The organism is Thioclava litoralis, assembly GCF_045278885.1.
GTDB classification, from domain to species: domain Bacteria; phylum Pseudomonadota; class Alphaproteobacteria; order Rhodobacterales; family Rhodobacteraceae; genus Thioclava; species Thioclava litoralis.
Genome location: NZ_CP135443.1, coordinates 1640974 through 1696330, shown reverse-complemented (window position 1 = coordinate 1696330; position 55357 = coordinate 1640974). Strand labels below are relative to the sequence as shown.

Below are 55357 nucleotides of genomic sequence, written 5' to 3'. Positions count from 1 at the left end.
GCATAGGACGATCTGTCGCAGGTGTCACGCGCCACGACTAGAAAATTTGTGCTGTTTCACTCAAAAGAGATACGAAAATTTCATTTGTGATCACATGAATTCGCAGCGTGATCACATTTTCAGCGCTAACAATTCATGAGTGTTTTTGTCAGTTTATAAAAACACATTCAGAGAGTCGCGGCTGTATTCGGGGCGATTATTCCACGGAAAATGCCCGCGAAGAGGCATCGCGGGCATCGAAATACGGACGAGGCGGCGCTTAGCGGCGCAGCGGCAGGCCGTTCTTGTCTTTCATCGAACCGACCACAAGGCGGACGAAATCGATCAGCGACCAGATGCCCAGACCACCAAGGGTCAGCAGCATCAGAATGCCGGTGCCAATCTTGCCAAGATAGAAACGGTGCACGCCCAGCGAACCAAGGAAGAAGCACAGAAGAACAGCAGGCACAAAGCCCTTGGTCGATTCCGCCATAGCGGTGGTTTGCGGCTCGATCGGGGTCGCGGTCATGGAAATCTCCAATATGAGGGAAGGTCAAACAGGTGTTGATGCAAGGCAGACCAGCCGCCCCTGTCCATCCCGCTCCTGTTCCGTGATCAGCTTGTAGAACACGATGATCGTATGCAGCACATCCGCCAGCAAAAACAGAAGGGCCAACGGATTGTCATGCAGGAACAATGCGATGGTGACGACAAACAGGGCGAAGTCGACCAACCCGTGCAAGATATTTCCCAAATAGAAGTGATGGACACCCATCACACCGAAGATGCCACATAGGCAAACCGCAGTTCCGTAGGATTTAGGAGATCGCGTAGCACTCATTACAGGTCTCAAAACGGGTCGCAACAATGTGAGCCGTTTGCGTTACCTTGGCCGCGCGATCAACCCCTAAAAACACTTTCCTATTTCCGAATGCATTGAAATTCAATGCATTACGATCACATCGGGCACAACGCCCAGTAGTCCAGATCCAACAGGACATCGGGCAGATATTTGCCATCCTCGCCGCGCAGGGCAAAGGGGGAGGCTGTCGCCTTCACTGCCACCAGACGCAACCGCAACGCCCCCACTCCGGGTGCGGAAGTTTCAGCCTTATCAATCACTTCCGACCATGCTTTGACAGTATCCCCCGAGAAGCACGGATTGGCATGCGCGCCGCCATTGAGCGCCACGATCATCTGCGCATTGGCCAGCCCGTTAAAAGACAAGGCCCGCGCCATAGAGATGATATGGCCGCCATAGATCAACCTCTGGCCGTCAGGGCGGAAGGTCGCATCGAAATGCACTTTGGCGGTATTTTGCCAAAGGCGGGTCGCCAACATATGTTCGGCTTCCTCAATCGTGACGCCATCCACATGGTCGATCTTCTCGCCGATTTCGTAATCGCCCCAGCGATGCGGCTCGCCCGCAAGGTCGAAATCATAGCCCGTGAAGTCCAGCCCCTCGGGCAGCACCAGATCTGCCGGATCCACCACCGTCTTCAGATCGGGCAGCACGGTCTCAGGCGCGGGCGCATCGGGATTGCCTTTGCGCACCATCACCCAGCGCACATAGTCCATAACAGTCTCATCACGCTGGTTCAGACCGCGGGTGCGGACATAGACCACACCGGATTTGCCGTTGGAATTCTGCTTGAGCCCGATCACCTCGGATTCAGCGCGCAGCGTATCACCCGGATAGACCGGAAGATGCCAGCGCCCCTCGGCATAGCCCAGATTGGCCACGGCATTCAGCGACACATCCGGCACCGTCTTGCCAAAGACCACATGGAACGTCGCCAGATCATCGATGGGCGAGGCAGGCAGGCCACAGGACCGCGCGAACGCATCGGAGGAATACAGCGCCCCACGCGCCGGATAAAGCGCATGATACAGCGCCCTCTCCCCTCCCGATACGGTGCGGGGCACGGCATGTTTCAGCACCTGCCCCACTGTGTAATCCTCGAAGAACCGGCCCGAATTCGTCTTGGCCATGCCCGCACTCCTCCCGTTTCAGGGGCGCGTTACAGCTGCCCCAGTTTCAGATCGGGCGAATAGTCGCCCTCGACAATTTTCGTCACCGCCTGCCCGCAGCGCATCACGCCCTTGGCCGCATCAAACGCATATTGCGGATCGCCCTGCAGCACCCATCCCTTGGACAGCGCCTCGGTGACCTTGTGGCAGAATTCGCTCGTGTCATCTGCCGTGAGAAAACGATAAGCCTTCATGTCCCGCTCCTTTAGCCGAAAACCGGATAGCCAAAGGCATAGTGCACAAGCGCGATTGCGCCATATACAATAACAGTGCCAAGGATCGCGAAGATCTCCATCTTGGCACCTTTGCCTTTGGGCCGGACCCACGCCGTGCGGCTGATCAGCACCATCTCGACAAGCGCCCAGATGCCGATGCCGCCAAAGAGCACGAAACTGGGCGTGTCGCCATTGACCAGCAGGTGGGCCACAGCCCACAGGACCACGCCCAGCAGCATCGGATGGCGGTAGACTTGCGCGATCTTGGTCTTCATCCCCGCCGCCGCAAAGAGATAGACGGCAACCAGCATCAACAGGTTGTTGATCCCCGTTACGGCAGGACTGCGCCCCCAGAAAAACGCCCCGTCGGCGCTGCGATAGCCGATGACCATCAGCACAAGCGACAGGACCAGTAGCCCCGAAACCATCGCCCGCCCCTGCGGACCCATCTTCGCGCGCGCTTCGGGCGCCAGCCGTTTGAACAAATGCGCCAGTGCCCAGATAACGACACCGAGGATAAGAAGGATCATTGGCTTACTCCGCTTGGCTTAAATCCGTGCGGAGACCGCCTCTGCTTTTGCAAGGATCTGCCGCGCTGTCACGATATGCAGATTTTCAACGATCTTACCATCGACAACCGCAACGCCCTGCCCGTTGGCCTGCGCCTCGTCAAAGGCCGCAATCTGGCGTCGGGCGAGATCGATCTCGGCCTCGGAGGGCGCGAAGGCGGCATTGGCAACCGCAAGCTGCGCGGGGTGGATCAGGGTCTTGCCGTCAAAGCCCATATCACGGCCCTGATCACATTCAGCCCGCAGCCCCTCTTCGTCCTTGAAGGCATTATACACCCCGTCGACGATAATCTTGCCATAGGCCTTGGCGGCCAGCAGGCACAGGCCAAGCCCCGGCAGCATCGGCAGACGGTCGGCACGGAAACGCGAACCAAGCTCTTTGGCCAGATCATTGGTACCCATGACCATGCCCTGCAAGCGCGGATGGGCGGCAATGGCCTGCGCGTTCAGCATCCCAAGCGAGGTTTCCATCATCGCCCAAAGCGGCACTTCCGCCACCAGATCGGCAACTGCGTCCAGATCGGCAGGTGTATTCACTTTGGGGATCAGGATCGCATCGATCTTCGCGCCCTCGCGCAGGGCCCGCGCCATGCTCAGCACGTCTTCACGGCCCCAATCAGTGTCCAGCCCGTTCACCCGGACGATCCGCGCACGATTGCCATAATCGGCTGTTTTCAAAGCCGAAACCAGAATATCCCGCGCATTGACCTTTTCATCAATCGCCACGGCATCCTCGAGATCGAAGATGATCGCGTCACATTCAAGACCCGTCGCTTTTTCAAGCGCCCGCTCTTTCGACCCCGGAATATAAAGCACCGAGCGATAAGGCTGTGCCGACATGATTCTCCTCCCATCCTTCGATGTGGAATAAAAGATCACAAAAAGAAAACAAATTGCAACATAATTTCTTCCGCGACGCAGAATATTCCTTTTATGCGCGGCAGCCCGGTTTCTTTCTGCGCCGTTAACCTTCTTTTCGCGAGTTGAGCGCAGTTTAGTGCGCAGGACATACCACAACCAATGGGCGATTCATGCAAAAGAAGCTTTTTGCCCTCTCTCTGGGCTTCCTCGCGCTTATCCTTGCCGCACAAAACCTGCGGGCCGAGACAAATGCCTGTGGCAAACGGGCCGATATCGTTGTCGAACTTGCCAACCGCTATCAGGAAACACGCCGCAGTACCGGCATTGCCGCCAATAATACATTGATGGAACTCTTCGCGGCAGAGAGCGGATCATGGACGCTGCTTGCGACCACCCCCAATGGAACAAGTTGCCTGATCGCTTCGGGGCTGAACTATAAGTCCGCGCCCCAAAAGGTTGAAACCTCCGACACATACAGACCCAAAAAAGAGATCTAGTGGCCCAGAAAAACGGGTTTTTTGCGCCAAGGGCTACGGCGGCTGTCACGGATAAGTGATTGTAGTCACTCAGGTTCCCTGCTGGCGGGGCCGTACACCACGGCATACATAACACGCTTAAGCTGCAGGAAACCGTGCGCTGCTCTTGCCTAAAGCTTAAAAACCCCCTACCCATCACCCGTCACTTATATCCATCCCACGACGGAGGAATTCATGGCCCGACCCAAGATTGCGCTTATCGGCGCAGGTCAGATCGGTGGTACTCTCGCCCATCTTGCAGCCCTCAAAGAACTTGGCGACGTCGTCCTGTTCGACATTTCCGAAGGCACCCCGCAGGGGAAAGCCTTGGACATCGCCGAATCCGGCCCGTCCGAAGGCTTTGACGCCACGCTGAAAGGCACCACGGACTATGCCGATATCGCAGGTGCAGATGTCTGCATCGTGACGGCCGGCGTGCCGCGCAAACCCGGCATGAGCCGCGATGACCTTCTGGGCATCAACCTCAAAGTCATGAAATCGGTCGGCGAAGGCATCAAGCAATATGCCCCGAACGCATTCGTGATCTGCATCACCAACCCGCTCGACGCGATGGTCTGGGCGCTTCAGAAATTCTCCGGCCTGCCCGCCGAGAAAGTCTGCGGCATGGCAGGCGTGCTGGATTCGGCCCGCTTCCGCCACTTCCTCGCGACCGAGTTCAACGTCTCCATGAAAGACGTCACCGCTTTCGTTCTGGGCGGCCACGGCGACACTATGGTGCCGCTGGCACGTTACTCGACCGTTGCCGGCATCCCGCTGCCCGACCTCGTCGAGATGGGCTGGACCACGCAAGAGAAGCTTGACGCGATCATCCAGCGCACCCGTGACGGTGGCGCCGAAATCGTTGGCCTGCTGAAAACCGGTTCGGCCTTCTATGCTCCGGCGACTTCGGCGATCGAGATGGCGGAAGCCTATCTCAAGGACCAGAAGCGCGTTCTGCCCTGTGCCGCCTATGTCAAAGGCGCGCTTGGCCTTGACGGCATGTATGTCGGCGTGCCGACCGTGATCGGTGCTGGCGGCATCGAGCGTGTTGTCGACATCAAGATGAACAAAGACGAGCAAGCCATGTTCGACAAATCGGTCGACGCGGTGAACGGTCTGGTCGAAGCCTGCAAAGGTATCGACAGCTCGCTGGCCTGAGCCATAGCGATGTTTCACGTGAAAGGCGCGGCTTCGGCTGCGCCTTTTGCATTCTGCCTTCGCCCCGACCTTTGCGCTAACCGGTAAAGGCTTCGGCCAGAAAAGCCTGCGCATCAAAGCCCAGCCTCTCTTTTGCCTTGGCCACCAATGCCTCTTCATGTTCCAGCAGCAAACGGTCAAAGCCCGCAGGCGAGAAATCAAGCTCGGGAAACAGGGCCTGCGCATGCGACAGGACAGGGCAGGCAATGCGCTCGGCCAGATCGCGCTGCACCAGAGCCACCTCTTCCGCCTCGGTCATCCCTTGCACCGCAAACCAGTGATCCCACAATGCCTGCGGATCCCGCGCCAGACGCGCCGCCTCCTCGAATTGCGCCACCCTCGGCGCCGCATAGGGCACCGGCGCGCCAGAAACCTGCGTCAGCGCGCGGCGCATCATTTTAAGGATATAATGCAAAGGGGTAAGCCCGTCGAAATGCATCAGGCGCGCGTTATAGGAGGGCCGGTAAGGCAGGGTGACCGTCCCGCCCGGTGCGTCCCAATGCTCGGTCGGATGGTGCACCCCCAGCACATAGCCCTGCCCCGTGCGCATACAGGCCTTACCCGCGATATGCCCCGAGACGCCACGGTTGAGAAACCGCGCGCGCGGACCGTAGAACGCCGCCCCCTCTTCGGCAAACGCATCCCAGCGCTTGCGGAAGACCCCCTGAAAGATATCGCCCCCCGTGACGCCCGGAACAAAGGTCCGCTCCAGCACTTCCAGCCGTAGCCACGCCTTCTCGCGGGTCTTTTCCAGTTCCCATGACAAGGGGCGTTCAAGATGGACGAATTCATCGGCATCACAATGGATTATCCAGTCCATCGCAGTTTCATTCGCGATCCGTGTCGCATGATATTTCTGCCGTGCCTGATGGCGGTTCGGGCGCCGCGCCTTCCAGTGCAGCGCCCAGCCGTCCTCACCTGAACGATGGACGAAACACCCCGAGACGCCGCGCAAAAGCGCCTCGGTCGGCGGGTCGGGACGATCAAAGACCACATGCACCTCCCCTGCCCCGATGGCCACGTGATGGGCGACCCAAGCCGCCATCAGGGGGGCGGGCTCGTCCATCAGGCCGACCACAGCCCATTGCGGATGATCCGGCGCGCGGTTCGACATTGTCATTGGCACATCACTTTCCCCTGTCACGATCAGGCTTCGAAGATTCGACCCATTTTGCCCAAGCGAAAGTTGAATCGCTAACAGAATCTTGCTTGTGATCACACCTGATAAGGCTGTGATCACAAAAGACGGATTTCCGCTCACATCTGAGCGCGCAGGGCAATTTGAGCTTGTCAGCCTGCGACAATCTGTACCAGTCTGCCGCAAATCGCACCAGCATGGGACGGAGATCATGAACATTCATGAATATCAGGCGAAGCAGCTCCTCAAGAGCTACGGCTGCCCGGTTTCGGAGGGTCGCGCGGTTCTGAAGGCAGAGGAGGCCAAGACCGCAGCAAGCGAACTCGACGGACCGCTTTGGGTTGTGAAGGCACAAATCCACGCCGGTGGCCGTGGTAAAGGCCATTTCAAAGAGCCGGAAGCCGGCGAAAAGGGCGGCGTGCGCCTGGCCAAATCGGTGGAAGAAGCCGAAGCGATGGCCAAGCAGATGCTGGGCAAGACGCTGGTGACGCACCAGACCGGCCCCGCAGGCAAGCAGGTCAACCGCATCTATATCGAAGACGGTTCGGACATTGACCGCGAACTGTATCTGGCGCTTCTGGTAGACCGCCAGTCGAGCCGCGTGTCGATCGTATGCTCGACCGAAGGCGGTATGGATATCGAGGAAGTCGCCGCAGCGACCCCCGAAAAAATCCTGTCGTTCTCGATCGATCCGGCGGCGGGCTACCAAGCCTATCACGGGCGCCGTGTGGCCTTCGCGCTGGGTCTCGAAGGGGGTCAGGTCAAACAGATGGTCGGCCTTCTGGCCAAGCTCTACCAGGCCTTCATCGAGAAGGACATGGAGCAGCTCGAGATCAACCCGCTGATCGTCATGCCCGATGGCAACCTCAAGGTGCTGGACGCCAAAGTCGGCTTTGACGGTAACGCGCTTTACCGTCACCACGACATCCAGGCCCTGCGCGACGAGACCGAGGAAGATTCCAAGGAACTCGAAGCGTCGAAATACGACCTGAACTACATCGCGCTCGACGGCGAAATCGGCTGCATGGTGAACGGCGCGGGTCTGGCGATGGCCACGATGGACATCATCAAGCTCTATGGCGCAGAGCCTGCGAACTTCCTTGATGTGGGCGGCGGCGCGACCAAGGAAAAGGTCACCGAGGCCTTCAAGATCATCACCTCCGACAAGAACGTCAAAGGCATTCTGGTCAACATCTTCGGCGGCATCATGCGCTGCGACATCATCGCGGAAGGCGTTCTGGCCGCCGTGAAAGAAGTCGGCCTGCAGGTTCCGCTGGTTGTCCGCCTTGAAGGCACCAATGTCGAAAAAGGCAAGGAAATCATTGCGACTTCCGGCCTGAACGTGATTGCCGCAGACAACCTGTCGGACGGCGCAGAGAAAATCGTGAAAGCGGTGAAAGGCTAAGATCATGGCAGTTCTCGTCAACGAAAACACCAAAGTCATCTGTCAGGGCTTCACCGGCTCGCAGGGGACCTTCCACTCGGAACAGGCCATCGCTTACGGCACCAAGATGGTTGGCGGCGTGACCCCCGGCAAAGGCGGCCAGAAGCATCTGGACCTGCCGGTGTTCAACTCGGTCCATGAAGCCAAGCATGTCACCGAAGCGAATGCGACCGTGATCTATGTTCCCCCGCCCTTCGCGGCCGACTCGATCCTTGAAGCGATCGACGCGGAAATGGAACTGATCGTCTGCATCACCGAGGGCATTCCGGTGCTCGACATGATGAAGGTCAAGCGCGCGCTGATCGACAGCAAATCGCGCCTGATCGGGCCGAACTGCCCGGGCGTCATCACCCCCGACGCCTGCAAAATCGGCATCATGCCCGGCCATATCCACAAGCGTGGCTCGGTCGGCGTTGTGTCGCGTTCGGGCACCCTGACCTACGAGGCCGTCAAACAGACGACCGATATGGGTCTGGGCCAGTCCTCGGCTGTGGGCATCGGCGGCGACCCGATCAAAGGCACCGAGCATATCGATGTGCTCGACATGTTCCTTGACGATCCGGAAACCCAGTCGATCATCATGATCGGGGAAATCGGTGGTTCGGCGGAAGAAGAAGCCGCAGAATTCCTCGCCGAGCAGAAGAAAAAAGGCCGTTGGAAACCGGTTGCGGGCTTCATCGCAGGCCGCACGGCCCCTCCGGGCCGCCGCATGGGCCACGCAGGCGCAATCGTCGCTGGCGGCAAAGGCGATGCGGAATCGAAGATCGAAGCCATGAAATCGGCAGGGATCGTCGTGGCAGACAGCCCCGCAACGCTGGGCGAAGCCGTGATGAAAGCCATCAAGGGCTAAGGACTTGACTACCGGTGCCCGCGCAGGTGATTTGCGCGGGCCCTCGGCGCCGATTGGGTGCCGCTCGGCAGAGCTGAGCAGAGATGGCTTCTCTGTTTTGCCCTTCCGAGGTCGCTTTCGAAAACGTCAGCCCGATAAAAGGTCGGGTAGAGGACGGAATGATGAAAAGACGGATTGCAGACTTGCTTAAAAACACCCGGACCGCGCCTGGTCAGGGTGGCCTTTCTGCTTTGGGCCACGCGATCATTCCGCATGCTTCGGTATCAGGGAGTTTTTCTCTTAACTCTATGCAGTTTTCCGCGCGCGGAGCGACAGCTCTTGATAATGTGGAAACTTTCTCTCCGACTTACTCTGCAAATGGCGTCCGCATGGCACGCGCAAACATGCCGCGAAGAAGGGCTTTCAACATGAACACCACGAAGACAACCAGTTTCTTCCGTCTGGGCAAAGCCGCTTTGCTGGGGGCTTGCGCGGTCGGGCTGACGGCCTGTGGTCCGGGTAACTATTGGGGGAGCGGAAAAATTCACGAGCAGGCCGACACCGCCGGTTCGGAAATTCAAGATCAGATGGTGAAAGCCGCCCCCGGCCCAATCACCACAGGGCCTATTGTCGGTCGCAGCAAGGTTCCGGCGGGCACCACCCCGACCGGTGACACAGGCTATGCGGTGGCCAACAGCGCCCGCACCAACGGGACAATCGTCAACGGACAGGCAGCTCGGTGCACGAGCGCCAATGACTGGTCCAAATACTCTGACGGCTGTGCACATGCCGCGGGCTTGTCTGCGGCGAGCCAGCCCTACATCTCGCCTTACAGCAAGTAAGGCCCAACTTCGTATCACGGTCCGCGACACGCGCGGGCCGCTCCAAACCCATCCACCTGAACAGGTGACCATATGAACGACGAATCTCCAAACAGCCAATTCCAGGCATCCAGCTTCCTTCAGGGGGGCAATGCCGAATATGTCGAGCAGCTCTATGCCCGTTTTGCCAATGATCCGACCTCGGTCGACGCGGCATGGGCAGAGTTCTTCCGCACCCTGCATGACGATGAAACCAGCGTCAAGAAATCGGCCTCCGGTCCCAGCTGGGAACGCCGTGACTGGCCGGCTTCGGCGCCGAGCGAGATCATGGGGGCCCTGACTGGCGAATGGCCCGTGGCCGAAGCCAAGGATGCAGGCAAGAAAATCGGCAAGAAAGCCGAAGAAAAAGGTGTCAAGCTGGACGAGGGCGCGATCCAGCGCGCCGTTCTGGATTCCGTGCGCGCGCTGATGCTGATCCGCGCCTACCGGATCCGTGGCCACCTTGCCGCAGATCTCGACCCGCTGAAAATGCATGACGATGTTCCGCATCCGGAACTCGACCCCAAATCCTACGGCTTCACCGATGCCGATATGGACCGCCCGATCTTCCTTGATAAGGTGCTGGGGCTGGAAATCGCCTCGATGCGCCAGATCATGGAGATCGTGAAGCGCACCTATTGCGGCACCTTCGCGCTGCAATACATGCATATCTCGGACCCCGAGCAATCGGCATGGCTGAAAGAGCGTATCGAAGGCTATGACAAAGAGATCACCTTCACCCGTGAAGGCCGCCGCGCGATCCTGAACAAGCTGGTCGAGGCCGAGGGCTTCGAGAAGTTCCTGCATGTGAAATACATGGGCACCAAGCGCTTCGGTCTGGACGGTGGTGAGGCTCTGATCCCCGCGATGGAGCAGATCATCAAGCGCGGCGGTAACCTCGGTCTGAAAGAGATCGTCATCGGCATGCCGCACCGCGGCCGTCTGTCGGTGCTGTCGAACGTGATGATGAAACCCTATCGCGCGATCTTCAACGAATTCCAGGGCGGCTCGTTCAAGCCGGAAGACGTCGATGGCTCGGGCGATGTGAAATATCACCTTGGTGCGTCTTCGGACCGCGAGTTCGATGGCAATAAGGTCCACCTGTCGCTGACCGCGAACCCCTCGCACCTTGAAGCCGTGAACCCCGTTGTTCTGGGCAAGGTCCGTGCGAAGCAGGACCAGCTCAACGATAGCGAGCGCCGCGAGGTTCTGTCGATCCTGCTGCACGGCGATGCGGCCTTTGCGGGCCAAGGCGTTGTGGCGGAATGTCTGCAGCTGTCGGGCATCCGTGGTCACCGCACCGGCGGCACGATCCATATCGTGGTGAACAACCAGATCGGCTTCACCACCGCGCCGCATTTCTCGCGCACCTCGCCCTACCCGACCGATATCGCCCTGATGGTGGAAGCGCCGATCTTCCACGTGAATGGCGATGATCCGGAAGCCGTTGTGCATGCCGCGAAAGTGGCGACCGAGTTCCGCCAGAAGTTCCTCAAGGACGTCGTTCTGGACATCTTCTGCTACCGCCGCTTCGGTCACAACGAAGGCGACGAGCCGATGTTCACCAACCCCGCGATGTATACCAACATCAAGGGTCACAAGACGACGCTGCAGCTTTACACCGAGCGTCTGGTGAAAGACGGCCTGATCCCCGAGGGCGAGATCGAGGATATGAAAGCCGCGTTCCAGGCGCATCTGAACGAAGAGTTCGAATCGGGCAAGACCTTCAAGCCGAACAAGGCTGACTGGCTCGATGGCCGCTGGAAGAACATGGAGCGCGAGGGTCAGGTCTATGACGCGGGTTCCACCGCGATCTCGGAAGAGACCTATAACGAAGTCGGCAAGGCGCTGGTAAGCGCGCCCGACGATTTCAACATGCACAAGACCGTGGCGCGTCTGCTGGACAACAAGACCCAGATGTTCGAGACCGGCAAGGGCTTTGACTGGGCAACCGGCGAGGCACTGGCGTTCGGCTCGCTGCTGTCGGAAGGCTATCCGGTGCGTCTGGCCGGTCAGGATTCGACCCGCGGCACCTTCAGCCAACGTCACTCGGCCTTCATCGACCAGAAAACCGAAGAGCGTTACTACCCGCTCAATCACATCAAGGCAGGCCAGTCCCGCTACGAGGTGATCGACTCGGCGCTGTCCGAATATGCGGTTCTGGGCTTTGAATATGGCTACTCGCTGGCAGAGCCGAATGCGCTGACCCTGTGGGAAGCCCAGTTCGGTGACTTCGCCAACGGCGCGCAGATCATGTTCGACCAGTTCATCTCCTCGGGCGAACGCAAATGGCTGCGGATGTCCGGTCTGGTGATGCTCTTGCCGCATGGCTTCGAAGGCCAGGGCCCCGAGCACTCCTCGGCGCGTCTGGAACGCTTCCTGCAGATGTGCGCGGAAGACAACTGGATCGTCGCGAACTGCTCCACGCCCGCAAACTACTTCCACATCCTGCGCCGCCAGATCCACCGGAATTTCCGTAAACCGCTGGTTCTGATGACGCCGAAATCGCTGCTTCGCCATCCGAAAGCGATCTCGACCAAGGAAGATTTCATCACCGGTTCCTTCTTCCACCGCGTCCTGTGGGACGATGCGGAAAAAGGCAATTCCGATATGAAGCTCAAACCCGATGCCGATATCAAACGCGTCGTGATGTGTTCGGGCAAGGTCTATTACGACCTGCTGGCCGAACGCGATGCGCGCGGTCTTGATGATGTCTATCTGCTGCGTGTCGAGCAGTTCTACCCGTTCCCCGCGAATTCGCTGACGAACGAGCTGAGCCGCTTCAAAGGCGCAGAGATGGTCTGGTGTCAGGAAGAACCGAAGAACCAGGGCGCCTGGTCCTTCATCGAACCGAACCTGGAATGGGTCTTGTCGAAACTCGACGCCAAACATTCCCGCGCCCGCTATGCAGGCCGTGCCGCTTCCGCTTCGCCCGCAACGGGTCTGGCGAAATCGCACAAGGCCGAGCAGGACGCGCTCGTCAATGATGCACTGGAGGGATAATCCATGAGTACCGAAGTTCGCGTCCCCACGCTGGGCGAATCTGTGACCGAGGCCACTGTCGCCACTTGGTTCAAGAAGCCGGGTGACGCGGTTGCCCAAGACGAAATGCTGTGCGAGCTGGAAACCGACAAAGTGACCGTCGAAGTTCCGGCCCCCGCGGCAGGCACGCTGGGCGAGATCGTGGCCGCAGAAGGCACCACCGTGGGTGTGGATGCGCTTCTGGCCATGATCACCGAGGGCGGCGCAGCCGCAGCCACCGCTCCCAAAGCCGAGGCCCCTGCGGCAGCGGCTCCGGCAGCGGGTGGCTCCGAAGGCAAAGCCGTGGATGTGATGGTTCCGTCGCTGGGCGAGTCGGTATCCGAAGCCACCGTTTCGACCTGGTTCAAGAAACCCGGCGATGTGGTCGCACAGGACGAAATGCTGTGCGAGCTGGAAACCGATAAGGTTTCGGTCGAGGTTCCGGCCCCCGCTGCGGGTGTTCTGTCGGAAATCGTGGCCGCAGAAGGCACCACGGTGGACGCATCGGCCAAGCTGGCCGTGATCATGGCAGGCGCATCGGCAGGCTCCGTTGCAGCGGCTCCGGCCCCCGCAGCCGCACCGGCAGAAGCGGCCTCGGGCGCAGGCGTGAAAAACGCGCCTTCGGCGGAAAAAGCGATGGCGGAAAAGGGCATCAACCCCGCTTCGGTCACCGGCACCGGCCGCGATGGCCGCATCATGAAAGAAGATGTGGCCAAAGCGGGTTCGGCCCCTGCTCCGGCAGTGGCGGCAGCCCCCGTGCAGATGCCGCGCGGCACCGCAAATGCCGATGACGCAGCCCGCGAAGAGCGCGTGAAGATGACCCGTCTGCGGGCCACCATCGCCAAGCGTCTGAAAGACAGCCAGAACACCGCCGCCATGCTGACCACCTATAACGAGGTGGACATGACGGAAGTGATGGCGCTGCGTAACCAGTACAAAGACATGTTCGAGAAGAAACATGGCGTACGTCTGGGCTTCATGTCCTTCTTTACCAAAGCGTGCTGCCACGCTCTGAAAGAAGTGCCGGAAGTGAACGCAGAGATCGACGGCAACGAGATCGTCTACAAGAACTACGTCCATATGGGCGTGGCCGCTGGCACCCCGCAGGGTCTGGTCGTTCCGGTGATCCGCGACGCCGACAGCATGTCCTTCGCCGATATCGAGAAAGCGATCTCGGAAAAAGGCAAGCGCGCGCGTGACGGCAAGCTGTCGATGGCAGAGATGCAGGGCGGTACCTTCACCATCTCGAACGGTGGTGTCTATGGCTCGCTGATGTCCTCGCCGATCCTGAACCCGCCGCAATCGGGTATCCTCGGGATGCACAAGATCCAGGACCGTCCGATGGTCATCAATGGCAAGATCGAGATCCGTCCGATGATGTATCTCGCGCTGTCCTATGACCACCGTATCGTTGACGGCAAAGGGGCTGTGACCTTCCTCGTGCGCGTGAAAGAAGCGCTGGAAGATCCGCGCCGCCTGCTGATGGATCTGTAATCCGATATGTGGCGCCCTGTCACGGGGCGCCACACCCCTGCACCCCCTACAGGTGCGTTTCGAGGCAAGACTGATGCAACTGGCACGATGGATGATCTGGGCGGAGATTGCGCTTCGGGCGTTCTATTTCCCGGCTCTCACCGCGTTCCTTGCGATGGGGCGGGCCGAGGCAACCGATATGATCATTCTGGTTGTCGACCTTGCTCTGCTGCTCTGTCTCCAGTTTTCTCTGCGCGCGCCGCAACGTCCGGTCTGGCTGTTTGCCCTTGCCCTCTGCGCGCTGCATTACCTGCATGCCATTTCGGGCGGGCTGAGCCTTGGAAATTTCTGGCCGCTGCTGGACGGCATTCTGGCCGCAATCGCAGGATTTTCGCTTGCGCTGCGTAAACCGGAAAGGGTTCTGGCATGACCCCCGAACTCTACGCCCTTGCCGCAACCGTGCTGATACATCTGGCGGCCGTGCTGTGGTCACAAAGATCCCTCGAGGCCGATATCGGCAAAGAGGGGAATCTGGGCACCCGTGAAAATCTCGAGGCGCGGCTGTCGGAAAAAACCCTGCGCCTGCGCCGTGCATTGTCGAACCATACCGAGAATATCGGGCCGTTTGTCATTGCGGTGGTCATGGTGCAGTTCACCGGCACGAATGGCTGGCTGAGCGCGCTTTGCGCCTGGGTCTATGTGGCTGCGCGGGCGCTCTATCTTCCGGCCTATGCTTTCGGCTGGGTGCCGTGGCGCTCTGTGATTTTCTTGGCGGGTCTTGCGGCCACGCTTGTTATGATCCTGTCGGCAATCCTCTGAGGCTCCCATGATCGAATTCACCACCCCCGAACTTAGCGCGCTCGGTCTGGCCGTGCTGCTGCATATCGCCCTGATGGTGCTGTTTGCGGTGCGCGCCAATCTGGAACTGCCGCGCGGCTATGCGCTCAGCCCGCGTGACACCCCTCCGGCCAAGCCGCTGTCGGTGGTGACCGCCCGCCTCCAGCGCGCGATGAACAACTCCTTTGAAAGCCTCATCCTGTTCACGCCTGCGGTGCTTCTGGTGGTACTGACACGGCAGACGGGCCCCCTGACAACCACGCTTTGCGGCATCTTTCTTGTCGCAAGGTTCGCCTTTATCCCCGCCTATGCACTGGGCTGGACGCCGTGGCGTTCGCTGTTCTGGGGGATCGGGCTTCTTGCAACTCTGGCCGTGCTTTTGATCGGCCTGATCTGAAACGAGGGCGGGGCTATCCCTGCCCGACTGATATAATCCGCACCTGACAGATAGGAGCAAAAAATGGCTGAATTTGATGTGATCGTGATTGGCGGCGGCCCGGGTGGCTATGTCTGCGCTATCCGCTGTGCCCAACTGGGGCTGAAAACCGCCTGTGTCGAAGGCCGCGAGACGCTGGGCGGCACCTGCCTCAATGTGGGCTGCATCCCCTCCAAGGCGCTCTTGCATGCGACCCACGAGCTGCATGAAGCCGAACATAACTTCGCCAAGATGGGCCTGAAGGGCAAAACGCCTTCGGTCGATTGGGACCAGATGAAGGCCTATAAGCAAGAGGTCGTCGACGGCAATACCAAAGGCATCGAGTTCCTGTTCAAGAAGAACAAGGTCACTTGGCTCAAAGGCTGGGGCTCGATCCCTGCCGCCGGTCAGGTCAAGGTCGGTGATGAGGTTCACACCGCCAAAAACATCGTGATCGCTTCGGGGTCGGTGCCGTCCTCGCTGCCGGGGATCGAGATCGACGAAGAGACCGTTGTGTCCTCCACCGGCGCGCTGTCGCTGAAAAAGATCCCGAAATCGCTCGTTGTGATCGGCGCAGGCGTTATCGGTCTGGAAATGGGCTCGGTCTATGCGCGTCTGGGCGCCAAGGTGACCGTGGTCGAATTCCTCGATGTGATCACCCCCACGATGGATGGCGAGGTGTCCAAGCAGTTCCAGAAGATCCTTGCCAAGCAGGGCATGGAGTTCGTCCTCGGCGCGGCTGTGCAATCGGTCGAGACCAAGGGCGGCAAGGCCAAGGTCACCTACAAGCTGCGCAAGGATGACAGCGAGGTCACCATCGACGCGGATACCGTTCTCGTGGCCACCGGCCGCAAGCCCTATACCGATGGTCTGGGTCTGGCGGAAATCGGCGTCGAGATGGAACAGCGCGGCCAGATCAAGACCGATGCCCATTGGCAGACCACTGTCAAAGGCGTCTATGCGATCGGCGATGCGATCATCGGCCCGATGCTGGCCCACAAGGCCGAAGACGAGGGCATGGCCGTTGCCGAGGTCATCGCGGGCAAGCATGGCCATGTCAATTATGGCGTCATCCCCGGTGTGATCTACACCACCCCCGAGGTGGCATCGGTCGGCAAAACCGAGGAAGAGCTGAAGAAAGACGGCGTGAAATACAAGGTTGGCAAATTCCCCTTCATGGGCAATGCGCGCGCCAAAGCCGTCTTCCAGGCGGATGGTTTCGCCAAGCTGATCGTGGATGAGAACGACCGCATTCTCGGGGCGCATATCATCGGCCCGGGCGCAGGCGACCTGATCCACGAAGTCTGTGTGGCGATGGAATTCGGCGCCTCTGCCGAAGATCTGGCCCTGACCTGCCACGCGCACCCGACCTTCTCGGAAGCGGTCCGTGAGGCGGCTCTGGCCTGTGGTGACGGCGCAATCCACGCCTGATCGGGCTTCGAGCGCAACAGGAAGGGCAGCTTTCGGGCTGCCCTTTTTCATGCCGGACGGGCATGTGAACCGCGCCGGAACACAGGCCGCAGACACAATAAAAAGGGCGCAGCCAATAGCCGCGCCCTTTTATCAGAACAGTCTGGTTACAGACTTAGTTGTCGTCGTCATCCGAGCTGACATCCGCAATATCGTCGAGCGAGACATTATCGTCATCATCCTCGTCGAGCAGATCATCATCCAGATCGACATCACCTGCATCATCATCCAGATCATCATCGCCGAGATCATCGACATCCAGATCGGCTTGTTTGTTACCGGTTTTGTCCGCCACCAGAACGTGACCTCGCCCGCTCGAAACGCTTTCCAGCGTGAAACTGTTCGAGCAGACCGGGCAGATCATCGGGTCGCGGTTCAGATCGTAAAACCGGCTCTGACAATGCGGACAGAGGCGCTTGACGCCCCATTCCTCTTTGGGCATGGAATTCTCCTGGCTACGCTCTGAGAGAAAGAGTCGACGCCAACTGCCACAATGACCGGGGCGTGTCAAAGCTTTTTCGAGTTTTTCGCCGAATGAGATGAAGAGGTTGCATCACAATCATGGCCTTATCGTCGAAAATGCGCTTTGCAGGGAAAGCACCTGCCAAGGCCGAACAGCGTTTCGTCACGCTGCGCGACCTGCCTGATGTGCAGATCAAGCTTCACAACAATGCCCGCGCACGGCGTTACGGGCTGCGCGTGTCGCGCAGCGGTGGTGCCGTGACCCTGACCATTCCCGCGCGTGGCACCGAGAAAGACGCGCTGGAATTCGCGCTCGCCCATCAGGACTGGCTGCGCGAAGCCGTGGCCCGTCTGCCGCCCGTGACCCGCATCCGCTACGGTGCCTCGATCCTTTATGAAGGCACAGAGGTGCAGCTTGTCCCCGGTCAGGGCCGCCTGCCCGTCCAAGAGGGCCAGATGCTGTTTGTTCCCGGCCCCGAAGATCGCATGGCCCGCAAGCTTGAGAGCTTCCTCAGGCACCATGCGCGGCGCAGGCTACAGGTGGCCACCGAGCAATATGCCGCACAGATCGGGCAGAGCTTCAGCGCCATCACCCTGCGCGATACCCGCTCGCGCTGGGGGTCGTGCAGTTCCAAAGGCGCACTCAGCTATAGCTGGCGCTTGATCATGGCGCCTCCCGAGGTGCTGGACTATGTCGCCGCGCATGAAGTGGCCCATCTGGTCGAAATGAACCATTCACCGGCATTCTGGGCCATCGTCGAAAAGCTGCGCCCTGACTGGCGGGCGGAACGGCGCTGGCTCCGCGATGAGGGTGGGCGCCTGCATGCGACCCATTTCCGCGATTGACCTTGCCCGCATTCGTGATCACATAGAGACCATGACAACCATCTCCACACGCCAGATCGACACCGCCGTCCACGATAAACTGTATCGTCGGTTGCGGATGCAGATCATGCATGGGGAAATCCCCCCCGGAACACCGCTGACATTGCGGGGCCTGGCCAAGGAGAACGGCGTGTCGATGACCCCCGTGCGCGAGGCCCTGCGGCGGCTGGTGGCCGAGGGCGCGCTGTTCCTTTCGGCGTCGGGGCGCGTGATTACCCCCTTGCTGTCGAATGACCGGATCGAGGAGCTGGCCGCCTTGCGCGCGCTGATCGAGCCTGAGCTGGCCTCGCGCGCCCTGCCCCGTGCGCATATGGCGCTGATCGACCGGCTGACAACGATCAATCACGCCAATGCGGAAGCTGTCGTGAAAATGGATGCGATCGGCTATATCCGGACCAATCTGGAATTCCACCGTACCCTGTATCTGCGCGCACAGGCGCCGGCCATTCTGGCGGTGATCGAAACGGTCTGGCTACAGCTCGGCCCGACCATGCGGGCGGTGTATAACCAGATGCAGCGCAACGAACCTCCGCGCCATCACCGGCTTATTCTGGCCGCGCTACGGGCGGGCGACGAACCCGGTCTCCGGCTGGCGGTGCGCACCGATGTCACCCAAGGGTTGCGGCATCTGGCGCAATAGCCGCGCAGGCGCGCGCGGGAAATGCCGCCCAAGCCACAGATCGCTGCGACCTATCCCGCTGATGCAAAGCGCATTTGCATTCCTGAGGGGTTCCCATTTCTATCGCAACATGTCTTAAGGCCCGCAACAAAACGGGACATGACGAGTATGAACAGTAGATTGACCGAAGACGAGCGTAAAACGCTCGAGATGAACGTCTTGATGACGCCGGATATGGCCAATTTCTCGGGCAAGGTGCATGGGGGCGCATTGCTGGCAGAGCTGGACCGTGTCGCGTTTACGCTGGCCTCCCGCTATTCGGGGTCCTATGCGGTGACGCTGTCGGTGGATCAGGTGACCTTCAAACAACCCATCCTCGTCGGCGAGCTGGTGCGTTTTCAGGCGGCCGTAAACCATACGGGCCGCTCCTCGATGGAAATCGGGATCCGCGTCGAGGCTGAGAACATCACCGCAGGCCGCCGCCGTCACACCAATAGCTGCTATTTCACGATGGTCGCCGTGGACGAAATCGGCAAGCCCGTCGAGGTGCCGAAACTGACCCCGCAGACGGAAGAAGAGCAGCATCGCTGGGATGCCGCAGAACTGCGCCGCGATCTGCGCAAAGAACATGCCGTGCGCATGGAAGAAGCCTCCGCCAAGGTTAAATAACCCCTTGGTGTCATAGTCGAAAAAGGCGCCCTTTCAGGCGCCTTTTCTGTTAGAAATAGCTGCGGACCAACGCATCCGAGATCAGCACCCATCCATTGGCCACCACAAAGAAGGCCAGCTTGAAGGGTAAGGATACGACCGCAGGCGGGACCATCATCATCCCCATCGACATCAGCACCGCCGATACCACAAGGTCGATCACCAGAAACGGGATATACACCAGAAACCCGATCTGGAAGGCGCGCGCGATCTCCGACAGCATGAAGGAAGGCACCAGCGTAGAAAGCGGGACATCCGGCGACAGAACCAGCGTGGCCTCCGGCGAACGCAGCTGGGCCAGCGACGCGAAGGTTTCAGGATTGGTTCGCCCTGCCATGAAAACGCGGAACGGCGCGATGGCTTTTTCCAATGCGGGCATCATATCCAGCTCGCCATTCATCAGCGGCGAAATCCCGTTGGTATAGGACTCCATAAATGTCGGTTCCATGATGAACCACGTCAAAAACAGGGCCAGCGAAATGATCAGCATGTTCGGCGGTGCCTGCTGTAGACCAATGGCCTGACGCAGGATGGAAAGCACCGTCACGATAAAGGGAAAGCAGGTCACCATGATCATGATGCCCGGAGCCAGACTGAGCAGGGTAACGGCTGAAATCAGCAGGACCGAGCTTCCGGTCAGGCTATTCTCGCCACCGAAATCAAGCGTGACTTCCTGCGCCATCGTCGGCAGCGCAGAAAGTATTAACGTTAATGCCCCGTAGAGGGCGAGCCGTGACATCTGCATGTCACAGCCCGTTTTGCAGATCGATCACTTCCGTCAAGCGGACCCCGAGCTGGCCGGCATGCTCCCCCTGCATCTCGGTGAGTTCCCCGCGCGCAATCAGCTTATCTCCCACATACAACTCCACAGGATCATCCACGCGGCTATCCAGCGGCATAACGGAATCGCGCTTCATCCGCAGCAGGTCACGCACCATCGGGCGGGCCTTCCCGACCGAAATCGTGATTTCAATCGGAACTTGGGTAAACGGGTTCGAGGAATGGGTTGCTGCCTCAGTCATTCTTTTGCTCCTTCTGGACCGCGCCAAAATAGCTGGCGATCGCATCTCCGATCAGTGCGATGACACCGTCGAGATCGATATGCGTTTCTTTGCCACCGAAGCGCAGATACACCTGCCCCTCGCCTAGCGTTTCTTCTGCAACAAATGTCAGGGGTAGGCTTTTCTCTTGCGAGAGAAGCTCTTGCACCTGTTCGATGCTGTTTGGATTAACCACGACCGTCAAAGGCGTATCTGCCAGCCCGTCGGCCAAAGGCATGACCTGTTCTGCAATGGTCTGCGCCAGCGTCTGACGCGCGACAACCGGAAGCACCTTTGCCGTCATATCGACAAGCAGCGGCCTCATCGCGTCCAGAACATGCTGCCGCGCCTCGTGGAAGGTGAAAGACAGGGCCTGAAGGTTTTGCCCCAGATCGGCCCGCAAACGCGCCTGTTCGGCATTCTGCGCGGCCACCGCATCTTCCCAACCGGCGGAATAGCCTTTCTCGAAGGCCGCGAGCTTGATTTCCTCCAGCTCGCCATGATCGATCGTGACAGATTGCGGGACACGGGATGTGGTCTCAAACGATTCCAGTTCGAAGCGTTGCATCACGCGCGTTCCTCCTTCTCATCCATCCAGCTGCGCAGGATCTCTACAGTCTCGTCGCGGCGTTCCTCGATCAGGCGCTTCAGGCGATCCACTGGATCCGCATTATTTTCGGCATCATCGAAAGCGTTCCCCATAGCGAAAGGCAGATCGAAGCCAAGGTCGTCTCCGCCGCCCAAGCCGGACACCAGCGGCATATCATCGGGAACATCATCCCCATCCGCGATCTCGCCAGTCAGGGCATTCGGATCCCCGACGGAAGACGGCAACTGTTCGACCTGACGGCGCTGGGTCAGAATCGGCTTCATCACGAAGAGACCAAGGATCAATGCGACAACCGCAAGAACGCCCAGCTGGATCAGTTGCATCACATCCAGATTCTGCCCGCCCATAAAGCCGACAGATGTCGCCTCGGTGCCCTGAACCGTCAGCGGCTCGAACTGCATGCTTTGCAGCGTGATCACATCGCCGCGACTTTCATCGAACCCGACAGCAGAGGCCACCAGCGCCTGCAATTGATCAAGTTCTGCCTGCGGTCGCGGCGTCCAGGTGACCGTGCCATCCGCACCCGTGGTCGGCAGACCATTCACCAGCACCGCGACGGTCAGGCGTGTCACCGTCCCGGGTTTGCGCAAGACTTCACGGCGGGTTTCAGACACATCGAAATTCGTCCGCTCTCGGGTTTGCGAGCTGTTACTCTGCGACTGACCACCTGCATTGGCATTTCCGGTCGGGAGGTTCGAGGCCACCGTGACATTGGCAGGATCGGTCGACTGCGAGCTATCGCTTTGTTCCTGCGTATCGGTCGAAATGGCGATGCGGCTTGCAGGATCAATCGTGCGCTCGGTAATCGATTCGCTTTCGAGGGCGGTGCGCAGAGACACCTCGACCACGGCATTGCCCTGACCGACACGGGCCTCCAGCAGACGCTCGACATTTTTCTTCAGTTCCGCCGCGCGATCTTCCGTATTCTGGCTGAGATTCTCGTCATCCCCCGTCGAGATCAGGCCCCCGTTGGCATCGATAACAGACACATCTTCCGGCTTCATCCCGGTCACGGCAGAGGCCACCAGATATTTCAGAGCCCGCGCCTGCTGCTGGCTGATCGAGCCGGAAGTCGCCGTAATAAACACGGAAGCGGTAGGTTCGATACTGCGGCGGAAGGCATTGTCGGTGCCATGCGCAATATGCACACGCGCCGAGCGGATGCCGGGATTTGCAACGATCGTCCGCGCCAGCTCACCTTCTTTGGCGCGCCAATAGGCCGCATCGAACATCTGCGACGTCGTCCCGAAACCCGACATCGAATCAAGCAGCTCGTAGCCCGCGCCCCCCATTGCCGGAAGCCCTTCGGCAGCAAGGGTCATCCGTAGCTCATCGCGTCGTGTCGCGTCGACATAGATCGAATCGCCCCGAATTTCGTAGGCAACACCGCGCTGCTCCAAAGCCGTCACGACTTCTCCCGAACTTTTTCCTTCCAGCCCTGCATAAAGCAGCGAATAGGATGGCTTCGACGCCATACCAGAAAGAAGCAAGATCGCAGCAAAAACGATTCCGGTTGCTGCGAGCACGATAAAACGCCGCCGCGTATCCATTCCCTGCCAAACGGCCGTTACCTGTTCCAAGACGCACCTCCATGAGCGGACCTTCTGTCCAGTCGTCGCCTCATGTTTCACCGATCGCCCTTAACAATCGGTTAGTGGGTCTGGGTTTATTACGGTTTCAACGAAGTAATCGGAATGATCCCATGGCAGATGCAACAGCAGATCAGGTAGAAGGCTCAGAAGAGCCGAAGAAAAAGTCGAAACTTCCGCTTATTATCGGCCTTGTGCTGATGCTCCTTTTTGGTGGCGGCAGTTTCTTCGCAGTCTATTCAGGCATGATTCTTGGCGCTCCCGAAGCCGAAGACGCCCATGCCGATGAACCCCCTCCACCGGCAGAGCTGCCGGATATTTCCTTTATCAAGCTTGATCCTATGGTCATCTCGCTTAGCGGTTCGAGTTCCCGCCACCTGCGCTTCAGTGCAGAGCTGGAAGTCCCGACGGCCTATCAGGCCGATGTCGAAAAGCTGCGTCCGCGGGTGATGGATGTTCTGAACGGATATTTGCGCGCGGTCGAGCTGAGCCAGCTTGAAGACCGCACAGCCCTTATCAAGCTGCGCGCCCAGATGCTGCGCCGCATCCAGATCGTCACCGGCGAAGGCCGCGTCAACGATCTGCTCATCATCGAATTCGTGCTGAACTGAGGATTGTGATTATGGAACTTATCTCGAATATCTTGCTCATCGCCGGCGCGTTGGGGGCTGCGGTCTACTGTATCGTCCTGTCGCGCCGTCTCAAGAAATTCAATCAGCTTGAAAGTGGTATGGGCGGCGCGATTGCCGTGCTGTCCGCTCAGGTCGATGAAATGACCAAGGCACTGGAAAAAGCCCAGACCACGGCAAATACCTCCGCAGAACAATTGCGCAACCTGACAAAGCGCGCGGAGATCGGGGCCGAAAAGCTTGAGATCATGCTGGCTTCGCTACACGACCTTCCCGCGCCGCCCCAAGCTGCGCCCCGCCCTGCGGCCAGCACCCCGCCCCTTGAGGTCGAGGAAGAGATCCCCACAGCAGCAGATGAAGCCGAATCGCCCAAACGTGCGCGGGTCGTGCGCCGCCGCCAACGCGAAAGCAATATTGAGGCCGCCGAATGAGCAAGACAGATCCGAAAGCGGCTCCTTCCGCCAAACCCGCCGCCCCGAAAGCCCCCAAAGGCCGGAAGGTCCAACGTAAACCCGCACATACCCTTCTGATTATCGCAACGCTTCTGGCCGGATCTGCGGCGGTCCGTATCGCTGCCGGGGCAGATACGGCTTTGGCAAAGGCCGCCGACCTTACCAACACGGTCGCGGCCCAGAACTGCACAACCGAAGAAGGCGTGATGGCACTTCTATCGGAGGTCAATGCCCGCTCGGGCAAGCTGGATAAACGCGAAGCATTGCTTGCAGACCGCGCCACTGCGATCAGCGTCGCGGAAGACAGGCTCAAGCAACGCATTCAAGAAATGAAAACCGCCGAAGAAGAGCTGGCCAAGACAGTCCAGATTGCAGATCGCGGTGCAGAAGACGATGTAACGCGCCTTGTGACTTTGTATGAAAACATGAAGCCAAAACAAGCGGTTCCACTTTTCGAGACAATGGCCCCCGAATTTGCTGCAGGATTTTTGGGGCGCATGCAGCCTGCTGCTGCCGCCTCTATCATGGCGGGGCTTTCCCCCGACACAGCCTATACGATCAGCGTTCTTATGGCTGGCCGGAACGCCAACGCGCCAAAAAGGTAAAGCGCGTCAGTAGTTTTTTAAACGTCCTTTGCGATGCTCACATCGTAACAATGGAGACGGACGATGATTGGCATAGTTGGAATCGTGATCATCTTCGCTATGGTATTTGGCGGCTATGTCGCTGCCGGTGGCAAGATGGGCATCATCTTGAAATCGTTGCCATTTGAGATGATCATGATCGGTGGAGCCGCGGTCGGGGCCTTCGTTCTGTCAAACGATATGGCCTCAATCAAACATGCGCTCAAGGACATCGGGAAAGTCTTCAAAGGCCCGAAATGGAAGCCGGATGACTATCGGGATCTCCTGTGTCTGCTGTTTGAACTAATCCGGCTACAGCGGCAAAATCCTGTGGCCATTGAAGAGCATATCGAAGATCCGGAAAACTCCTCGATCTTCGGTAAATATCCGAAGATCCTTCATGATCATGAAGCAGTCGAAATGATTTGCGACACATTGCGCTCGGCCTCAATGAACTATGATGACCCCCATCAGGTGGAAGAGGTTCTCGAAAAGCAGCTTGAGGCGAATTACCATCATGCCATGCATTCAAGCCACGCCATCCAGAACGTTGCGGACGCGATGCCGGCACTTGGGATCGTGGCAGCCGTGCTCGGGGTGATCAAGACCATGGGGTCCATCGACCAACCGCCAGAAGTTCTGGGTAAAATGATTGGCGGCGCGCTTGTCGGGACGTTTCTCGGTGTGTTTCTGGCCTATGGCTTCATCGGCCCCTTTGCCTCGCGCATCAAAGCGGTGGTGGATGAAGACTCGCATTTCTATAAATTGATCCGTGAAGTGCTTGTGGCAAACCTGCACAACCACGCAACGAATATCTGTATCGAAGTTGGCCGCCAGAATACGCCCCACCATATCCGCCCAAGCTTTTCTGCTCTGGAAGAGGCGCTTAAATCCGTAAAATCGGAGGCAGCATGAGGCATCTGTTTCTCGGCACACTGCTGGCAACCATTGCGTCTGTTGCCGCAGCGCAGACCATCACTGTACAATCGGGAGAACATCCCGATTTTACACGGTTGGTCTTCCTGTTTCGCGGAAAAGTTGACTGGTCACTGGAACAAAATGAAAACGGCTACGCGTTTTCGGTCAACAAACCAGATGTAAAATACGATCTTTCCAAGGTTTTCTATTTTATTCCCCGCACGCGGATCAGTGAGCTGTATCCTGTCAATGGATCGTCTGCGCTGGATATTGCGACACCGGAAGGGATCGCGCTTACCGCCTTTGAGCTGGCCTCTGGGGCCGTGGTCGTTGATGCGCGTCTGGCCCCGCAGGAAGCCCCCGCCCGACCGCAGTCCCCCGCTGCGCCACAAATCGAAATCACCACCCCGATCCAAAACCCAAGCATTCCCGCGACACGAATCGCCCTGCCTGATCCCGATATCTACTGGCGTTTGTCCGAAACTCCGGCGGCACAAACATCGGTAACACCGGCACCCGTGAACGTCCGGCCCAGCGTCGAGCCCGCCCCCGCCCGCACGAAAGAGGTTCCGCCGGTGCAGGGCGCTTTGGCGCTTGATCAGTTGATGGAAGAAAAAGACAAGCGCGTCTCTGAAGCAGAAACGCAGCTGTTGCATCAGTTAAGCCGCGCAGCCTCGCAAGGGCTGATCGAGCTCGAATTGCCGACGATCCCCGACCCAGAACCCGCCCCCGCCGCAGTCACTCCGCCCCCGCCGGAACCGACCCGCAAGACCGAGCATATCGCGATCCACTCGGAAACAGTGGTTGATCGGGATGCAGGCTCGTTACAGATGCAGTTCGGCGACATGCTGAATGACAGCCGCTGCGCACCGAATGCCGATTTTGCATTGCGCGAATGGTCCGAAGAAGGGGATCCTTTCGCCCTTATTTCCAACCTTCGGCGTTCGCTGATCGGAGAGTTCGACAAGCCGAACGAACAAGGGGCATTGCGTTTGGCACAGACCTACCTGGCCTTTGGTTTCGGTGCCGAAGCGCAATCAATTCTGCAAAACTTCCCGATAGATCCGGAAGCGCAGGATGCTGTGAAGCTGATGGCGAATGTCATAGATGGCGAGCCGGTCTCTTCGGCCAACCCCTTGTTGGCGATGAGCGCGTGTGACGGTGCCGTTGCCTTCTGGGCAATGATGGGACAGGAGAAAAGCGACCCTCTCAGCGTCAATCTCAAGGCAGTCCAGCGGACATATTCGGATCTTCCGATCTCGCTGCGTCGCACTTTAGGCGTTCCTCTGGTCAACAAGCTGACAGCGCTGGGATATCCGGAAGAGGCTGAAACTGTTCGGTTTTCTCTGGAACGCGGCGAAAATGAGAAAAGCCTGCAAGCCGTTATGCTCGACGCGACAATCGACCACGGACATGCGGATGCGGCGGCAATCGAACAGAGCCTGAAACCGGTTGTCGAACGCGATAACGAAGATGCGGTCGTCGCGACGCTCCTGATCGCCGAAACCGCGTTCCGCGATCATCATCCGATGGATGAGCTGGTTCTGGAAAATGCGGCCGCGCTGGCAATCGAATTGCAGCCGTCACCCGACGCCGCCAAGCTGCTGCGCGCCGAGGCCTTGGGGCGCGCCAGCCGCTCGGACTGGAACGGCGCCATGACCACTTTGGCGAACTGGCCGAAAACACTGGATGCGCCTCTGCATGACTCGAGCCGCAAAATGATCCTACAACGCGCGATCCGCGATCTCGCGGATCAGGATCTTCTGGTCTTCTATTTCCAGCATAAGGACGTCATCGCCCAAGCAGGGCTGGACACGGCAGATTACCAGCTTATTGCCAAGCGCCTGATTGATCTGGGGCTGCCAAGCAATGTGCAAAGCCTGCTGCAATCGGATCAGCCTCTCTCTCCTGCATCGCGCCTTCTGATGGCGAAGGCAGCACTGCTGGAGCATGACGGCCCGGCGGCAATGACCTATGTCAGCGGGCTGGAAAGTGACGAGGCACAGGCGATCCGCGTGCAGGCGCAAAACTACTTTGCCGGCGGAGATGCCCTGAACCAAGGCGGCGCCGCCCCGCAGCTTTCGGATGAAAGTCCGGATAGCGCCTTGCGTCGTCGGGACTGGGCCGCGCTGGCGCAATCCGGATCGGACTCGGAAAAAGCCTTTGTTCAGGCCTTTGATCTGGCCAATCCCTCGCCCGAGCCCCCCGCTGATGGAGAACTGTCCAATGCGCAGCGCCTTCTTAACCAGAGTGCGGAAGAACGAGACGCGCTCAGCCAGCTTCTTGAGAGCCTGAACTGACCACAATAGGCGCCTGTCTCAAACAGATAGGCGCCTATGCCCTTTCCACTGCAACAAGCTGCGCGGGCATCAAGCCGCGCAGCGCATTGCCAATCCAGAAGCCATCACGCAGGTCGCTCGGGGCAAGATCATCCTCATAAGCGTGGCCCGCTTCCAAAAGACTTTGCCGTAGTACCCCCGGCAGAAGTCCCGCCGCGCAAGGTGGCGTCCGCAGGTTTTGCAGCTCGCCAACAAATATATTGGTGATCGTGCCCTCGCAAAGCCGCCCCTGCTCATTCAGGAAGATCCACTCGTCGATCCCCTGCGGCAAGTTGGCGCGGAACGTGTCATAGAGCCCCCGCTGGGTTGTCTTGACAGATAGCCAAGGATCATCCGAACGCAGCATCTGCGGGGCAATCGCGACGTTCCAGACCGTTTTCGTGGCAGGCAAATCCGCAAAGCCCAATGTCGGCCTGCCGGCCAGATCCACGGTCAGCCGCCCCCTCAATACCCCCTCTTTCGGCAATGCGGCCAAGGCCGCCTGCACAGCCTTGGCATCAAAGGGTATCTCGAGTTTCAGGCAGGTTCGCTGCAATCTGGCCAAATGGAGCGGCCAGAAGGCGATATGCCCCGCATCCACACGGAAGGTTTCGATAACGTTCAGATCGGGCGGACAGGTCCGGCATAGCGACTTTTCCATAGCGCTTCCTCATATTCGGCGTCGGCGCGGCTGTCATAGACGATCCCGCCCCCGACATTTAGCGTGACCTCTTCCGCTTCGCAGCGCAATGTGCGGATCGCCACATTGAAGCGCATCCCTCCATCCGGTGCCATCCAGCCGATAGCCCCGCAATAGGCCCCGCGCGCCCAGGGTTCGAGATCGCGGATAATTTGCATGGCACGGATTTTCGGCGCGCCCGTGATGGAGCCACAGGGAAAGAGCGCCTTGATAATCTCTGCCGCGCCACTCTCGGGCCACAACCGCGCCTCGACCGTTGAAACCATCTGATGGACAGTGGGATAGGTTTCTATCCTGAACAGCTCTGGCACCTTGACGCTGCCCAGCCGCGACACGCGCGACAGGTCATTGCGCAGCAGATCAACGATCATCAGATTCTCGGCGCGATCCTTCTCGGAGGAGTACAAGTCCTCGATCTGCGCCTGATCGGAGAGCGGATCGGCCTCTCGCGGACGGGTTCCTTTCATCGGGCGCGTCCGGATCTTTCCCTCCGGCTCGACCTCGAAAAACAGTTCCGGCGAGCGGGATACATATTGCACATCGCCCAAATCCAGAAAGGCCCCATGCGGCATGGGGGCGTGCTGCGACATACGGGCGTAAAGCGCCTCGGCCTGCCCCGAAAGACGGCCCCGAATGGGAAAGGTCAGATTGACCTGATAGCAATCTCCCGCGCGGATATGTTCGGCCAAACGGTCGAATGCCCGTGCGTGATCGGCCGCCGACCAGAGCGGCACCAGATCGTGCACATGCGCCTCGCCGGTCTGCGGCGCGGCAACCCGCGGCGCGGGATAGGCCGCCATCGCAATCAGCGGATCACGCCGTTCCTGGGGCAGAAGCGCGGCGAGTTTCTCGGAGAAGCAATAGCCCAACTCGTAGGAAAACAGCCCCGCCAGCCAGAACCCTTCAGCCCGCAACCGCTCGATCCGCGCCAGAACTGCGGGAACCTCTTCGGGACTGTCGGCCCGTAAAATCTCGGCTGGCGCGTCAAAACACGTCTCTTTCCCCAGCGGGCCGCACTCAAATAAAACCTTCATCAGACATCCCTGCCGCGCATTCCCTGCCTAATTCGCAGCTAGGGAAAACCGGTCAAGACCGAAACCGACATTTTAGCGCCAAAAGAGGGATTTCATTCACGTTGCACCCCGTTTCTTGCATGCTATCAAGGCAAGGCGAGAGAAACGGTGCCCCCGATGTCTGACATTATTCGCCTGATCTTACCGATTTACATCCTGATTGTGGTGGGCTTCGTCCTGATCCGCATCCGCTATATCGCGGCGGCAGATCTGCGCGGCGCAGGGCGGCTGGTGATCCGGTTTTTCCTGCCGCTTGTGGTTTTTGCAGCCGTTGCGGCCGGAGATCATGACACGGCGCTGCATCCGGCTATTTTCATTTCCTACACGATCGGGTCACTGCTAAGCTACGGGCTGGGCTATGGCACAGCCTTGCTTGCAGGCAAGCCCCACGGCGTGCGCGCCTTCGAGGCAATGGGGTGTTCGTGCTCGAATTCGGCCTTTTTCGGCCTGCCGATCTCGACCTTCGTTTTCGGCCAGCAGATCGCTTTCGACATTTTCGCGATGGCACTTCTGATCGAAAACCTCATTATCACGCCATTGGCGGTCAGCGTGATCGAGGTGGAAAGCGGCCTGACATGGGCCAAGCTGCGGCGCCTGTTTGCCGGAATCCTGACCAACCCGCTGTTGATCGGTGCCCTGTCGGGACTGGTCTGGAAAGCAACGGGGCTCGGGCTGCCCACGGTGCTTCTGGAGGCGATCCGGCTGATGACCCCCGTGGCCGCGCCGATTGCCTTGCTGGCAGTTGGCGGCGCGGTGGCAGAGCTATCGCTCAAGACGTTCCGTTGGGGCGTGATCCGGATCACCCTTTGCAAACTGCTGGGCCATCCGCTGCTGGTCGGCGCAACCAGCCTGCTGTTTTTAGGCACCCATAGCGATCTGGGCACATTGCAAGCCGCAGCCATCGTCAATGCCGCCCTGCCCATGATGTCGGTCTATATGCTTTTCGGTATCCGCTTCCACCGCGAGGATGTTGCGGCCACGGCGCTGATTACCGCAACCGCGCTGTCCTTCTTCACGCTTTCGGCGCTCCTTTACCTGCTGCGCTAGCCCATAGCCCAGCCATGCTGCAAAAAACGGCATCCGCCCCCAATTCATCCGACCCTCTTTATCGGAATGAGCAGGTTTACCGATACATCATCAGGTCAGCGCATAAAATGACGCCATTTCGCGAAGCGTGGGTTGTCAAACATTTCAATTCATAGATTTTTTGATAAGGTGGGATTTCAACAAAAGACTCACCTTCCGCCACCGCCCTTATGGTCAACCTTGCGGCTTTTGTCGCTCGGTGGCAGTTTCCGTATCGCTTTTGTCCCGTTTTTCTACCTCATTGCCCGATAGCCAGTGCCCTGTTGATCAGACACGTCTTCGGAGTTTCCCTATGACATTGCACCGGCAAGATTTCGGACTGGTCCAATCCTATACGGGCGGTTTGCTTGCCCCCGAGGCCGCCCCAAGAGCACGCAGTTTCCGGACCGAAAGCACAGGCGGCCTCCCGTTCGGGATGGGGGCCATCGGCACGGATCAAGACGATCATGCCCATCGGCAATGGTGCGGGAATACGCCCCGCTATGTCGGTAGCGGCACGGCCACGGCCCTCATCACATTGCAAGGCTACCGCCTGACGACCGGAACGCCTGTCGATGTCAGCGCATGGGACGTGGCGGGCACCAGCTATGTCTGCTATCCGGACGCCGGTCCCGAAACGCTGCTTGCCGCGCTCCTCGAAGCCGCTTGTACCGATGCGGGTCTATGCGGCCTCGGTATTGCGGCACTCCGACGCCTGATCCTGGCAGACGCGCGGTTGCAATTTACCCTCAGCAACCAGAATGCATTGCGGTTTCCCCTATGTTTCGGGGCGGGCACACTGATCGACACACTCTACGGGCCGCGCCCTGTTGAAACGCTCCAAAAGGGGGATTTCGTGCAGACCGCCGATCACGGGCCGCAACCGATCCTCTGGATCGGGCATCGCCGTGTCGAGGCGAAAGACCGTTTTGCGCCCATCCGTTTTGCCGCAGGGACGCTTGGCAACACGCAGCCGCTTGAGGTGTCGCAACAGCACCGGATGCTGATGCGCGGCTGGCAGGCCGAATGTCTGTTTGACGAGGACGAGGTGCTTGTCTGCGCAAGCGATCTCCAGAACGACCGCACGATCTATATCCGGCAAGGCGGGATGGTCGATTATTTCCATCTGCTCTTCGACGCCCACGAAATCATCTCGGCCAATGGCATTCCGTCCGAAAGCTTCCACCCCGGTCAGGCCGGACTGGCCAGTCTGCAACAGCCACAGCGTCGCGCTTTCCTGCAGCTTTTCCCAGAGCTTGCCGCATCGCCGCCCGCGCTTGCCCGCCCCTGTCTGACCGCGCATGAGGGCCGAATGCTTGCCGATTATCTGGGCCTGTAAAACAAAACCGCCCCCGAGGGGGGCGGCGATGTCAATCATCCATTTTGAGCGCGGCGATAAAGGCCGATTGCGGAATTTCGACCTTGCCGAACTGCCGCATCTTCTTCTTACCGGCTTTCTGCTTTTCAAGCAGCTTCTTCTTCCGCGTCGCGTCCCCGCCATAACATTTGGCGGTCACGTCCTTGCGCATGGCCGAAAGGGTCTCGCGCGCGATCACGCGGGCACCGATCGCGGCCTGAATCGGAATCTTGAACATATGCCGCGGAATCAGGTCCTTCAGCTTCTCGCACATCGCACGGCCACGCGCTTCTGCACGGTCGCGATGGACCATGATCGCCAGCGCATCCACCGGCTCGTCATTCACGAGGATCGACATTTTCACAAGGAAATCCTCACGATAGCCGATCAGCTGATAATCGAAGGACGCATAGCCCTTGGTCACCGATTTCAGACGGTCATAAAAGTCGAAGACCACCTCGGACAGCGGCAGGTCATAAACCGCCATCGCGCGCGAGCCCGCATAGGTCAGGTCCATCTGGATCCCGCGACGGTCCTGACACAGCTTGAGCACATCGCCCAGATATTCGTCGGGCACCATGATCGTGGCCTTGATACGCGGCTCTTCGATATGGTCGACATAGGTCAGATCCGGCATATCCGCGGGGTTATGCAGGTCGATGACCTCGCCATCCTTCATATGCAGCTTGAACACCACCGAGGGCGCCGTTGTGATCAGGTCCAGATCATATTCGCGTTCCAGACGGTCGCGGATCACCTCGAGGTGCAAAAGACCAAGGAAGCCACACCGGAAGCCGAACCCAAGCGCCGCCGAGGTCTCCATCTCGGCACTGAAGGACGCGTCGTTCAGCTGGAGCTTTTCGATCGCGTCACGCAAGGCCTCGAAATCGGCAGCATCAACGGGGAACAGACCACAGAACACCACCGGAATCGACGGTTTGAAGCCCGGAAGCGGTTGCGCACAGGGCTTTTTGTCATGGGTGATCGTATCGCCCACCTTGGTGTCGCGCACCTGCTTGATCGAGGCGGTAAACACCCCGATCTCGCCCGGACCCAGCTCGGCAATATCGACCATCTGCGGTTTGAGCACGGACAGGCGGTCCAGCTTATAGGTGGCGCCCGTCTTCATCATCTTGATCTGGTCGCCCTTCTTGATCACGCCATCCATGACGCGGATCAGAACGACAACGCCCAGATAGCTGTCATACCAGCTATCGACCAGCATGGCCTTCAGCGGTGCGTCCCGCTCGCCCTTGGGCGCGGGCAGACGGTGGACAATGGCTTCCAGCACATCGGGGATACCAAGGCCGGTCTTGGCCGAGATTTCCACGGCATCCGACGCATCGATGCCGATCACGTCTTCGATGTTTTCCTTCACCCGTTCCGGATCGGCGGCGGGAAGGTCGATCTTGTTGAGGACCGGCACAATTTCATGGTCGGCATCAATGGCCTGATAGACATTGGCCAGCGTCTGCGCCTCGACGCCCTGCGAGGCATCGACCACCAGAAGCGAGCCCTCAACGGCCTGCATGGAGCGCGAGACCTCATAGGCGAAGTCGACGTGGCCGGGGGTGTCGATCAGGTTCAGGATGTAGGTTTTGCCATCCTTCGCCGGATATTCGATCCGGACAGAGTTCGCCTTGATCGTAATACCGCGCTCGCGCTCGATATCCATCGCATCAAGAAGCTGTGCCTTCATGTCACGTTCGGCCACCGTCCCGGTCATCTGGATGAGCCGGTCGGCGAGAGTGGATTTACCGTGGTCGATATGCGCCACGATGGAGAAATTGCGAATACGGTCGAGATCGGTCATGGCGCGCGATATATATAGGTTTCGACGTTGCGGGAAGAGAAATTCACAGGGCAGGCCCTAAGCTACCCGAGAATGACCCGCTATGGCCTGTGGAAAAGTGTTTGGCAAGCCTTCCGCGCATGTCACGGGGCCAATTCATGCGAATCCATTGACCTTTCGCGAAGGCCGCGCAAGTTAAGGCAGGTATCATCCCAAGGAGACCGCCATGATCCTGTCCGTGCCCACTATGACCTGCAACCATTGCAAAGCGGCTGTCGAAAGCGCCATCGAAGAGGTTGGCGGCAAGGCGGACGTCTTTCTGGAAGACAAAGAGGTCGAAGTCACCGGCCTGCCCCCCGAGACCGTTCTGGCAGCCCTGAAAGGCGCGGGCTATCCGGCAGAAATCGTCGAATAAGACTTCACGTTCCGGCGAGCGGCACATGCGAGCTTTGAGATGTCATTCATATTTTGTTAACTATCTTGGCAAATTAAAGATGTGCGAGCAGCGCCCATAAAATCGACCCAAAAACATCGAGGCAGAGCATGAAAAACGTCATCCGGATCGCAGCCACTGCGTTCACCCTGAGCCTGTGCATGGGCTCCATCGCCAAGGCCGGCCCGCTGGACCGCGCCTGCCAGCAAGGCGGACGCACCTCGAATTCCGAGCTGTGCAGCTGCATCCAGAATGTCGCGGACATCACGCTCAGCAATAGCGACCAACGCCGCGCCGCCAAGTTTTTCACCGACCCCGACAAAGCCCAGGAGGTCCGCACCTCCAGCCGCCCCTCCGATACGGACTTCTGGGCGCGCTACAAGAATTTCGTTTCTGCGGCAGAGGGCTATTGCGGCTAAGCTGCATCGCTCTGCATATGGATCGGGCCGGTTTTCCGGCCCGTTTTCGTCTCAGCCCCGCGCCTGAAGACGCTCTATCACATGCCGGGACCCCGCCTCGATCAGATGCAGGACCCCGTCGAAATCACGGGTATAATAGGGGTCCGGCACCTCGCCCGCGGCCAGATCCTCCGGCAGGAACAGCCGCAGCTCCGCCCCGCCAGAGCGCGGCGCCAAAGCGCGGGCATCCGCCAGATTTTGCCGGTCCATCGCCAGAATCAGATCGAATCGGGTAAAATCCGCAGCCTGCAACTGGCGGGCGCGCAAATCCGACAGATCATAGCCACACGCCCGTGCCGCAGCTTGCATCGGGCCATAGGGCGGTTCGCCCACATGCCAGCCACCGGTGCCCGCCGAATCGGTGACCACCGCCAGACCCGCCTCCCGCGCCATATCGCGAAACACGCCTTCGGCGGCAGGGGAGCGGCAGATATTGCCTAAGCAGAGAAACAGGATACGCATAGGAGGACCCTAAAGCAGGAGAATACTATGGCCAAGCCCGTACAGAAGATCGTGATTCTCACCGGTGCCGGTATTTCCGCCGAAAGCGGCATCCGCACCTTCCGCGCGTCGGACGGGCTATGGGAAGATCACCGGATCGAGGATGTGGCCACGCCGGAAGGGTTTGAGGCCGACCCGGAGCTGGTGCATGAATTCTATAACATGCGCCGCGCGGCCTCCAGTGCCGCCCAGCCCAATGCCGCCCATATCGCGCTGGCCAGACTTGCGGCCGACCCGCGCTATGAGGTGCTGATTGTCACGCAGAATGTGGATGACCTGCATGAAAGAGGCGGTTCGCAAAATGTCATCCATATGCATGGCAGCCTGTATGGCGCGCTGTGCCATGCCTGCGGCGCACGCTGGCCCGCGCCCGAGGTGATGCAGGCCAGCACCCCCTGCCCCGAATGCGGCCAGCGCGCCACCCGCCCCGATATCGTCTGGTTCGGCGAGATGCCCTACCGCATGGACGAAATCTGGACGGCCCTGCGCGCCGCGGATCTGTTCGTCTCGATCGGGACCTCGGGCAATGTCTATCCGGCGGCGGGGTTCGTACAGGATGCTTCGCGGGCCGGAGTGGCCACGCTGGAACTGAACCTTGACCCCTCTTCGGGGACGTCACGTTTTGACGAATCCCGTCATGGTCCTGCCACAGAACTTGTGCCAGACTGGGTGGACAAGCTGCTGGCATAGGCAAACTGCGCAAAAACCTGCAGGGGAGGCGGCGTATTCAGCGATGAATCGCTTGACCTGAGCCGCATTTACTCGTATTTCCCGCGGACAGAATTCTGGGCGCTGCTCTTGCGGCGCCTTCATATGTTGCGAAAACGGGCGATCTTCGCCCATATGGAAACAAAGGATGATGCCATGTCGCGCGTTTGCGAACTAACCGGCAAAGGCCCGATGACGGGCAACACTGTAAGCCACGCGAACAACAAGTCGCGTCGCCGCTTCCTGCCGAACCTCAATGATGTAAGCCTGATCTCCGAGACCCTCGGTCAGTCGTTCAAGCTGCGCGTCTCGGCTCATGGCCTGCGCTCGGTCGACCACCGTGGCGGTCTGGATGCGTTCCTTGCAAAAGCAAAAGACGCAGACCTGTCGGTCAACGCTCTGAAAATCAAAAAGGCCATCGTCAAGGCACAGGCAGCAGCCTGATCCCTGCGATCCTGACGGATTTCCGAACCCCGTGCCTCAGGCGCGGGGTTTTTCATTACGACGACACGGCCAAGTTGATTGAAATCATTTGGCCGGCAGGATGGCACATCCTATAACCCGTTCCATGAGAATGCTGCGGCAACTGCCCTTTCTGATCCTTTTTCTGGCAGCTGTCTTCGCGCTGACCAGCGTTGAATTCGCGTCAGCACGTGGCCAGACCCGTGCGGCAGGCCAGATCGTGCTCTGTAGCGGTCAGGGGCTGGTCACTGTCACGGTCGACGCCAATGGCACGCCGATTCGCCATGTGAAGATCTGTCCGGATATGGCGTTGGCGCTTCTGGCATCGCTTGTACCGACAGCGCCGGCGCTTATCCGCCCCGAGGGTATGCACCGTTTCGCCCCTGCTCCGATCACGGCGCGCCTGCGCGGCACGCATTCCGTTCCTCCCAAAGCGCGCGATCCTCCTGCCTCGGTCGTCTGACATCCGTTTCTGTTACCGACATCCGACGCGATCTTTCAGGAGAGTTCCATGATCCGCTCTATGCTTCTGGCCGCCACGGCCACCCTTGCCTTTGGCCTGCCCGCTTTTGCTGATGGCATCCTTATCCATGACGCCTATATGCGCGTCTCTTCCCCCGTCGCCAAATCCGGCGCGGCCTTCATGACCATCGAGAACCAGTCCGACACCGCCGACCAGCTTGTTGCGGCGCATTCCGACATTGCCGACCGGACCGAGCTACATACCCATAAGGAAGCCGCCGACGGCATGATGCAGATGCTGGCCGTACCGGAAGGATTCGCCATTCCGGCGCAGGGCACGCATGCGCTGGCCCGCGGGGGCGACCATATCATGTTCATGGGATTGAAAGCCCCGCTGAAAGAGGGCGATCATGTGCAGGTCGTGCTCGATTTCAAAAACGCCGATCCGGTCACAGTCGATATGAAAGTCACGATGGGCGAAGCCGGTATGGATCATAGCGCGATGCATGGTCAGAGCGCCATGCAGGGCCAGAACGCTATGCAGGGAATGTCGCATAGCGGCATGAACCATATGTCTCAGGGCAACTGACCCACCGCAAAGATGCGCCCTTCAGGGCGCATTTCAGCCCAGCAGGTTCAGCATACTGGCGGCCGCCACCGCAGGCGCGGTCCGGCCCTGCGCGACCTGATCCCCCAATCCGGCCATCTTCGCACGGATCTCGGGGTCGGTGCGAAGGCGGGCAAGCAGCCCCTCACGCACCTCGGCCTCGAACCAGTGGCGGGCCTGCTCGGCGCGGCGGGTGGCAAAGAACCCCTCCTCCTTGCGCCACTGCGCCAAGGCGCAGATCTCGTCCCATGCTTTTTCCAGCCCCGCCTCTTCCAGCGCGGAAACCGCCATCGCCTTGGGAAAGCCTTCGGGATCTTGCGGGCGCTTGCGCAAAAGCCGCAGCGCACCGGCATAATCGGCCACCGTGCGCATTGCCGTCATCTTCAGGTCCCCGTCGGCCTTATTCACCAGCAGGATGTCGGCCATCTCCATGATGCCGCGTTTGACGCCCTGCAATTCATCGCCCCCCGCAGGGGCCATCAGCAGCACGAAAAGATCGACCATATCGGCCACCAGCGTCTCGGACTGCCCCACCCCGACCGTCTCGATCAGGATCAGGTCGAAGCCCGCCGCCTCGCACAGCAGGATCGCCTCGCGGGTGCGCCGCGCCACGCCCCCCAGATGCGCCTGCGACGGCGAGGGGCGGATAAAGGCGTTGGGGTCGCGCGAGAGCTGCTCCATCCGCGTCTTGTCGCCAAGGATCGACCCGCCCGAACGCGCCGAAGACGGGTCCACCGCCAGCACGGCCACCTTCTTGCCCTGCCCTGTCAGCATCAGACCGAAGCTCTCGATAAAGGTCGATTTGCCCACACCGGGCGTGCCCGAAAGCCCGACCCGCAGCGCGGCCCCCTGACCGGCCAGCATATCCAGCAGCCGCAAGGCCTCGGCCCGATGGTCGGCACGGTTCGATTCGATCAAGGTAATGCCACGCGCCAAAGCGCGCCTGTCACCCGCAAGAATTCCCTGAGCCAGATCCTCGGCGGTATTGCGCATAGCTTTCCTCCCATCGGCCAATCGTCGCTACCAAGCGTAAAGATGTGAGCATGTGTGAAACGCTCTCTGTTTCTTGCATCGCGCAAAAGGTATATGTCCAGCCCATAGCCGAAAGGGCTGCAGATTTCGTCACGACGAAAGGACCATCATGAGATCACGGATTGCGCGCAAAATCGGCCTCGCCACAACACTGGCCCTGCTGGCCTTCGGGCAGATGGCACGGGCCGACCAGAGCGACCAGATCGTGTTCGATGTGCAGCTCAAGGGGCTGAAAGCGGGCGAATTGCTGATCAATGGCAAGGTCGAGAATAACGGCTACGGGGCCAATGGCACGTTGCAGACCTCGGGCCTGCTGGGGTTCCTGCGCAAGCTGCGCTATGATGCCACCACCAGCGGACATATCACCGGCAGCCGCTTCACCCCGACCCGCTATGTCGAAAAAGCCGACACCCCCGACCGCGACCGCGTCTCCACGATGGTCTATAACCGCGGCACGCCGATTTCGGTCAGTCAGGAGCCGCCGCGCAAGCCCCGCAGCACCGATCTGGACCCGACCCAGCAGCATGGCACGGTTGATCCGCTGACCGCGCTTTATTCGGTGCTGCGCTCGGTGACCCCCGATGAGGCCTGCAACCGCTCCGAGCAGATCTTTGATGGCACCCGCCGCAGTCAGGTCACGCTGAATGCGCCGCAAAAGCAGGGCAATACCGTGGTCTGCACCGGCGAATACCGCCGCCTTGCGGGGTTCTCGAAATCGGACATGGCCAAGAAATCCGTCTTCCCCTTCACGCTGACCTATAGCCCGACGGGCAACGGGCGGCTGGAAGTGACCGAGATCACCACCGACACGATCTATGGCGAAGGCCGTCTGAAACGGCGCTGATCCCGTGACCCGCCTGCCGATAGACACCGTCCTGCCCGAGCTGCAACAGGCCATCGCCCGCGAGGGTCGCGCCGTCCTGATGGCGCCGCCCGGGGCGGGCAAAACCACGCGGGTGCCACTGGCGCTGATGGATCAGGTCAAGGGCCGCATCCTGATGCTTGAACCCCGCCGTCTGGCCGCCCGCGCCGCCGCCGAGCGCATGGCCGACACTTTGGGCGAAACGGTGGGCCAGACCGTGGGCTACCGCATCCGTGGCGAGGCGAAGGTATCGAAAACCACCCGTATCGAGGTGGTCACCGAGGGCATTCTGACCCGCATGATTCAATCCGACCCCGAGCTTTCGGGCGTGGGCTGCGTGATCTTTGACGAATTCCACGAACGCTCGCTGAATGCCGATCTGGGGCTGGCCCTGGTTTGGGAGGTGCGCGGCGCGCTGCGCGACGATCTGGCGGTGGTGGTGATGTCGGCCACGCTGGACGCGGGTCCGGTGGCGGCCATGCTGGAGGATGCGCCGGTGGTGGTGTCGGAAGGCCGCGCCTTTCCGGTAGAAACCCGCTGGCTGGACCGCCCCGTAGACCGGACAATGCGCTTTGAACCTGCTCTTGCGGGGCTGATCGAACAAGCCGCCGCCGAGACCACAGGCAGCATCCTTGCCTTCCTTCCGGGAGAAGGCGAAATCCGCCGTGTCGAGGGGCTTTTGGCGGGCCGTCTGCCTGCTGATGTGACCATCCGCCCGCTTTTTGGCGCGATGGAATTTGCCGCTCAACGTGCCGCGATCGAGCCTGCGAAAACGGGGCGTAAACTGGTGCTGGCGACCTCGATTGCCGAGACCTCGCTGACCATTCAGGATGTGCGCGTGGTGATCGACGGGGGCCGCGCCCGCCGGATGCGCTTTGACGCGGGTTCGGGCATGGCGCGTCTGGTGACCGAACCCGTCAGCCGCGCCGAGGCTGAACAGCGTCGGGGCCGTGCGGGCCGTGTGGCCGAGGGCATCTGCTACCGCCTCTGGACCAAAGGCGCCGAGGGGGCGCTGCCTGCCTTCCCGCCCGCCGAAATCGAGGTGGCCGATCTGTCGGGCCTTGCGCTGGAGCTGGCGCAATGGGGGTCTGACGGCAGCGATCTGGCCTTTCTGACACCGCCTCCCGCGCCTGCGCTGGCCGAGGCGCGGAGCCTGCTGGAAGGTCTGGGCGCGCTGGAGGGCATCAGCCTGACGCCCCACGGGCAGGCTTTGGCCCGCCTGCCGCTGCATCCGCGCCTTGGCCATATGCTGCTGAAGGCGGGCAAAGGTGCCGCCGATCTGGCCGCGCTTCTGGCCGAGCGTGACCCTCTGCGCGGGGCGCCTGCCGATCTGACCCTGCGCCTGAAGGCGGTGCGCGACCCGAAGGGCTTTGCCGCCGATCATCCTTGGCAGCCCCATCGCGGCACGGTCGAACGTATCCGCCAAGAGGCCCGCCGTCTGGCGAAGATGGTCGATCATAGCACAGCACTAGAGCCCGCCGAGATGGCCGCGCTTGCCTATCCCGACCGCGTGGGGCTGCGCCGTTCGGGCGACCAACCGCGCTATGTACTCTCGGGCGGCAAGGGCGTGCAGGTGGCCGATGGCGACCCGCTTGGCTCGGCCCGTCTGATTGTCGCCACCGATACCAATGGCGACCCGCGCGAGGCCATGCTGCGCCAAGGCACCCAGATTTCCGAGGCACAGATCCGCGGGCTGTTTAGCGAGAAGATCCAATGGGTTGATCTTTGCGAATGGTCGCGCCGCGAGGGCCGTGTGGTCGCTCGCAAGCAGGAGCGTTTCGGCGCTTTGGTGCTGGATGACCGGATCTGGAAGGACGCCCCGCGCGAGGCGATTGCCCGTGGGGCGCTGGACGGCATCCGCCAGATCGGCCTGCCCTTCTCCGATGCCGCGCGGCGCTTTCAGGCGCGTGTGCAACTGCTGCACCAAGAGGGCGCAGAACTTCCCGCCTTTGACGACGCTTCCCTGATGGAACGCGCCGAGGACTGGCTTCTGCCCTATCTGGGTGGCAAGCGGACGGAGTCGGACCTGCGCAAGATGGATATCACCGACGCCCTGCGCGGCCATCTTGATTGGGAGCAGTTGCAACTGGTCGACCGCCTTGCGCCTGCGCATTTTGAGACCCCTCTGGGGCGGCGCGTGCCCATCGACTATAGCGGCGAACATCCCGGCATCGAGATCCGCCTGCAGGAGATGTTCGGCGTGACGGCGCATCCCAGCATCGGCCCCAAACGCCTGCCGCTGCGGGTGACGCTGCTATCGCCCGGCCATAAGCCGATACAGGTGACGCTGGATATTCCGGGCTTCTGGGACGGGTCCTATGCGGATGTGCGCAAGGATATGCGCGGGCGCTACCCCAAACACCCTTGGCCCGAAAACCCGCGCGAGGCCGACCCGACGCTGCGTGCCAAACCCCGAAACTGAAAAGGCGGCCCCGAGAGGCCGCCCTTTTATTACTTCTTGCCAGGCTTGCCGTATTTGGCTTTCGGCTTGCCCTTATCCTTGGGGTTCGGCTTGTCTTTGAAGGACTTGCCGGCGGGCTTGCTGAACTTGCCCGCTTTCCCTTCGCCCACTTCGTCGCGGCTTTTCCACGACTTGCGCGGCGCGCCATCGTCGGAACCACCCTTGCGATGCGGCTTCTTGAACTCGCGGTCTCCGCGCTCCGCACGATCACCAAAATCACGACGCGGGCCGCCCGGCTTGCGGTCCCATTTCGCGGGGCGCGGGTTCGGACGGTCAAGACCCTCGGGGGCTTTGTCCAGCACATCCACACCGCATTTATCCTCCAGCGACCGCTCGGGGCCGACAGATTGCAGGAAGCGGTCAGCCGCATCAGCATGGATCTGCACGAAGGTATGGTCGTTCATGATACGGATCGCACCGATGTCACGGCGGGTCAGATCGCCCGCGCGGCAAAGCATCGGCAAGAGCCATTTCGGATCGGTGCCGCTGTCACGGCCCATCGACAGGCGCATCCAGGTCGACCGCTCGAACTCGACCTTCGCACGCGGTTTCGGCCCGTCCACGCTGATCGGGGTGATGTCTTCCGGCGCGGAACGCCCCGCAATGAAGGCACGCGCCACGGCTGCGGCCAGTTCGGTCGCGTCGAACCGTTTGAGCAGCGCCTGAACCGCCTCTTTCTCGTCGTCCTGAATGGGCTCGACCAGCGACGGTTGTTCCAGCATCCGCACACGATCCCGCTCCAGCACTTCCTCGGCCGAGGGCGCGGGTGCCCAGTCTGCGGTGAGGTTGGCGAATTTCAACAGGCGCTCGGCCTTGGCCTTGATGTTGATCGGCACGACCAGAGCGGACACACCCTTGGAGCCCGCACGCCCCGTCCGGCCAGACCGGTGCAGAAGCGCCTCTTTGTTTTGCGGCAGATCGGCATGGATCACCAGTTCCAGACCCGGAAGGTCGATCCCGCGCGCGGCCACATCGGTGGCGATACAGACACGGGCACGGCCATCGCGCATCATCTGCAGCGCGCGCGAACGTTCCTCCTGGCTGAGCTCGCCCGACAGAGCCACCACGGCAAAGCCACGGTTGAGCAGCTTGGTCGTCAGATGGGTCACCATCGCGCGGGTGCCACAGAAGACAATCGCGTTGCGGGCCTCGTAGAAGCGCAGCAGGTTGATGATGGCGTTCTCGCGATCCGAACGGTCCACAACCAGCGCGCGATACTCGATATCGCTGTGCTGGGCCTTACGGTCGATGGTCGAGATCCGCTGCGCATCTTTCTGGAAGGTGCCAGCCAGACGCTCGATCTCGGGCGAAACGGTGGCCGAGAACATCAGCGTGCGACGCTCTTCGGGGGCTTCGTTCAGAATGAATTCCAGATCCTCGCGGAAGCCCAGATCCAGCATCTCGTCGGCCTCGTCCAGAACCGCAACCTGCAGTTCCGACAGATCCAGCGCACCACGGCGGATGTGGTCGCAGATACGGCCCGGCGTCCCCACGACGATATGCGCCCCGCGTTCCAGCGCACGGCGTTCGTTGCGCGGGTCCATACCGCCAACCGCGCCTGCGATGATCATGCCAGCGGCGCCATAGAGCCATTCGAATTCGCGTTTCACCTGCAGCGCCAGCTCGCGCGTCGGCGCGATCACGATGGCACGCGGCACATCGGCGCGGGTAGGCACACCCTCGGCCAGAAGCTGCGCCGACATGGCCAGACCGAAGGCCACGGTTTTCCCCGAGCCGGTCTGCGCCGAGACCAGAAGATCCTTATCCGCCAGAGCAGGGTCACCCACAGCAGTTTGCACGGGGGTGAGGGTTTCGTAGCCTTTCTTCTCCAGCGCGGAGGCAAGCGCGGGGTGAATGGCGATATCAATGCTCATGGCGGGGACTTTCGGGTCTGGAATGGAACGGGCGCACTCAACTGCGGCGCAAGGGGCGGCTCATACGCCCTTTGCGGCCTTCTGTATAGGGGGAATCTGCGCCTTTGGTTACGCGCTCACACCCATTTGGCTATCGGCGGAAGGCTCATCAAGACCGCATCGGCATTGTGACCGGTTTCCAGACCGAACTTCGTTCCCCGATCGTAGACCAGATTATATTCGGCATAAAGCCCGCGATGGATAAATTGCGCCTCGCGGTCGGCCTCGGTCCAAGGCTGGTTGCGGCGTTTTTCGGTCACCGGCAGAAACGCCTTGAGGAAAGCGCGGCCCACATCCTGCGTGAAGGCGAAATCCTTGGCCCAATCGCCGGTGTTCAGATCGTCATAGAAGATGCCGCCCACACCACGGGCGCGATTACGGTGCGGGATATAGAAATACTCATCCGCCCAGTCCTTGAACCGCGGGTAGTAGCTTGCGTCATGCCCGTCACAGGCCGCCTTGAGCGCTGCGTGGAATTCGGCGGTGTCCTCGTCATATTCGATGCAAGGGTTCAGATCCGCCCCACCGCCGAACCACCATGCGCCCGGCGTCCAGAACATGCGGGTATTCATATGCACCGCAGGGGTTTGCGGGTTCTGCATATGCGCCACAAGGCTGATCCCCGAGGCCCAGAAGCGCGGGTCATCCGCCATCCCCGGCACGCCACGGGCGGCCATCGCCTTTTGCGCGCGCTCGCCCAATGTGCCCCAGACGGTCGAGATATTGACGCCCACCTTCTCGAAAACACGGCCGCCGCGCATGACGCTCATCTTGCCGCCGCCGTGGTCCTCGCCATTGGGGCCCGTGCGAACGGTGGGTGTGACCTCGAAACGGCCTGCGGGCGCTTCGGCATGGGGGCCTGTGACCTGACTGTCCTCCAGCCCCTCGAAGGCCGCCACGATCTTGTCGCGCAAATCGGAAAACCACTGGCTGGCGCGGGCTTTTTCGTCTTCGAACTGGGGCTGGTCGGTCATGGGGTCTCCTTTTCCTGCCCGCAGTCTTAGCGGGCCGCAGCGGCAGGAGCAAATAGCAGTTTGGTGCAAAGCCCCCTAGCCGACCGCAGAGGCAGAAGCTAAGCTGATGGCCGGAGGAGGATCCCATGACCCGCATTTTCACCCCCGCTCTGCTTGGCCTGAGCGCCCTTGGCCTGCTGGCCGCCTGCGGCACCCCGCAAGAGCGCTGCATCAACCGCTCCACCAAGGAAATCCGCGTGCTGAACGGGCTTCTGGAAGAGGTGAACGGCAATCTGGCACGCGGCTATGCGTGGGAAAGCTATGAGGTCGAGCGCCAGCATTTCGGGATATGCGGCTATGAAACGCATGAAACGAAAGACGGCAAGAAGATCCGCCGTCCTGTCCATTGCTGGAAAGAGGTCACCGAAACATTGCAACGCCGCGTGCCGATCGATCCGGCCTCCGAGACGCGCAAACGTGACGGGCTGGTGGCCAAGATCCAATCGCTCGAGCCGCAGGCGCGCGCGAATATCGCCGCCTGCAAGGCAACCTACCCCGAAGAGTGATCAGAAAACCGGAACCTGCACCGCATCCAGCAACCCGCGCCCGCCGTCGATGCGGATGATCTGGCCGGTGGTGAAGCTGGCCCCCGAGGACGCCAGAAACTGCACCGTCTCGGCCAGTTCATTCGGCGCGGCGATCCGGCCCAAGGGCGTGCCCTCGATGATCTCTTCGCGCCATTCGGCGTTTTCCTTCAGCGCGTCCTGCAAAGAGCGGCTCATGACAGAGGCAAAGCTGACCCCGTTTACCCGAATGCGATGCGGCGCCAAAGCCACGGCCAGCCCGCGCACCGCTTGTTCCTGCGCCGCACAGGCGATGGAATAGGCCAGCGTTTCGGGCTGCGAGCGCGTCGAGGCCAGCGTCGAGATATTGATGATCGACCCGATCTCGCCCTCGGTGCGCCCGTCTTTCTCGGCCTGCGCAATCATACGCTTGGCGGTCAGCTGGGAAATCCGCAGCGAGGATTTCATATTCTGCTGCAGCATGTCATCCAGCACGGTCTGGTCAGGGTCCAGCGGGTCGCAGGGCGTGAAGCAGCGGTTGGTATTGACCAGAATATCCACCCGATCAAAGGCATCGATGGTCGCCGACAGAAGATTCGCCACATTCAGCTTCTGGCACAGATCACCGGCAAAAGTCCGCACCGGCCCCTCGGATGTGTCGGTATCGGCGAATTCGTCCTTCAGACGGCTTTCGTCGATATCGGCAAACATCACATTGGCCCCGCGATCCACGAAATGGCGCGCAATGGCAAGCCCGATCCCGTGGGCCGCGCCCGTCACAATGGCGGTCTTGCCGGAAATGGAAAGCGACATGCAGTCTCCTGCGGAGTGGTTGAAGCAAAGACGCGGCCGGTTAGCGGCCGCGTTTGGTCTGAGTATCGGCCTTTGCGGCCTGCGATTTCGTCAGCGGCTTTTCGGCATAGAACAGCTTGAACTGCGCATTGCCGCCGATGTCCTCGACATGGTGGAAGACCTGCCGCAGCGTGTCCTCATAGGGAAGATGGCGGTTGGCCACCATCCAGAGCTTGCCCGAAAGCGACAACATAGAGGCCGCTTTGCGGATAAAGGCCTGCCCGAGGTTCGGATCACCCGCATGGCCCACATGGAAGGGCGGGTTCATAATGATACCGGAATAGCGGGCGGCAGGCTCGTAGCCGGTGACATCCTCCCAATGGAAGCTGGCACGCGGGTCGGTGATATTGCGCTTGGCGCAGTCGAGAGCGGCATAATCGGCCTCGATTAGATCCAGCGTCTCGACGCCCTCACGCGCAAGGATCTGCGCCGACAGCCAGCCCCAGCCCGCGCCCAGATCGGCCAGACGCGCCGGAAGGCGGCCCGGCAGCGCCTGCGCCAGAAGGGCCGAGCCCGCATCGACCTTATCCGCCGAGAACACGCCGGGGGTGGTGACAAAGCCCTCGGTAGGGGTTTGCGCCTGCACGACCCAATCAGCCAGAGCCCCACGGCGCGCGGCAAAGCGGAAGACCTTCCCATGCGCCTTGGCAATCGCCGCCGAGGGCGCCACCAGAGGCTTGAGCGATTTCAGCACTGAATCCACGCCGTCATTCTTGGCGCCATCCACCACGATCATCCCGCCGTCGATCACCAGATCGCACAGGCGTGCCAAAGCGTTGCGGGCCTCCTGCTTGGCGCGGGGCAGAAAGATCACCGCCGCCGCATAGTCAGACGACTGCGGCGCAGGGCTGACGGTATACCCACGCGCGGACAGCCCCTCGTGATCGGGCGCAAAGCCCTGCACCAGCTCAAGCCGGTCTTTCGGCAGATCGGAGAGATCGGTTTCGGCCAGAGCGCCGATCACAAGGATCGTGCCGTCCTCCGGCAGGGGCGCCTGTTCCAGCGCCAGCGAAAGTCTGGGATGTGTCATGGGGTCGCGTCGCGGAGATCCGCGCTCATTCCTTTTCCATCGTGCATTGCAGCGGGTGCTGATGGCGGCGCGCAAAATCCATGACCTGCGCAACCTTGGTCTCGGCGATCTCGAAGGAGAACACGCCAACAACCGCCAGACCCTTTTTATGCACGGTCAACATAATCTCGAAGGCCTGCGCATGATTGAGGCCGAAGAACCGCTCGAGGATATGCACCACGAACTCCATCGGGGTGTAATCATCATTCAGCAGCATCACCTTATACATCGGAGGCTTACGGGTTTTCGGCCGCGTTTTCGTAGCAAGGCCGGCATCGCCGTCATTGCCATTTTCATCATCGGCCATCATGCTGAAGGGCTTGAAGTCGCCTGTCATCATCGCTTTCCCGGGTTCCGAACATCTCAGGTCTCGTGGCGAATATAGGAAGACGGGGGCGGAAGGAAACCCCTTCTGCCTCTGCTCGCAATTCGAACGTTAAACTCTGACCTTACAATAGGGAGTAAATAGTGCCGCTGACAATGCTGGGTTTCGACGCCGATGACACGCTTTGGCAAAATGCGAGGTTCTTCCGGCTCACACAGGAGCGATTTGCCGAATTGATGGGCGAATATGTCGAAAAGCCCCATCTGGACGCGCGGCTTCTGGCGGCAGAGCGCCGTAACATCGGGCGCTATGGCTTTGGCGTCAAAGGGTTTACATTGTCGATGATCGAAACCGCCATCGAGGTTTCCGAGGCCCGCGTCGATGCCACAGTGATCGCCGAATTGTTGCAGGCAGGGCGCGAGATGCTGGCCCATCCCATCGAATTGCTGCCCCATGTCGAAGACACGATTGCCACGCTCAGCCAGGATCACAAACTTGTCCTGATCACCAAAGGCGATCTTCTCGATCAGGAACGCAAATTGGCGCAATCGGGGCTGGGCCCCTATTTTCAGGCGGTCGAGGTGGTTTCGGAGAAAACCGCCGCAACCTATACCCGCCTCTTCAACCGTCACGGGCGCGGGGCAACCAACGGCGTGATGGTTGGAAATTCAATGAAATCAGACATCCTGCCGATGCTTCAGGCAGGCGGCCATGCGGTCCACATTCCCGATGGTGCACAGCCCTGGGCGCTGGATCATGCCGAACCGCCCGAGTCCCATCCTCGACTCACCACGCTTGGCTCTATGGCGAATCTGGTGGAGTCGATCCGCATTATCACGCGCCCGTGAATGAATGTGAGTAAAAACCTCTCACAGGCGCGTGAAAAATGATTAACTGCCGTAAGGGAATGGAGTGTTAAGGAAGGGTTAATGGCACAATATGATGCGTATATTGTCGCCATACCACCTACATGATGTGGTGATGCAAGAAAACCGCAGTAAAGGTGACTGAAACTTCCCAATTTTCACAAACGATTCCGCGTGTTATCGTTCTTTCCATAAGCCCCACTTTAAAATCAAACCGGGGCACCGAGGCAGATATAAGGATAAGAACCGTGACCACGCTTTTGCGCTGGATCCGAGCAGGAGTTTGCGCGTTCTTCACATTGTTGCTTTTGCCGTTGGCTGTGTATGCCGCGCCCTATGCAGCCTATGTGATGGACATGCGCTCTGGTGAGGTCCTCTACGAGAAAAACGCCGACACGCGACTCTACCCTGCGTCATTGACCAAAATGATGACGCTCTACATCGCCTTTCAGGCTATCGAAGCCGGTGAGGTCAGTCTGGATTCCGAAATCACCGTGTCGCAAAATGCGGCCTCCCAGCCCCCGTCACGGCTGGGGCTGCGCGCCGGTCAGAAAATCAAGCTGCGCTATCTGATCCGTGCAGCGGCGATCAAATCGGCGAATGACGCGGCATCGGCCATCGGGGACGCGCTTGGCGGCAACGAGGCCAACTGGGCCGCACGGATGACCGCCACCGCCAAATCGCTTGGCATGAAAAATTCGACCTTTCTCAATGCCAACGGCCTGACCCGCAAGGGGCATATGTCGACCGCCCATGACATGACCATTCTCGGGCGTCATTTGTTTTATGATTTCCCGCAATATTACAACATCTTCTCGCGCCGTTCTGCCGATGCTGGCATGAAGACCGTCTATTCGACCAACCGCCGCTTCCTTGACGCCTATAAAGGCGCGGACGGCATCAAGACCGGTTACACCGTGGCTGCGGGTTTCAACCTCTGTGCTTCGGCGCAGCGCGGCGACGAGCGGATCATCGCAACCATCTTCGGCGGCACCTCGACCGCACAGCGGAATGCGAAAATGGCGGAACTGCTGGATCTGGGCTTCAAACGGGTTCAGGACCACAGCCCCGTCAACAAGCCCAACGCGCCCGATATGATCGAGCTGAACCAACCCAGCGCCGGTATGCTGGTGGCCAGCGCGCCCATGCAAAGCAGCCCGCGCCCGCAATCGCGTCCCGGTGTGGCAACCCATGATGCGGATGCTATCGCAGCCGCCGTGGCCGTGGCCAATGCCGCCCCTGCGGTGGATACGGAGGCCGTGGAAGACGCCGTGGCAATGGCTTCGACCGATGGTCTGGAAGCCAGCCCGCGTCCGGTCTCGGCCCCCAATCGCAGCTTCGCCACTGCCAAACCCGCCGACGAGAGCGAGGATCTGGCAGGCGAGGAAGTCCAGATGGCCAGCGTTCAGGACAGCGCCGACGAAGAGGACGAGGCGCAGTTTGCAGGCGAGATCGCACAGGGCGATACCGATCCGGGTGGTCCTATCTTCCAGCAGACCAGCAAACCGCAGCCGGAAACTCTGGCGATGATGGGCAAGGGCAAGAAATCCGATACGGTGATTCTGGCCGCTCTGAACCCGCCGCAGGCAAGCGCCTCGGAGACGCCGCGTGTCGTGGCGCGTGCGTCCAGCTCGGGCGGGCGGAACTGGGGCGTGACACTGGGATTGAAGAATTCCGAATTCCACGCCCAGCAGGACATGCTGAAAGTGGCGCTGATGGAAAGCGACACCTTGGGCGATGCCCTACGCAAAGTGGTCAAGCGCAAGCTCGGTTACGAGGCCACCTTTGTCGGCATGAGCCAGCAACAGGCCAGCCTTGCCTGCGCCCGTCTGGCCGCACGCAGCATGGAATGCGGCGTCGTCGGCCCCTGAAGCCACTCTTCTATCTGCCTAATCTCACGGACTGCATCCCTGATGCGGTCCGTTTTTCTTTGGTCCCCTGATGGCGCGTGCCCTTTCACGGCGCAAAGGGGGCTCTGTGCCGGTGGACCTTGGTGAGGACGGTGGGGCGGGCACATTGCGGCGCGCCATTGATCCGCAGCACGCATATGCAAAAACCGCCGACAGAACGGCGGTTTTATCGCGGCAGGCACCCTGCCCTTGGCTGACGGCCCGCGCAAGTCCCGAGACTAGCCCTTGGGATGATCATCCCACGCGGTCGACAGGATACGTTCGGCATCGCCTTTCGGGTCTTCGAACTGGCGGCTTTTCAGCGCCCAGAAAAAGGCCAGCAGGCCTACGCCGCCGAGGAAAAGGGAAATCGGAATCAGAAATCCGAGGATCGACATTAAACCCGCCTTTCGAGATTACTTGAGCCGCAAGGAGTTGAGGGACACGGTAATGGAACTGGCCGACATCGCAAGGGCTGCAGCCAGCGGCGTGGCCAACCCCAGAAGCGCGATCGGCACGGCAATCATGTTATAGCCGATGGAAATCGCGAAATTCTGCTTGATCCGCGCACGGGCTTTGCGGGCAATCTGCAGGGCCTCGGCAATCGGCTCCAGATTCTGGCCCAAGAGCACGATATCGGAGGCCGTGCGCGCGGCATCAAGCGCCGAGGCCGGAGAGATCGACACATGGGCCTGCGCCAGTGCAATCGTGTCATTCAACCCGTCCCCCACCATCAGCACATGATGGCCTGCCCCGGACAAAGTGGCCAGCGTCGCGGCCTTGTCTTCGGGGCGTGCCTCGGCCTGCCAGTCGGCAATCCCCAGACGCGCGGCCAGTGCCGAGACCGCAGCTGTGGTATCGCCCGACACCAGCCGAACCGAAAGCCCGCGCGCCACACAGGCACGCACGGCTTCAGCCGCTCCGGGGCGCAAACGGTCCTGAAAGCGCAGGCGCGTCAGGTTTCCCTGCCCCACATCAAGCCATGTGCCCTCGCCCTGTGCGCCTACCCAGTCCGCCCGTCCCAAACGGATCCTCCGCCCCTGATCGCGGGCCTCGATCCCACATCCCGGAACTTCGCAAAGGCCCTCCACCACCTGCGGCTCGACGCCTTCGGCGCGTAGCATTTCAGCCAGCGACACGGAAAGCGGATGCGACGAGGCCGCCGCAAGAGCAAGGGCAATGCGGCGCGCCTGTGCCTCCATCCCTGCCAGATCCGCCGGTTCGGGCAGGCCCATCGTCAGCGTGCCGGTTTTGTCGAACACCACGCAATCCACTTCGGCCAGCCGCTCGAGCGCGCTGCCATCCTTCACCAGAAGCCCCTGCCGGAACAGCCGTCCCGAGGCGGCCGTCACAACGGCAGGCACCGCCAGCCCCAAGGCGCAGGGACAGGTAATGATCAGCACGGCCGCGGCGATATTCAGCGCCAGACGCAGATCGCCCGAAAGCCACATCCATACCGCAAAGGCTGAAAAGGCCATCAGATGCACCAAGGGCGTATAGGCACGGGTCGCCCGCTCGGCCAGCGTGGTGTATCGGGTCCGCGCGGTCTCGGCAGCGGCCACCAGCTGGGCCATCCGGTGGAGCGAACTGTCGCGACCGACAGCGGTCAGACGCACCAGCAGCGGCCCCGTCAGATTGACCTCCCCCGCCGAAAGCACAGCCCCCGGCCCGACGCTGACAGGCAGGCTCTCACCGGTCAGCAAGGACCGGTCCGTTTCCGAGCGTCCCTCGAGCACCACCCCATCCGCGGCCAGCCGCCCGCCCGGACGCAGGCGCAGGTGATCGCCCACGCGCAAATCCGCCACCGGCACTTCGGTTTCGCCCGCATCGGTCACACGCCATGCACGCGGCACCTCCAGCGCGGCCAGCTCCTCTGCGGCAGAACGCGCCGCCGAGCGCGAGCGGTAATCCAGATAGCGCCCGACCAGCAGGAAAAAGATCAGCATTACGGCTGCGTCGTAATAGGCATGCCGCCCTGAATGGATGGTTTCAAACAGCGACATCCCTGTCGAGAGCAGGATCGCCAGCGAAATCGGTACATCCATTCCCAATCTGCGCGCCCGCAGCGCCCGATAGGCCGAAGCGAAAAAGGGCTGGCCCGCAAAGATCACCGTCGGAAAGGCGATCGCTGCCGAAATCCAGTGGAACATATCGCGCGTGGCATCGCCCGCCCCCGACCAGACCGCGACCGAAAGCAGCATGATATTCATCATGGCAAAGCCCGCGACCCCGATCCGCATCAGATAATCGCGGCCCTGCCTGTCTGTCTCGGTGGCGCGCAGCACATCAGGGTCCAGCTCATGCGCCTCATAGCCGATGCCCTCCAGCGCGCCGATCAGCTGCGCGGCGGTGATCTCCGGCCCCGCCTGCACCGCAACACGCTTCAGCGTCAGGTTGACCCGTGCATCGCGCACCCCGTCGATCGCGCCCAGACAGGCCTCGACATCGGTGATACAGGCCGCGCAATGGATCGAGGGCAAAGACAACGACAGGCTGGGGGCCGCGATGGCACGCCGCGCCAGATCCTGCGCCGCAGGGGCTGCGATACAGGCCGGACAGGCCGAAACAGCGGTTTCGATATCTGGCGCAGCGCTCACCGCTCAGTTCCTGACAAACAGATCGATCCGCTGCCGGAAGGCCGTGCCATCCGCCGCCACCGCATCAAGATGCACAAGCCACGCCCCCGGTGCCAGAGTGAGATCGGCCAGATAGGCCCCGTTCACCCGACGGAATTGCGGGGTGACATCCTCGCGCGACATGGTTGTGCGCCCGACAAGCGCGGAAAACCGCGAAACCGGCGCGGGCAGGCCCTCCTTATCCGTCAGCCGGAAGCTGAGCTGGCCATTCTCGTAAAGCGGCTCGACCGTCCAGCCAAGCGCCTGTTGCGCCGCCCGCAATGTGTCGAATTGCTGGCTTGCCACATAGGAATTGGTCACCTCCAGCCCCGGAAAGCTGGAGATCGCATTATAGGCCATAAAGATATTGACCCCGATAATCACCGAAAAGGCCCCGACCACGGTCACCAGAACATGTTTACCGGTCAGCTCACGCGTCATCATCTCAGTTCCGCCCCTTGCCGTTAAAGACCGTTTTTTCGGTTACAGACCGGTCGCCATCCTTCTGGCTGACCCGTAGAACCAGATCGCTGCGTGTCGCATCGGCCAGCGCCGAACCGCGCACCGCTTCCAGATAGAGCCGTGCCGACAAGGTCGTATCGGCAGGCACGATCACCAACGCCCCGTCCCTTCCCTCGACCTTGACCCTCAGACCATCCACAGGCTGGCCATCCATACCGGTCACCGAAATGACATAGGCGGTCGGGTCATGCTCCTTGTTGCGCAGACGAAGCGCATAGATATTGCGGATCGTCCCGTCGGGCTGCGTGACATAAAGCGGCGAACGGTTCGGCGTAACGTTGAACTCGATCGGCGAGCGCACCAGCAATGCCACGATCAACCCGACACCAATCCCTCCCCAGAGCACGAAATAGATGATCGTGCGCAGCCGGAAAATATGCCGCCAAGGGCTGACACGGGCCTCGCCTTTCTTCTCGCGCTCCTCGTCGCGCAGCGCCATATAGCCGATCAGCCCGTGCGGCTGGTTGGTTTTGTCCATGATCTCGTTGCAGGCATCGATACACAGGCCGCAGGTGATGCATTCCATCTGCTGGCCGTCGCGGATGTCGATCCCCATAGGGCACACATTCACACAGGCATTGCAGTCGATACAATCCCCCTGCGCCGCATCGGCTTTCACGCCCTTTTTCAGCTTGCCGCGCGGTTCGCCGCGCCAGTTGCGATACCCGATGGTCAGGGTATCCTCGTCCATCATCGCGGCCTGAATGCGCGGCCACGGGCAGGCATAGATACAGATCTGCTCGCGGGCGAAACCGCCGAAGAAGAAGGTCGTCGCGGTCAGCACCAGCAGCGTAAGATAGGCCACCATCGCCGCCTGTCCGGTCACCAGCTGGCGCAACAAGGTCGGTGCATCGGCAAAATAGAACACCCACGCCCCGCCCGTGCCGACGGCGATCACCAGCCACAAGGCCCATTTCAACGCGCGCTTACGGATCTTTTCTCCCGTCCAGCGCGAACGCAGAAGGCGGATCTGCGCGTTCCGGTCCCCCTCGATCCAACGTTCGACATGCATGAAAAGATCGGTCCAGACCGTTTGCGGACAGGCATAGCCACACCACACCCGCCCCATCGCAGCGGTAAACAGAAACAGCCCGAGCCCCGCCATGATCAGCAGGCCCGCCACGAAATAGAATTCATGCGGCCAGATCTCGATCATGAAGAAGAAAAACCGACGATTTGCCAGATCGACCAGCACCGCCTGATCGGGCAATGCCGGACCACGGTCCCAACGCACCCAAGGCAGGATGTAGTAGATGCCCAGCATCATCCCCATCAACCACCATTTCAGGCTGCGGAACTTACCACGGACATGGCGCGGAAAAATCGGCTCGCGGCTGGCATAGAGCGGCGGCGGGGCGACAGGATCTGGGGCGCTCACGGTGCAATCTCCTTGGGATCGTCGTCAGGTCGGAGTTCTGAATGCGCTTTCCAACCTCACCTTTCCTTGACTTGCGTCAAAATTCCACTTTGGCATGCATTTTTTCGAATACAATTGACCAAAGGTGTTACCCCCGCAGACGCCATAAAAAAGCGGCCCAAGCAAAGGCTTGGACCGGCAGTCATGGTGGATTTATAAAAAAGCACCGGCACCCCCATGGAAACGCGCGAACAGGACAAGGTGCCGGTGCACTCCGCGCCAAGCTTTAGGGCATGGCGCGGAGATCTCGTTTACTGGCCGCCGCCCAGACCGTGGACATACGAGGCCACAGCGCGGATCTCGGCTTCGCTCAGGCGGGTGTTCCAGTTGGGCATCACACCGAAACGGGCGTCATGCACGGTCTTGGTGAGGGTGGCGACATCGCCGCCGTAAAGCCAGATCGCATCGGTCAGGTTCGGCGCGCCTTGGGACTTGTCACCGGTGCCATCTTCCATGTGGCAGCTCGTGCAGTTCTCTTCGAAGACCGCCGCCCCTTCTTTGGCCAGATCCGCATCGAAGTCCTGACCGGAGATCTGGCGCACATGCTGCACGACCTGTGCAATCTGCTCTTCATCCAGAATACCGTCGGTGCCGAAGGCAGGCATCTGGCTATAGCGCGCCTCGCCATCGGGATCGGTTTCGTTACGGATACCGTGGGTGACGGTGAAGTAGATATCGTCGATCGTCCCACCC

Annotated in this window: 59 protein-coding genes (1 of these 59 cut by a window edge); 32 read left to right on the top strand and 27 right to left on the bottom strand. The window is 60.4% G+C overall.

Annotated elements, in window-relative coordinates; translation table 11 throughout:
- Positions 1–259: 259 nt before the first annotated feature.
- The 6 genes from RPE78_RS08300 to RPE78_RS08275 form a co-directional block, all read right to left on the bottom strand.
- The gene (locus RPE78_RS08300; RefSeq protein ID WP_406720272.1) at positions 260–508 is read right to left on the bottom strand and encodes a TM2 domain-containing protein; all 249 of its coding nucleotides are present in this window, start codon (positions 506–508) and stop codon (positions 260–262) included.
- Positions 509–532: 24 nt separating this feature from the next.
- The gene (locus tag RPE78_RS08295) at positions 533–820 is read right to left on the bottom strand and encodes an NINE protein (RefSeq protein ID WP_339109035.1); all 288 of its coding nucleotides are present in this window, start codon (positions 818–820) and stop codon (positions 533–535) included.
- 116 nt (positions 821–936) lie between these two features.
- The gene (locus RPE78_RS08290; RefSeq protein ID WP_339109034.1) at positions 937–1971 is read right to left on the bottom strand and encodes a MaoC family dehydratase; all 1035 of its coding nucleotides are present in this window, start codon (positions 1969–1971) and stop codon (positions 937–939) included.
- 29 nt (positions 1972–2000) lie between these two features.
- Positions 2001–2204 carry a DUF1737 domain-containing protein gene (locus RPE78_RS08285; protein WP_339109033.1) on the bottom strand — a complete coding sequence of 68 codons (204 nt, stop codon included), beginning with the start codon at positions 2202–2204 and terminating at the stop codon, positions 2001–2003.
- Positions 2205–2215: 11 nt separating this feature from the next.
- Complete coding sequence (locus RPE78_RS08280) at positions 2216–2755, bottom strand: NnrU family protein (RefSeq protein ID WP_406720271.1); 540 nt, start codon at positions 2753–2755, stop codon at positions 2216–2218.
- Positions 2756–2773: 18 nt separating this feature from the next.
- Positions 2774–3634 (bottom strand): HpcH/HpaI aldolase/citrate lyase family protein, encoded by an 861-nt coding sequence (locus RPE78_RS08275; protein ID WP_406720270.1) that lies wholly within the window; start codon positions 3632–3634, stop codon positions 2774–2776.
- A gap of 191 nt (positions 3635–3825) precedes the next feature.
- On the opposite strand from RPE78_RS08275, the gene RPE78_RS08270 reads away from it, so the two are divergent.
- Together RPE78_RS08270 and mdh are read left to right on the top strand one after the other, a co-directional pair.
- A complete protein-coding gene (locus RPE78_RS08270; RefSeq protein ID WP_339109030.1) occupies positions 3826–4152 on the top strand; it encodes a hypothetical protein in 327 nt (108 codons plus the stop codon).
- 213 nt (positions 4153–4365) lie between these two features.
- Entirely contained in the window at positions 4366–5328 is a 963-nt protein-coding gene (gene mdh, locus RPE78_RS08265; RefSeq protein ID WP_339109029.1) for a malate dehydrogenase, read from the top strand.
- Between the two features lie 76 nt (positions 5329–5404).
- Here the strand turns inward: mdh and RPE78_RS08260 are convergent, their stop codons facing one another.
- Positions 5405–6487, bottom strand: coding sequence for a glycosyltransferase family 2 protein (locus tag RPE78_RS08260; protein ID WP_406720269.1), 1083 nt, complete (start codon positions 6485–6487; stop codon positions 5405–5407).
- Positions 6488–6716: 229 nt separating this feature from the next.
- Here RPE78_RS08260 and sucC point away from each other — a divergent pair, with 229 nt between their 5' ends.
- The 9 genes from sucC to lpdA all read left to right on the top strand — a co-directional run bounded on the left by sucC (position 6717) and on the right by lpdA (position 16815).
- Positions 6717–7910: an ADP-forming succinate--CoA ligase subunit beta gene (sucC, locus tag RPE78_RS08255; RefSeq protein WP_339109027.1), complete on the top strand. Its 1194-nt coding sequence runs from the start codon at positions 6717–6719 to the stop codon at positions 7908–7910.
- Positions 7911–7914: 4 nt separating this feature from the next.
- Complete coding sequence (gene sucD, locus RPE78_RS08250) at positions 7915–8799, top strand: succinate--CoA ligase subunit alpha (protein ID WP_339109026.1); 885 nt, start codon at positions 7915–7917, stop codon at positions 8797–8799.
- An 83-nt stretch (positions 8800–8882) separates the two neighbouring features.
- Complete coding sequence (locus RPE78_RS08245) at positions 8883–9620, top strand: hypothetical protein (RefSeq protein WP_406720268.1); 738 nt, start codon at positions 8883–8885, stop codon at positions 9618–9620.
- A 72-nt stretch (positions 9621–9692) separates the two neighbouring features.
- The gene (locus RPE78_RS08240; protein ID WP_339109024.1) at positions 9693–12641 is read left to right on the top strand and encodes a 2-oxoglutarate dehydrogenase E1 component; all 2949 of its coding nucleotides are present in this window, start codon (positions 9693–9695) and stop codon (positions 12639–12641) included.
- Between the two features lie 3 nt (positions 12642–12644).
- Positions 12645–14153 (top strand): 2-oxoglutarate dehydrogenase complex dihydrolipoyllysine-residue succinyltransferase, encoded by a 1509-nt coding sequence (gene odhB, locus RPE78_RS08235; RefSeq protein ID WP_339109023.1) that lies wholly within the window; start codon positions 12645–12647, stop codon positions 14151–14153.
- A 73-nt stretch (positions 14154–14226) separates the two neighbouring features.
- Entirely contained in the window at positions 14227–14562 is a 336-nt protein-coding gene (locus RPE78_RS08230; RefSeq protein WP_339109022.1) for a hypothetical protein, read from the top strand.
- Positions 14559–14951, top strand: a complete 393-nt coding sequence (locus RPE78_RS08225; RefSeq protein WP_339109021.1) for an MAPEG family protein — start codon at positions 14559–14561, stop codon at positions 14949–14951. The genes RPE78_RS08230 and RPE78_RS08225 overlap by 4 nt, the downstream gene beginning before the upstream one ends.
- Before the next feature lie 7 nt (positions 14952–14958).
- The gene (locus RPE78_RS08220) at positions 14959–15366 is read left to right on the top strand and encodes an MAPEG family protein (protein WP_339109020.1); all 408 of its coding nucleotides are present in this window, start codon (positions 14959–14961) and stop codon (positions 15364–15366) included.
- 63 nt (positions 15367–15429) lie between these two features.
- Positions 15430–16815: a dihydrolipoyl dehydrogenase gene (gene lpdA, locus RPE78_RS08215; RefSeq protein ID WP_406720267.1), complete on the top strand. Its 1386-nt coding sequence runs from the start codon at positions 15430–15432 to the stop codon at positions 16813–16815.
- A gap of 154 nt (positions 16816–16969) precedes the next feature.
- Here lpdA and RPE78_RS08210 read toward each other — a convergent pair whose 3' ends face one another.
- On the bottom strand, positions 16970–17296 hold the full coding sequence (locus RPE78_RS08210) for an FYDLN acid domain-containing protein (protein ID WP_339109018.1): 327 nt from the start codon (positions 17294–17296) through the stop codon (positions 16970–16972).
- 119 nt (positions 17297–17415) lie between these two features.
- On the opposite strand from RPE78_RS08210, the gene RPE78_RS08205 reads away from it, so the two are divergent.
- From RPE78_RS08205 to RPE78_RS08195, 3 genes are all read left to right on the top strand, one after another.
- Positions 17416–18162 (top strand): M48 family metallopeptidase, encoded by a 747-nt coding sequence (locus RPE78_RS08205; protein ID WP_406720266.1) that lies wholly within the window; start codon positions 17416–17418, stop codon positions 18160–18162.
- 31 nt (positions 18163–18193) lie between these two features.
- Entirely contained in the window at positions 18194–18841 is a 648-nt protein-coding gene (locus RPE78_RS08200; RefSeq protein ID WP_339109016.1) for a GntR family transcriptional regulator, read from the top strand.
- Positions 18842–18988: 147 nt separating this feature from the next.
- A complete protein-coding gene (locus tag RPE78_RS08195; RefSeq protein ID WP_339109015.1) occupies positions 18989–19489 on the top strand; it encodes an acyl-CoA thioesterase in 501 nt (166 codons plus the stop codon).
- Positions 19490–19538: 49 nt separating this feature from the next.
- On the opposite strand, the gene fliP is transcribed toward RPE78_RS08195, so the two are convergent.
- Genes fliP through fliF form a run of 4 tightly spaced genes read right to left on the bottom strand, consistent with a single transcriptional unit; the run spans position 19539 to position 22758 of the window.
- Complete coding sequence (fliP, locus tag RPE78_RS08190) at positions 19539–20267, bottom strand: flagellar type III secretion system pore protein FliP (RefSeq protein ID WP_339109014.1); 729 nt, start codon at positions 20265–20267, stop codon at positions 19539–19541.
- A 7-nt stretch (positions 20268–20274) separates the two neighbouring features.
- Positions 20275–20550, bottom strand: a complete 276-nt coding sequence (locus RPE78_RS08185; RefSeq protein WP_339109013.1) for a FliM/FliN family flagellar motor C-terminal domain-containing protein — start codon at positions 20548–20550, stop codon at positions 20275–20277.
- On the bottom strand, positions 20543–21136 hold the full coding sequence (locus RPE78_RS08180) for a flagellar biosynthesis protein (protein WP_339109012.1): 594 nt from the start codon (positions 21134–21136) through the stop codon (positions 20543–20545). Before RPE78_RS08180 ends, RPE78_RS08185 begins: the two co-directional genes overlap by 8 nt.
- Entirely contained in the window at positions 21136–22758 is a 1623-nt protein-coding gene (gene fliF / locus RPE78_RS08175) for a flagellar basal-body MS-ring/collar protein FliF (RefSeq protein ID WP_339109011.1), read from the bottom strand. The genes RPE78_RS08180 and fliF overlap by 1 nt, the downstream gene beginning before the upstream one ends.
- Before the next feature lie 122 nt (positions 22759–22880).
- Here fliF and fliL point away from each other — a divergent pair, with 122 nt between their 5' ends.
- The 5 genes from fliL (at position 22881) to RPE78_RS08150 (ending at position 27689) form a co-directional block, all read left to right on the top strand.
- A complete protein-coding gene (gene fliL / locus RPE78_RS08170) occupies positions 22881–23378 on the top strand; it encodes a flagellar basal body-associated FliL family protein (RefSeq protein ID WP_339109470.1) in 498 nt (165 codons plus the stop codon).
- Between the two features lie 11 nt (positions 23379–23389).
- Positions 23390–23827: a hypothetical protein gene (locus RPE78_RS08165; RefSeq protein ID WP_339109010.1), complete on the top strand. Its 438-nt coding sequence runs from the start codon at positions 23390–23392 to the stop codon at positions 23825–23827.
- Between the two features lie 161 nt (positions 23828–23988).
- Positions 23989–24453, top strand: coding sequence for a MotE family protein (locus RPE78_RS08160; RefSeq protein ID WP_406720265.1), 465 nt, complete (start codon positions 23989–23991; stop codon positions 24451–24453).
- Positions 24454–24516: 63 nt separating this feature from the next.
- On the top strand, positions 24517–25386 hold the full coding sequence (gene motA / locus RPE78_RS08155; RefSeq protein ID WP_339109008.1) for a flagellar motor stator protein MotA: 870 nt from the start codon (positions 24517–24519) through the stop codon (positions 25384–25386).
- Complete coding sequence (locus RPE78_RS08150; RefSeq protein WP_406720264.1) at positions 25383–27689, top strand: hypothetical protein; 2307 nt, start codon at positions 25383–25385, stop codon at positions 27687–27689. The genes motA and RPE78_RS08150 overlap by 4 nt, the downstream gene beginning before the upstream one ends.
- A 34-nt stretch (positions 27690–27723) precedes the next feature.
- Here the strand turns inward: RPE78_RS08150 and RPE78_RS08145 are convergent, their stop codons facing one another.
- Complete coding sequence (locus tag RPE78_RS08145) at positions 27724–28368, bottom strand: aminotransferase class IV (RefSeq protein ID WP_406720263.1); 645 nt, start codon at positions 28366–28368, stop codon at positions 27724–27726.
- Positions 28329–29441, bottom strand: a complete 1113-nt coding sequence (locus RPE78_RS08140) for an aminodeoxychorismate synthase component I (RefSeq protein ID WP_406720262.1) — start codon at positions 29439–29441, stop codon at positions 28329–28331. The genes RPE78_RS08145 and RPE78_RS08140 overlap by 40 nt, the downstream gene beginning before the upstream one ends.
- A gap of 156 nt (positions 29442–29597) precedes the next feature.
- Here RPE78_RS08140 and RPE78_RS08135 point away from each other — a divergent pair, with 156 nt between their 5' ends.
- Together RPE78_RS08135 and RPE78_RS08130 are read left to right on the top strand one after the other, a co-directional pair.
- The gene (locus RPE78_RS08135) at positions 29598–30527 is read left to right on the top strand and encodes an AEC family transporter (RefSeq protein WP_339109004.1); all 930 of its coding nucleotides are present in this window, start codon (positions 29598–29600) and stop codon (positions 30525–30527) included.
- Between the two features lie 331 nt (positions 30528–30858).
- Positions 30859–31884 (top strand): Hint domain-containing protein, encoded by a 1026-nt coding sequence (locus RPE78_RS08130; protein WP_406720261.1) that lies wholly within the window; start codon positions 30859–30861, stop codon positions 31882–31884.
- 31 nt (positions 31885–31915) lie between these two features.
- On the opposite strand, the gene lepA is transcribed toward RPE78_RS08130, so the two are convergent.
- Complete coding sequence (lepA, locus tag RPE78_RS08125) at positions 31916–33715, bottom strand: translation elongation factor 4 (protein ID WP_339109002.1); 1800 nt, start codon at positions 33713–33715, stop codon at positions 31916–31918.
- 205 nt (positions 33716–33920) lie between these two features.
- Between lepA and RPE78_RS08120 the strand changes: the two genes are divergently transcribed.
- Together RPE78_RS08120 and RPE78_RS08115 are read left to right on the top strand one after the other, a co-directional pair.
- Positions 33921–34109, top strand: a complete 189-nt coding sequence (locus RPE78_RS08120) for a heavy-metal-associated domain-containing protein (protein WP_406720260.1) — start codon at positions 33921–33923, stop codon at positions 34107–34109.
- A 128-nt stretch (positions 34110–34237) separates the two neighbouring features.
- Positions 34238–34546 carry a hypothetical protein gene (locus tag RPE78_RS08115; RefSeq protein ID WP_339109000.1) on the top strand — a complete coding sequence of 103 codons (309 nt, stop codon included), beginning with the start codon at positions 34238–34240 and terminating at the stop codon, positions 34544–34546.
- Between the two features lie 51 nt (positions 34547–34597).
- On the opposite strand, the gene RPE78_RS08110 is transcribed toward RPE78_RS08115, so the two are convergent.
- Entirely contained in the window at positions 34598–35047 is a 450-nt protein-coding gene (locus tag RPE78_RS08110) for a low molecular weight protein-tyrosine-phosphatase (protein ID WP_339108999.1), read from the bottom strand.
- 27 nt (positions 35048–35074) lie between these two features.
- Here RPE78_RS08110 and RPE78_RS08105 point away from each other — a divergent pair, with 27 nt between their 5' ends.
- The 4 genes from RPE78_RS08105 to RPE78_RS08090 all read left to right on the top strand — a co-directional run bounded on the left by RPE78_RS08105 (position 35075) and on the right by RPE78_RS08090 (position 37307).
- Positions 35075–35776 (top strand): NAD-dependent deacylase, encoded by a 702-nt coding sequence (locus tag RPE78_RS08105; protein ID WP_339108998.1) that lies wholly within the window; start codon positions 35075–35077, stop codon positions 35774–35776.
- 174 nt (positions 35777–35950) lie between these two features.
- Positions 35951–36238: a 50S ribosomal protein L28 gene (gene rpmB, locus RPE78_RS08100; protein ID WP_339108997.1), complete on the top strand. Its 288-nt coding sequence runs from the start codon at positions 35951–35953 to the stop codon at positions 36236–36238.
- Positions 36239–36368: 130 nt separating this feature from the next.
- Positions 36369–36719: a hypothetical protein gene (locus RPE78_RS08095; RefSeq protein WP_339108996.1), complete on the top strand. Its 351-nt coding sequence runs from the start codon at positions 36369–36371 to the stop codon at positions 36717–36719.
- Between the two features lie 48 nt (positions 36720–36767).
- Positions 36768–37307 (top strand): copper chaperone PCu(A)C, encoded by a 540-nt coding sequence (locus RPE78_RS08090; protein ID WP_406720259.1) that lies wholly within the window; start codon positions 36768–36770, stop codon positions 37305–37307.
- Between the two features lie 33 nt (positions 37308–37340).
- Here the strand turns inward: RPE78_RS08090 and meaB are convergent, their stop codons facing one another.
- On the bottom strand, positions 37341–38318 hold the full coding sequence (meaB, locus tag RPE78_RS08085; RefSeq protein ID WP_406720258.1) for a methylmalonyl Co-A mutase-associated GTPase MeaB: 978 nt from the start codon (positions 38316–38318) through the stop codon (positions 37341–37343).
- 148 nt (positions 38319–38466) lie between these two features.
- Between meaB and RPE78_RS08080 the strand changes: the two genes are divergently transcribed.
- Both RPE78_RS08080 and hrpB read left to right on the top strand, forming a co-directional pair.
- Positions 38467–39201, top strand: coding sequence for a DUF3108 domain-containing protein (locus RPE78_RS08080; RefSeq protein WP_406720257.1), 735 nt, complete (start codon positions 38467–38469; stop codon positions 39199–39201).
- 4 nt (positions 39202–39205) lie between these two features.
- Positions 39206–41641 (top strand): ATP-dependent helicase HrpB, encoded by a 2436-nt coding sequence (hrpB, locus tag RPE78_RS08075; protein WP_406720256.1) that lies wholly within the window; start codon positions 39206–39208, stop codon positions 41639–41641.
- A 29-nt stretch (positions 41642–41670) separates the two neighbouring features.
- Here hrpB and RPE78_RS08070 read toward each other — a convergent pair whose 3' ends face one another.
- Entirely contained in the window at positions 41671–43554 is a 1884-nt protein-coding gene (locus RPE78_RS08070; RefSeq protein WP_406720255.1) for a DEAD/DEAH box helicase, read from the bottom strand.
- Positions 43555–43670: 116 nt separating this feature from the next.
- Positions 43671–44567 carry an oxygen-dependent coproporphyrinogen oxidase gene (gene hemF / locus RPE78_RS08065; protein ID WP_406720254.1) on the bottom strand — a complete coding sequence of 299 codons (897 nt, stop codon included), beginning with the start codon at positions 44565–44567 and terminating at the stop codon, positions 43671–43673.
- Between the two features lie 125 nt (positions 44568–44692).
- Between hemF and RPE78_RS08060 the strand changes: the two genes are divergently transcribed.
- Positions 44693–45112, top strand: coding sequence for a hypothetical protein (locus RPE78_RS08060; RefSeq protein WP_339108989.1), 420 nt, complete (start codon positions 44693–44695; stop codon positions 45110–45112).
- Here RPE78_RS08060 and RPE78_RS08055 read toward each other — a convergent pair whose 3' ends face one another.
- From RPE78_RS08055 to clpS, 3 genes are read right to left on the bottom strand one after another with little or no spacing between them, the layout of a single operon-like run.
- Complete coding sequence (locus RPE78_RS08055; RefSeq protein ID WP_406720253.1) at positions 45113–45922, bottom strand: SDR family NAD(P)-dependent oxidoreductase; 810 nt, start codon at positions 45920–45922, stop codon at positions 45113–45115.
- A 40-nt stretch (positions 45923–45962) separates the two neighbouring features.
- The gene (locus RPE78_RS08050; protein WP_406720252.1) at positions 45963–46991 is read right to left on the bottom strand and encodes a methyltransferase; all 1029 of its coding nucleotides are present in this window, start codon (positions 46989–46991) and stop codon (positions 45963–45965) included.
- A gap of 25 nt (positions 46992–47016) precedes the next feature.
- Positions 47017–47367 (bottom strand): ATP-dependent Clp protease adapter ClpS, encoded by a 351-nt coding sequence (gene clpS / locus RPE78_RS08045; RefSeq protein WP_406721637.1) that lies wholly within the window; start codon positions 47365–47367, stop codon positions 47017–47019.
- A 143-nt stretch (positions 47368–47510) separates the two neighbouring features.
- Here clpS and RPE78_RS08040 point away from each other — a divergent pair, with 143 nt between their 5' ends.
- Both RPE78_RS08040 and RPE78_RS08035 read left to right on the top strand, forming a co-directional pair.
- The gene (locus RPE78_RS08040) at positions 47511–48203 is read left to right on the top strand and encodes an HAD family hydrolase (RefSeq protein WP_406721636.1); all 693 of its coding nucleotides are present in this window, start codon (positions 47511–47513) and stop codon (positions 48201–48203) included.
- Between the two features lie 368 nt (positions 48204–48571).
- The gene (locus tag RPE78_RS08035; protein ID WP_406721635.1) at positions 48572–50092 is read left to right on the top strand and encodes a D-alanyl-D-alanine carboxypeptidase family protein; all 1521 of its coding nucleotides are present in this window, start codon (positions 48572–48574) and stop codon (positions 50090–50092) included.
- A gap of 257 nt (positions 50093–50349) precedes the next feature.
- On the opposite strand, the gene ccoS is transcribed toward RPE78_RS08035, so the two are convergent.
- From ccoS to ccoP, 5 genes are all read right to left on the bottom strand, one after another.
- Positions 50350–50508 (bottom strand): cbb3-type cytochrome oxidase assembly protein CcoS, encoded by a 159-nt coding sequence (gene ccoS / locus RPE78_RS08030; protein ID WP_339108985.1) that lies wholly within the window; start codon positions 50506–50508, stop codon positions 50350–50352.
- An 18-nt stretch (positions 50509–50526) separates the two neighbouring features.
- Positions 50527–52707: a heavy metal translocating P-type ATPase gene (locus RPE78_RS08025; RefSeq protein WP_406720251.1), complete on the bottom strand. Its 2181-nt coding sequence runs from the start codon at positions 52705–52707 to the stop codon at positions 50527–50529.
- A gap of 3 nt (positions 52708–52710) precedes the next feature.
- Positions 52711–53169 (bottom strand): FixH family protein, encoded by a 459-nt coding sequence (locus RPE78_RS08020; RefSeq protein WP_339108983.1) that lies wholly within the window; start codon positions 53167–53169, stop codon positions 52711–52713.
- A 1-nt stretch (position 53170) separates the two neighbouring features.
- Positions 53171–54625, bottom strand: a complete 1455-nt coding sequence (gene ccoG, locus RPE78_RS08015) for a cytochrome c oxidase accessory protein CcoG (RefSeq protein ID WP_339108982.1) — start codon at positions 54623–54625, stop codon at positions 53171–53173.
- Positions 54626–54915: 290 nt separating this feature from the next.
- Positions 54916–55357: the 3' portion of a cytochrome-c oxidase, cbb3-type subunit III gene (gene ccoP, locus RPE78_RS08010; RefSeq protein ID WP_339108981.1), read on the bottom strand. 440 nt of this gene lie beyond the right edge of the window; 442 of the gene's 882 nt are visible here — the last part of the coding sequence; its start codon lies beyond the right edge, outside the window; it ends in the stop codon at positions 54916–54918.

Bases quoted from the DNA above. Each gene is read 5' to 3' on its own strand.
- motA (WP_339109008.1), top strand. From the start codon at position 24,517: ATGATTGGCATAGTTGGAATCGTGATCATCTTCGCTATGGTATTTGGC.
- RPE78_RS08040 (WP_406721636.1), top strand. From the start codon at position 47,511: ATGCTGGGTTTCGACGCCGATGACACGCTTTGGCAAAATGCGAGGTTC.
- RPE78_RS08080 (WP_406720257.1), top strand. From the start codon at position 38,467: ATGAGATCACGGATTGCGCGCAAAATCGGCCTCGCCACAACACTGGCC.
- RPE78_RS08090 (WP_406720259.1), top strand. From the start codon at position 36,768: ATGATCCGCTCTATGCTTCTGGCCGCCACGGCCACCCTTGCCTTTGGC.
- RPE78_RS08095 (WP_339108996.1), top strand. From the start codon at position 36,369: ATGCTGCGGCAACTGCCCTTTCTGATCCTTTTTCTGGCAGCTGTCTTC.
- RPE78_RS08300 (WP_406720272.1), bottom strand. From the start codon at position 508: ATGACCGCGACCCCGATCGAGCCGCAAACCACCGCTATGGCGGAATCG.
- RPE78_RS08200 (WP_339109016.1), top strand. From the start codon at position 18,194: ATGACAACCATCTCCACACGCCAGATCGACACCGCCGTCCACGATAAA.
- RPE78_RS08060 (WP_339108989.1), top strand. From the start codon at position 44,693: ATGACCCGCATTTTCACCCCCGCTCTGCTTGGCCTGAGCGCCCTTGGC.
- RPE78_RS08185 (WP_339109013.1), bottom strand. From the start codon at position 20,550: ATGACTGAGGCAGCAACCCATTCCTCGAACCCGTTTACCCAAGTTCCG.
- RPE78_RS08205 (WP_406720266.1), top strand. From the start codon at position 17,416: ATGGCCTTATCGTCGAAAATGCGCTTTGCAGGGAAAGCACCTGCCAAG.
- mdh (WP_339109029.1), top strand. From the start codon at position 4,366: ATGGCCCGACCCAAGATTGCGCTTATCGGCGCAGGTCAGATCGGTGGT.
- RPE78_RS08055 (WP_406720253.1), bottom strand. From the start codon at position 45,922: ATGTCGCTTTCCATTTCCGGCAAGACCGCCATTGTGACGGGCGCGGCC.
- RPE78_RS08240 (WP_339109024.1), top strand. From the start codon at position 9,693: ATGAACGACGAATCTCCAAACAGCCAATTCCAGGCATCCAGCTTCCTT.
- RPE78_RS08105 (WP_339108998.1), top strand. From the start codon at position 35,075: ATGGCCAAGCCCGTACAGAAGATCGTGATTCTCACCGGTGCCGGTATT.
- RPE78_RS08225 (WP_339109021.1), top strand. From the start codon at position 14,559: ATGACCCCCGAACTCTACGCCCTTGCCGCAACCGTGCTGATACATCTG.
- lepA (WP_339109002.1), bottom strand. From the start codon at position 33,715: ATGACCGATCTCGACCGTATTCGCAATTTCTCCATCGTGGCGCATATC.
- odhB (WP_339109023.1), top strand. From the start codon at position 12,645: ATGAGTACCGAAGTTCGCGTCCCCACGCTGGGCGAATCTGTGACCGAG.
- RPE78_RS08295 (WP_339109035.1), bottom strand. From the start codon at position 820: ATGAGTGCTACGCGATCTCCTAAATCCTACGGAACTGCGGTTTGCCTA.
- RPE78_RS08245 (WP_406720268.1), top strand. From the start codon at position 8,883: ATGGCTTCTCTGTTTTGCCCTTCCGAGGTCGCTTTCGAAAACGTCAGC.
- RPE78_RS08110 (WP_339108999.1), bottom strand. From the start codon at position 35,047: ATGCGTATCCTGTTTCTCTGCTTAGGCAATATCTGCCGCTCCCCTGCC.
- clpS (WP_406721637.1), bottom strand. From the start codon at position 47,367: ATGACAGGCGACTTCAAGCCCTTCAGCATGATGGCCGATGATGAAAAT.
- fliP (WP_339109014.1), bottom strand. From the start codon at position 20,267: ATGTCACGGCTCGCCCTCTACGGGGCATTAACGTTAATACTTTCTGCG.
- RPE78_RS08070 (WP_406720255.1), bottom strand. From the start codon at position 43,554: ATGAGCATTGATATCGCCATTCACCCCGCGCTTGCCTCCGCGCTGGAG.
- sucC (WP_339109027.1), top strand. From the start codon at position 6,717: ATGAACATTCATGAATATCAGGCGAAGCAGCTCCTCAAGAGCTACGGC.
- RPE78_RS08165 (WP_339109010.1), top strand. From the start codon at position 23,390: ATGGAACTTATCTCGAATATCTTGCTCATCGCCGGCGCGTTGGGGGCT.
- RPE78_RS08260 (WP_406720269.1), bottom strand. From the start codon at position 6,487: ATGACAATGTCGAACCGCGCGCCGGATCATCCGCAATGGGCTGTGGTC.
- RPE78_RS08145 (WP_406720263.1), bottom strand. From the start codon at position 28,368: ATGGAAAAGTCGCTATGCCGGACCTGTCCGCCCGATCTGAACGTTATC.
- RPE78_RS08290 (WP_339109034.1), bottom strand. From the start codon at position 1,971: ATGGCCAAGACGAATTCGGGCCGGTTCTTCGAGGATTACACAGTGGGG.
- RPE78_RS08220 (WP_339109020.1), top strand. From the start codon at position 14,959: ATGATCGAATTCACCACCCCCGAACTTAGCGCGCTCGGTCTGGCCGTG.
- sucD (WP_339109026.1), top strand. From the start codon at position 7,915: ATGGCAGTTCTCGTCAACGAAAACACCAAAGTCATCTGTCAGGGCTTC.
- RPE78_RS08130 (WP_406720261.1), top strand. From the start codon at position 30,859: ATGACATTGCACCGGCAAGATTTCGGACTGGTCCAATCCTATACGGGC.
- RPE78_RS08230 (WP_339109022.1), top strand. From the start codon at position 14,227: ATGCAACTGGCACGATGGATGATCTGGGCGGAGATTGCGCTTCGGGCG.
- RPE78_RS08150 (WP_406720264.1), top strand. From the start codon at position 25,383: ATGAGGCATCTGTTTCTCGGCACACTGCTGGCAACCATTGCGTCTGTT.
- RPE78_RS08270 (WP_339109030.1), top strand. From the start codon at position 3,826: ATGCAAAAGAAGCTTTTTGCCCTCTCTCTGGGCTTCCTCGCGCTTATC.
- hemF (WP_406720254.1), bottom strand. From the start codon at position 44,567: ATGACCGACCAGCCCCAGTTCGAAGACGAAAAAGCCCGCGCCAGCCAG.
- RPE78_RS08280 (WP_406720271.1), bottom strand. From the start codon at position 2,755: ATGATCCTTCTTATCCTCGGTGTCGTTATCTGGGCACTGGCGCATTTG.
- RPE78_RS08195 (WP_339109015.1), top strand. From the start codon at position 18,989: ATGAACAGTAGATTGACCGAAGACGAGCGTAAAACGCTCGAGATGAAC.
- meaB (WP_406720258.1), bottom strand. From the start codon at position 38,318: ATGCGCAATACCGCCGAGGATCTGGCTCAGGGAATTCTTGCGGGTGAC.
- RPE78_RS08180 (WP_339109012.1), bottom strand. From the start codon at position 21,136: ATGCAACGCTTCGAACTGGAATCGTTTGAGACCACATCCCGTGTCCCG.
- RPE78_RS08285 (WP_339109033.1), bottom strand. From the start codon at position 2,204: ATGAAGGCTTATCGTTTTCTCACGGCAGATGACACGAGCGAATTCTGC.
- RPE78_RS08135 (WP_339109004.1), top strand. From the start codon at position 29,598: ATGTCTGACATTATTCGCCTGATCTTACCGATTTACATCCTGATTGTG.
- RPE78_RS08275 (WP_406720270.1), bottom strand. From the start codon at position 3,634: ATGTCGGCACAGCCTTATCGCTCGGTGCTTTATATTCCGGGGTCGAAA.
- RPE78_RS08050 (WP_406720252.1), bottom strand. From the start codon at position 46,991: ATGACACATCCCAGACTTTCGCTGGCGCTGGAACAGGCGCCCCTGCCG.
- RPE78_RS08020 (WP_339108983.1), bottom strand. From the start codon at position 53,169: ATGATGACGCGTGAGCTGACCGGTAAACATGTTCTGGTGACCGTGGTC.
- rpmB (WP_339108997.1), top strand. From the start codon at position 35,951: ATGTCGCGCGTTTGCGAACTAACCGGCAAAGGCCCGATGACGGGCAAC.
- lpdA (WP_406720267.1), top strand. From the start codon at position 15,430: ATGGCTGAATTTGATGTGATCGTGATTGGCGGCGGCCCGGGTGGCTAT.
- RPE78_RS08210 (WP_339109018.1), bottom strand. From the start codon at position 17,296: ATGCCCAAAGAGGAATGGGGCGTCAAGCGCCTCTGTCCGCATTGTCAG.
- RPE78_RS08035 (WP_406721635.1), top strand. From the start codon at position 48,572: ATGGACATGCGCTCTGGTGAGGTCCTCTACGAGAAAAACGCCGACACG.
- RPE78_RS08115 (WP_339109000.1), top strand. From the start codon at position 34,238: ATGAAAAACGTCATCCGGATCGCAGCCACTGCGTTCACCCTGAGCCTG.
- RPE78_RS08120 (WP_406720260.1), top strand. From the start codon at position 33,921: ATGATCCTGTCCGTGCCCACTATGACCTGCAACCATTGCAAAGCGGCT.
- ccoS (WP_339108985.1), bottom strand. From the start codon at position 50,508: ATGTCGATCCTCGGATTTCTGATTCCGATTTCCCTTTTCCTCGGCGGC.
- fliL (WP_339109470.1), top strand. From the start codon at position 22,881: ATGGCAGATGCAACAGCAGATCAGGTAGAAGGCTCAGAAGAGCCGAAG.
- RPE78_RS08140 (WP_406720262.1), bottom strand. From the start codon at position 29,441: ATGAAGGTTTTATTTGAGTGCGGCCCGCTGGGGAAAGAGACGTGTTTT.